At 61.8% G+C, this 57,671-nt stretch carries 42 protein-coding genes and 1 pseudogene (1 of these 43 running past the window's edge); 29 read left to right on the forward strand and 14 right to left on the reverse strand.

Features of this window, described 5'->3' with window-relative positions:
- Nucleotides 1–110: 110 nt before the first annotated feature.
- The 5 genes from BMY52_RS15760 (at nt 111) to BMY52_RS13405 (ending at nt 6,413) form a co-directional block, all read left to right on the forward strand.
- The gene (locus BMY52_RS15760; protein ID WP_425429243.1) at nt 111–485 is read left to right on the forward strand and encodes a MipA/OmpV family protein; all 375 of its coding nucleotides are present in this window, start codon (nt 111–113) and stop codon (nt 483–485) included.
- Between the two features lie 474 nt (nt 486–959).
- Entirely contained in the window at nt 960–3,383 is a 2,424-nt protein-coding gene (locus tag BMY52_RS13390) for a type I restriction-modification system subunit M (protein WP_090255243.1), read from the forward strand.
- A complete protein-coding gene (locus BMY52_RS13395) occupies nt 3,376–4,665 on the forward strand; it encodes a restriction endonuclease subunit S (RefSeq protein ID WP_090255245.1) in 1,290 nt (429 codons plus the stop codon). Before BMY52_RS13390 ends, BMY52_RS13395 begins: the two co-directional genes overlap by 8 nt.
- A 228-nt stretch (nt 4,666–4,893) precedes the next feature.
- Nucleotides 4,894–5,481 (forward strand): DUF6932 family protein, encoded by a 588-nt coding sequence (locus BMY52_RS13400; protein ID WP_025280493.1) that lies wholly within the window; start codon nt 4,894–4,896, stop codon nt 5,479–5,481.
- Nucleotides 5,478–6,413, forward strand: a complete 936-nt coding sequence (locus tag BMY52_RS13405; RefSeq protein ID WP_090255247.1) for a hypothetical protein — start codon at nt 5,478–5,480, stop codon at nt 6,411–6,413. Before BMY52_RS13400 ends, BMY52_RS13405 begins: the two co-directional genes overlap by 4 nt.
- Before the next feature lie 62 nt (nt 6,414–6,475).
- Here BMY52_RS13405 and BMY52_RS15455 read toward each other — a convergent pair whose 3' ends face one another.
- Complete coding sequence (locus BMY52_RS15455; RefSeq protein ID WP_169738292.1) at nt 6,476–6,640, reverse strand: hypothetical protein; 165 nt, start codon at nt 6,638–6,640, stop codon at nt 6,476–6,478.
- Between the two features lie 89 nt (nt 6,641–6,729).
- Here BMY52_RS15455 and BMY52_RS13410 point away from each other — a divergent pair, with 89 nt between their 5' ends.
- Nucleotides 6,730–10,095: a type I restriction endonuclease subunit R gene (locus BMY52_RS13410; protein WP_090255249.1), complete on the forward strand. Its 3,366-nt coding sequence runs from the start codon at nt 6,730–6,732 to the stop codon at nt 10,093–10,095.
- Nucleotides 10,092–10,796, forward strand: a complete 705-nt coding sequence (locus tag BMY52_RS13415; RefSeq protein ID WP_090255251.1) for a M48 family metallopeptidase — start codon at nt 10,092–10,094, stop codon at nt 10,794–10,796. Before BMY52_RS13410 ends, BMY52_RS13415 begins: the two co-directional genes overlap by 4 nt.
- Nucleotides 10,797–10,846: 50 nt before the next feature.
- On the opposite strand, the gene BMY52_RS13420 is transcribed toward BMY52_RS13415, so the two are convergent.
- Nucleotides 10,847–11,041: a CopG family transcriptional regulator gene (locus BMY52_RS13420; protein ID WP_090255316.1), complete on the reverse strand. Its 195-nt coding sequence runs from the start codon at nt 11,039–11,041 to the stop codon at nt 10,847–10,849.
- A 195-nt stretch (nt 11,042–11,236) separates the two neighbouring features.
- Here BMY52_RS13420 and dauA point away from each other — a divergent pair, with 195 nt between their 5' ends.
- From dauA to BMY52_RS13445, 5 genes are all read left to right on the forward strand, one after another.
- A complete protein-coding gene (gene dauA, locus BMY52_RS13425) occupies nt 11,237–13,024 on the forward strand; it encodes a C4-dicarboxylic acid transporter DauA (RefSeq protein WP_090255252.1) in 1,788 nt (595 codons plus the stop codon).
- A gap of 338 nt (nt 13,025–13,362) precedes the next feature.
- Complete coding sequence (locus tag BMY52_RS13430; RefSeq protein WP_090255255.1) at nt 13,363–17,028, forward strand: ATP-binding protein; 3,666 nt, start codon at nt 13,363–13,365, stop codon at nt 17,026–17,028.
- Complete coding sequence (locus BMY52_RS13435; protein WP_090255257.1) at nt 17,025–17,648, forward strand: condensin complex protein MksE; 624 nt, start codon at nt 17,025–17,027, stop codon at nt 17,646–17,648. The genes BMY52_RS13430 and BMY52_RS13435 overlap by 4 nt, the downstream gene beginning before the upstream one ends.
- Complete coding sequence (locus tag BMY52_RS13440; RefSeq protein WP_090255259.1) at nt 17,645–18,895, forward strand: hypothetical protein; 1,251 nt, start codon at nt 17,645–17,647, stop codon at nt 18,893–18,895. Before BMY52_RS13435 ends, BMY52_RS13440 begins: the two co-directional genes overlap by 4 nt.
- A 23-nt stretch (nt 18,896–18,918) precedes the next feature.
- A complete protein-coding gene (locus tag BMY52_RS13445) occupies nt 18,919–19,770 on the forward strand; it encodes a DUF7281 domain-containing protein (protein WP_218140441.1) in 852 nt (283 codons plus the stop codon).
- Here the strand turns inward: BMY52_RS13445 and BMY52_RS13450 are convergent.
- Nucleotides 19,767–20,504 (reverse strand): SDR family oxidoreductase, encoded by a 738-nt coding sequence (locus BMY52_RS13450; protein ID WP_090255263.1) that lies wholly within the window; start codon nt 20,502–20,504, stop codon nt 19,767–19,769. The two genes, BMY52_RS13445 and BMY52_RS13450, sit on opposite strands and share 4 nt — an antisense overlap.
- Before the next feature lie 328 nt (nt 20,505–20,832).
- Here BMY52_RS13450 and BMY52_RS13455 point away from each other — a divergent pair, with 328 nt between their 5' ends.
- The gene (locus BMY52_RS13455; protein WP_218140442.1) at nt 20,833–22,236 is read left to right on the forward strand and encodes a mechanosensitive ion channel family protein; all 1,404 of its coding nucleotides are present in this window, start codon (nt 20,833–20,835) and stop codon (nt 22,234–22,236) included.
- A gap of 17 nt (nt 22,237–22,253) precedes the next feature.
- Here the strand turns inward: BMY52_RS13455 and BMY52_RS15890 are convergent, their stop codons facing one another.
- The 3 genes and pseudogenes from BMY52_RS15890 to BMY52_RS13465 all read right to left on the reverse strand — a co-directional run bounded on the left by BMY52_RS15890 (nt 22,254) and on the right by BMY52_RS13465 (nt 26,018).
- Complete coding sequence (locus tag BMY52_RS15890; protein WP_342707712.1) at nt 22,254–22,889, reverse strand: EAL domain-containing protein; 636 nt, start codon at nt 22,887–22,889, stop codon at nt 22,254–22,256.
- 24 nt (nt 22,890–22,913) lie between these two features.
- Nucleotides 22,914–23,381: pseudogene (locus BMY52_RS15895) on the reverse strand (diguanylate cyclase domain-containing protein); the annotation flags it as partial.
- A 36-nt stretch (nt 23,382–23,417) separates the two neighbouring features.
- On the reverse strand, nt 23,418–26,018 hold the full coding sequence (locus tag BMY52_RS13465) for a sensor domain-containing protein (RefSeq protein WP_177169975.1): 2,601 nt from the start codon (nt 26,016–26,018) through the stop codon (nt 23,418–23,420).
- A 164-nt stretch (nt 26,019–26,182) separates the two neighbouring features.
- Between BMY52_RS13465 and BMY52_RS13470 the strand changes: the two genes are divergently transcribed.
- The 5 genes from BMY52_RS13470 to BMY52_RS13490 all read left to right on the forward strand — a co-directional run bounded on the left by BMY52_RS13470 (nt 26,183) and on the right by BMY52_RS13490 (nt 29,696).
- Nucleotides 26,183–27,178: an aldo/keto reductase gene (locus tag BMY52_RS13470; RefSeq protein WP_090255267.1), complete on the forward strand. Its 996-nt coding sequence runs from the start codon at nt 26,183–26,185 to the stop codon at nt 27,176–27,178.
- A 100-nt stretch (nt 27,179–27,278) separates the two neighbouring features.
- On the forward strand, nt 27,279–28,022 hold the full coding sequence (locus BMY52_RS13475) for a tellurite resistance TerB family protein (RefSeq protein ID WP_090255269.1): 744 nt from the start codon (nt 27,279–27,281) through the stop codon (nt 28,020–28,022).
- Nucleotides 28,023–28,048: 26 nt separating this feature from the next.
- Nucleotides 28,049–28,462, forward strand: a complete 414-nt coding sequence (locus BMY52_RS13480; RefSeq protein ID WP_090255271.1) for a DUF1523 family protein — start codon at nt 28,049–28,051, stop codon at nt 28,460–28,462.
- 14 nt (nt 28,463–28,476) lie between these two features.
- A complete protein-coding gene (locus tag BMY52_RS13485) occupies nt 28,477–29,091 on the forward strand; it encodes a BMC domain-containing protein (RefSeq protein ID WP_090255273.1) in 615 nt (204 codons plus the stop codon).
- 35 nt (nt 29,092–29,126) lie between these two features.
- Entirely contained in the window at nt 29,127–29,696 is a 570-nt protein-coding gene (locus BMY52_RS13490; RefSeq protein ID WP_090255275.1) for an NUDIX hydrolase, read from the forward strand.
- A gap of 5 nt (nt 29,697–29,701) precedes the next feature.
- On the opposite strand, the gene BMY52_RS13495 is transcribed toward BMY52_RS13490, so the two are convergent.
- The 4 genes from BMY52_RS13495 to BMY52_RS13505 all read right to left on the reverse strand — a co-directional run bounded on the left by BMY52_RS13495 (nt 29,702) and on the right by BMY52_RS13505 (nt 35,870).
- On the reverse strand, nt 29,702–30,301 hold the full coding sequence (locus tag BMY52_RS13495; protein ID WP_090255277.1) for a DUF2939 domain-containing protein: 600 nt from the start codon (nt 30,299–30,301) through the stop codon (nt 29,702–29,704).
- A gap of 59 nt (nt 30,302–30,360) precedes the next feature.
- Nucleotides 30,361–30,924: a nucleoside deaminase gene (locus BMY52_RS13500; RefSeq protein WP_090255279.1), complete on the reverse strand. Its 564-nt coding sequence runs from the start codon at nt 30,922–30,924 to the stop codon at nt 30,361–30,363.
- A 107-nt stretch (nt 30,925–31,031) separates the two neighbouring features.
- The gene (locus BMY52_RS15230; protein ID WP_143050490.1) at nt 31,032–31,982 is read right to left on the reverse strand and encodes a hypothetical protein; all 951 of its coding nucleotides are present in this window, start codon (nt 31,980–31,982) and stop codon (nt 31,032–31,034) included.
- Nucleotides 31,983–32,027: 45 nt separating this feature from the next.
- Nucleotides 32,028–35,870 (reverse strand): PAAR-like domain-containing protein, encoded by a 3,843-nt coding sequence (locus BMY52_RS13505; protein WP_218140443.1) that lies wholly within the window; start codon nt 35,868–35,870, stop codon nt 32,028–32,030.
- Between the two features lie 184 nt (nt 35,871–36,054).
- Here BMY52_RS13505 and BMY52_RS13510 point away from each other — a divergent pair, with 184 nt between their 5' ends.
- The 11 genes from BMY52_RS13510 to BMY52_RS13560 all read left to right on the forward strand — a co-directional run bounded on the left by BMY52_RS13510 (nt 36,055) and on the right by BMY52_RS13560 (nt 49,146).
- Complete coding sequence (locus BMY52_RS13510) at nt 36,055–36,516, forward strand: RT0821/Lpp0805 family surface protein (RefSeq protein WP_090255281.1); 462 nt, start codon at nt 36,055–36,057, stop codon at nt 36,514–36,516.
- A gap of 53 nt (nt 36,517–36,569) precedes the next feature.
- Nucleotides 36,570–36,992, forward strand: a complete 423-nt coding sequence (locus tag BMY52_RS13515) for a DUF1841 family protein (RefSeq protein ID WP_090255283.1) — start codon at nt 36,570–36,572, stop codon at nt 36,990–36,992.
- Nucleotides 36,993–37,480: 488 nt separating this feature from the next.
- Complete coding sequence (locus BMY52_RS13520) at nt 37,481–38,374, forward strand: RnfABCDGE type electron transport complex subunit B (RefSeq protein ID WP_143050491.1); 894 nt, start codon at nt 37,481–37,483, stop codon at nt 38,372–38,374.
- A gap of 123 nt (nt 38,375–38,497) precedes the next feature.
- Complete coding sequence (locus tag BMY52_RS13525) at nt 38,498–43,510, forward strand: 2-oxoacid:acceptor oxidoreductase family protein (protein ID WP_177169976.1); 5,013 nt, start codon at nt 38,498–38,500, stop codon at nt 43,508–43,510.
- A 2-nt stretch (nt 43,511–43,512) separates the two neighbouring features.
- A complete protein-coding gene (rsxC, locus tag BMY52_RS13530) occupies nt 43,513–44,859 on the forward strand; it encodes an electron transport complex subunit RsxC (protein ID WP_090255285.1) in 1,347 nt (448 codons plus the stop codon).
- Nucleotides 44,856–45,875 carry an RnfABCDGE type electron transport complex subunit D gene (locus BMY52_RS13535; protein WP_090255287.1) on the forward strand — a complete coding sequence of 340 codons (1,020 nt, stop codon included), beginning with the start codon at nt 44,856–44,858 and terminating at the stop codon, nt 45,873–45,875. Before rsxC ends, BMY52_RS13535 begins: the two co-directional genes overlap by 4 nt.
- Entirely contained in the window at nt 45,872–46,561 is a 690-nt protein-coding gene (locus BMY52_RS13540) for an RnfABCDGE type electron transport complex subunit G (protein ID WP_090255289.1), read from the forward strand. The genes BMY52_RS13535 and BMY52_RS13540 overlap by 4 nt, the downstream gene beginning before the upstream one ends.
- A gap of 9 nt (nt 46,562–46,570) precedes the next feature.
- Nucleotides 46,571–47,236, forward strand: coding sequence for an electron transport complex subunit RsxE (gene rsxE / locus BMY52_RS13545; RefSeq protein ID WP_090255291.1), 666 nt, complete (start codon nt 46,571–46,573; stop codon nt 47,234–47,236).
- Nucleotides 47,226–47,807, forward strand: coding sequence for an electron transport complex protein RnfA (locus BMY52_RS13550; protein ID WP_090255292.1), 582 nt, complete (start codon nt 47,226–47,228; stop codon nt 47,805–47,807). The genes rsxE and BMY52_RS13550 overlap by 11 nt, the downstream gene beginning before the upstream one ends.
- 327 nt (nt 47,808–48,134) lie before the next feature.
- Nucleotides 48,135–48,323: a hypothetical protein gene (locus tag BMY52_RS13555; RefSeq protein ID WP_090255294.1), complete on the forward strand. Its 189-nt coding sequence runs from the start codon at nt 48,135–48,137 to the stop codon at nt 48,321–48,323.
- A 109-nt stretch (nt 48,324–48,432) separates the two neighbouring features.
- On the forward strand, nt 48,433–49,146 hold the full coding sequence (locus BMY52_RS13560) for a glutamine amidotransferase (protein ID WP_090255296.1): 714 nt from the start codon (nt 48,433–48,435) through the stop codon (nt 49,144–49,146).
- Nucleotides 49,147–49,196: 50 nt separating this feature from the next.
- Here BMY52_RS13560 and hrpA read toward each other — a convergent pair whose 3' ends face one another.
- The 4 genes from hrpA to BMY52_RS13580 all read right to left on the reverse strand — a co-directional run.
- Complete coding sequence (gene hrpA / locus BMY52_RS13565; protein ID WP_090255298.1) at nt 49,197–53,075, reverse strand: ATP-dependent RNA helicase HrpA; 3,879 nt, start codon at nt 53,073–53,075, stop codon at nt 49,197–49,199.
- A 73-nt stretch (nt 53,076–53,148) separates the two neighbouring features.
- Nucleotides 53,149–53,724: an SPOR domain-containing protein gene (locus BMY52_RS13570; protein WP_090255300.1), complete on the reverse strand. Its 576-nt coding sequence runs from the start codon at nt 53,722–53,724 to the stop codon at nt 53,149–53,151.
- Complete coding sequence (gene argS / locus BMY52_RS13575; protein WP_090255303.1) at nt 53,724–55,484, reverse strand: arginine--tRNA ligase; 1,761 nt, start codon at nt 55,482–55,484, stop codon at nt 53,724–53,726. Before argS ends, BMY52_RS13570 begins: the two co-directional genes overlap by 1 nt.
- Before the next feature lie 467 nt (nt 55,485–55,951).
- Nucleotides 55,952–57,671: the 3' portion of a primosomal protein N' gene (locus tag BMY52_RS13580; protein ID WP_090255305.1), read on the reverse strand. 491 nt of this gene lie beyond the right edge of the window; only the last 1,720 of its 2,211 coding nucleotides appear in the window; its start codon lies beyond the right edge, outside the window; its stop codon occupies nt 55,952–55,954.

Genomic DNA, 57,671 nt, shown 5'->3' on the forward strand with positions numbered 1-57,671 from the left:
CCCGATGAAGCAGGAACCCACCGAAGCGACTCAAATCGCATCAGCGAATTGAGCGCCGTAGGAATCTCCGGCCTTCAGGCCGGAGAGGATGTCAAGATTGGCGTTATTGGCTGGTTGGCCGGGTTGTCACCGGAGAGAACGGGAACCTTGGTCTCTTTGGCGTAGGCCGCCGCTTTGGCGATAAATGGGACGGCTCCGGTTCTGAAATTAATCTCGTTGCGGTGTTTCACGATAGCGAATTTGCCAATAAAGATTTCGGTATCACCGCACAGCAATCGGCTGCGTCTGGCTTGAATGAAACTAGAATGAGCAGTGGATTTCGCTCACTTGGTATCAATTACAATTATCGCCATATTCTTAACAGAAATTGGCAGGTTTTCGGCGAGGCGCTCTATGAGCATTATAGTAGCGATGTTCGAGCTAGCCCAATTGCTCGCAGCAACTATGAAGCCGAAGTCGGCGTCGGGTTCATTTACGTATTCTAGATTGATTCACCTGGTATGGCTGTCTCGCTCCTCACCCAGCCAGCGCTCGATGCGCAAAGCCATCTTTGGTGAAATACCCGCGTGACCGTGAAGCACACGGGACAGTTTGGCAGCATGCCGCTCTGGATACCGTCCTTGGACCTATGGTGATCCGAACTACTACTCGCGTGCTGGCTTTTCACCCATCACCGAGGCGTTGGCTCCGGCGCCCTTCAAATTGAAGCAACCCGAAGGCTGGCTGGGACAACCCCTGGCGGGTGGGAAGATGATGCCTCTCAAGGAGGCATCGCACTGTATCCCGGCGCTCAATGATCCTGTCTTCTGGTAGGCGGGCATGGCCCTTGATCACCCAATCGGGTTTTCTGAAAAACCTTCATCGTGCGTGGCCTTCTATTACCAACTTTGATGCGATAGGCTGGCCGGTCGCCACGACCGCCCAGTGCGGTCAGCTCATCGTAAACGGAACCGCAGCACATGATCCTCACCCTCAACCAGCTTGAGCGGCACCTGTTCAAGGCCGCCGACATCCTGCGTGGGCGCATGGACGCCTCCGAGTTCAAGGAGTACATCTTTGGCATGCTCTTCCTGAAGCGCTGCTCGGATGTCTTCGAGCAGCGCCGGGAGGAGGTGCGTGACCAGCTCAGGCAGGCGGGAGCAGGCGAGGCCGATATCCTTCAGCAGATGGAGGCCCCCGACTGGTACCGGGCCACCTTCTATGTGCCGCTCCAGTCCCGCTGGTCGCACTTGCTGAACGAGGCCCACCAGGGTGTGGGCAGCGCGCTCAACAAGGCGCTGGCCGGCCTGGAGGAGCACAACCCCAGCCTGGCCGGGGTGCTGGAGCACATCGACTTCACCCGCAAGGTGGGCTCCACCACCCTGCCGGACAAGAAGCTCCGGGACCTGATCGTTCACTTCAGCGAATACCGCCTGCGCAACGAGGACTTCGAGTTCCCCGACCTGCTCGGCGCCGCCTACGAGTATCTGATCCGCGACTTCGCCGATTCCGCCGGCAAGAAGGGCGGCGAGTTCTACACCCCGCGCCCGGTGGTCCGCATGATGGTGCGGCTGATGAACCCCCAGGAGGGGCACAGCGTGTACGACCCCTGCATGGGGTCCGGGGGTATGCTGATCCTCGCCAAGGAATATCTGGAAGAGCAGGGCGGCAATCCGCGCCTTCTCAACCTGTTCGGCCAAGAGGCCTCCGGCTCGGTCTGGGCCATCGCCAAGATGAACATGCTGCTGCACGGCGTGAATAGCGCCGACCTGCGCAACGACGACACCCTCACCGACCCACAGCATGTGGAGGGCGGCGAACTCAAGCGTTTCGACCGCATCCTCACCAATCCGCCGTTCTCCATCGGCTACACCCCCAGCCCGCACTTCCCCGAGCGCTTCCACTACGGCAGCGTGCCGGAGGGGGCCAAGAAGGCCGACCTGATGTTCCTGCAGCACATGGTGGCCTGCCTCAAGTCCGATGGCCGCCTGGCCACCGTCATGCCCCACGGCGTGCTGTTCCGGGGTGGTGACGAGAAGCGCATCCGCGCCGGTCTGCTGGAGGATGATCTGGTGGAGGCGGTGATCGGCCTGGCACCCAATCTCTTTTACGGCACCGGCATCCCCGCCAGCATCCTGGTGCTGCGGGCCAAGGGGGCCAAGCCCGACGAACGCCAGGGCCGGGTGCTGTTCATCAACGCCGACCGGGAATTCTTTGAAGGCCGCGCCCAGAACCATCTGCTGCCGGAGCATATCGAGAAGATCGCCAGCACCTATGACGCCTTCGAGGATGTGCCCGGCTTCGCCCGGGTGGTGCTGGTTTCGGAGTTGCGGGACAACGACTACAACCTCAACATCCGCCGCTACGCCGACAACACCCCGCCGCCGGAGCCGCAGGATGTCCGCGCCCACCTGAAGGGTGGCGTACCGGTGGCCGAGATCGACGCCAAGCGCCCGCTGTTTGATGCCCAGGGCCTCGACCCCCTGGGGCTATTCACGCCCAGGGTAGATGACCCTGACTACGTGGATTTTACCGGGCATCTGACCGAGAAACGCGACCTCAAACCCGCCGTCGAGGCGGATGCCGGTCTCATCGCCAAGGAGGCCCGGGTGATGGCCGCCTTCGAGCGCTGGTGGACCGAGCACGGTGGCAGCATCACCGGCCTGTCCGGCAATGGGGGCCGCCTCACCCAACTGCGCGACGAACTGCTGGGCAGCTTCTCGGCGGCCCTGGAACCCACTGCCATGCTGGACCGTTTCGCAGTACGAGGCATCATTGCCGGCTTCTGGTTCGACAACAAGAACGAGTTCCGCACCCTGCAGGCCCGCGGCTGCCTGGGCGTGGTGGACGCCTGGCGCACCGCCATCGTGAGCCTTTTGGAAGACGAGCAGAGCAAGGCCAATCCCCTCGACCACCGTCTGGTCCACTTTCTGATGGAGGACTATGTGGCGGAACTGGAAGAGCTGGCCACCCGCAAGGCGGAACTGGAAGCCCTCATCAAGGCCGCCAAGGCCAAGCCCGACGGTGATGACGGCGACGAGACGGAATCCGAAAGCAGTGAGGACGACGATGCCCCGACGCCGGAGCAGATCAAGACCTGGAAGAGCGAGCGCACCCAGGTCAGGAAGCAGCACAAGGCCAAGGTCGCCAGCTTCGAGGCACACCTGAACGCCGCCGTGGACGCCCTGGACGAGCCGGCCGCCGCCGAACTGGTGGGCACCATCCTGCACAACGACCTCAAGGGCATCCTGGAGCGCTACATCCGCCAGCAGCGCCAGCAGGTGATCGCGGCGTTCGAGACCTGGTGGGACAAGTATCGGGTGACGCTGGGGGAGATTGAGGCCGAGCGGGATGCGGCTGCGAGGGCGTTGCGGGGGTATTTGGAGGGGTTGGGGTATGTGTGAGTGGAAATCAATCCAACTTGGCGATCACGCCGAGATCCTTTCTGGCTTCCCTTTCCCATCGGAGGGTTTTTCGCAGGAAGAAGGGGTGCCCCTAATCAGAATCAGGGATCTCCTTGCCGGTGAGGTGGAAACCTATTTTATCGGACCTTATCCCGATGAGTTTGTCATCGATGATGGTGACACCCTTATAGGGATGGATGGCGATTTCAATATCGTTCGCTGGGCTAAAGGGAAAGCACTCCTTAACCAGCGGGTATGTAAAGTTTTTGCCTCGACCATCGAACTAGATGATGGATACCTGTTCTGGCTCCTCGCAACCGAGCTTCAGAACATTCACCAGAAAACTCCCCAAACGACTGTCAGGCACTTGTCAGTTAGGGACCTGACCCAGCTTCGCCTTGAAGCCCCCCCGGTTAATGAGCAACGTCTCATCGCCCGTATCCTCGACACCCTCGACACCCAAATCCAGAAAACCGAGGCGCTGATTGCCAAGCTGGAGAAGGTCAAGGAGGGCCTGCTCCACGACCTTTTGACTCGCGGCATCGACGAGAACGGCCAGCTCCGCCCCAGCCCCGAGCAGGCGCCGGAGCTTTACAAGGATTCGCCGCTGGGGTTGATTCCGAGGGAGTGGAAAGTTGATTCGCTTAAAAGCAAAAGTGAAAGTGGCACTCCTTATCTTCGAACTGGCCCATTTGGCTCCTCGCTAAAAGGGGAGCACTGGAAAAAGCAAGGCCACCCCGTCATAACGATAGGTTCCTTGGGTAAGGGCCAATTCATAAAAGAAGAGCTTTTATATGTTGACAGTCGAGACGCTCAACGACTTATCGATTTCCAGTTGAGCCATGGCGATATCGTTTTTTCCCGCGTTGCTGATGTTGGGCGATCAGTAGTTGTTACAGAGAACGAAGACGGATGGATAATGTCATCCAATCTAATGAGAATATGTCTTGATAAAGAGGCTGCCAAGCCTGAATTTTTGCAAGCTCAGCTAGGCTCATTCTTCATAAAAAATCAAATCATAAGAAAAGTTAACTCCGGTGGGCGTGACGTGGCTAATAGCGAGATAATTTCTCAGCTACTTTTTTTCTGGCCTTCACAAGAAGAGCAAATAAGAATTTGCAACCGAGTAAATGCCTTATCTGATGTGTTGGACACAAGAGCTCAGGAGCTCAGAGCACTTCTGCAGATTAAGGCTGGCCTCATGAACGACCTCCTCACCGGCCGCGTCCGCGTCATCTCGCTGCTCGACCAGGCCCAAGCCCAGGCCACCACCCCGGCATAGACCGGGGCTTCCATAACATCAGGATTACATCATTCAGGGAACCCTCCATGACCACCTTCGACAGCACCAAGCGTTCTCTCCCGGAACTGCTCAAGGACATCACCACCGGCAAGATCCAGCTCCCCGATTTCCAGCGCGGTTGATCGTCAACCCCCGCATGACACTTGGCCGACGAGGGGGGTATCATGAACGGACAGATCCAAACCACAGAGACAGGGAAGGCAATTCATGAACGTATCGATCCCCGACTGGACGGCGGAAGGGGTTTTGCCGCCGGTGGATGCTGGCGATCCGACTTCCTTGAATCGCTCACCTTATCATGTGTCGCTGCTCGATCTCGTGGAGCATTTCGGTACATCAAAAGAGCGTATCAGGATACTGGACGGCTTCCTTCGCTACCGGAGTGGCCTGCATGAGGCAGGATTGATACAAGGGTTCCAGTGGCTGGATGGGAGCTATATGGAGCACGTCGAAGCGATAGAAAAACGATCGCCGAATGATATCGATGTGGTCAGTTTCATTGAGTTCCCGTCAGGGATGAGCGAGATGGAAATCAAGACCCATTATTCCGATATCATAGGGCTCACCAGAAACAGCAGGACGTTGATCAAAAGACAATTGATGGTAGACGCCTTCATGGTTCCGCTCAATAGGGCGTCCAGCGTTGATTTGGTGGCATTGAGCACCTACTGGTACGGCGTCTGGTCTCATCGAAGAGACAGAGCATGGAAGGGATTCATTCAGGTGTCTCTGATGCCGGATCATGCAGCAAGGGCGCGTCTTGACTCCCTTATGGGTCAGGAGGAAAACGTATGAATCAGCAGGAGTATATTGACCTTCAAGCCGAGTGCAATACGCTCAGGGGTATGTTGGCTGGAATCCCTGAAGACCGGGTACTTTCCAGAGCCAGCCTGGAGCTTCGGCTTGAAGAACTCGAAGAAAGATTAGCGGACTCTTCTGCTCTGGAACAAGAGCCCGTTAAGGCAGTGCTGACATTCAGCGGCCGTCCGGTGTCGGGTTCTAAGGGGGTTCTGGCTGCCTTCGCTGCCAAGGCACTGTCTGCTTTTTCGGAAGCCATCACCGCTGTCGGCGCCTCCCATCACGCCATATTGGCACCGACAGGACCTGTGCCTAATCGCGATCAGTATCAGATGATGATCACCGGTACTGCTCGCGGCTCATTCGGCTTTCAGCTTCAGGAATCGTCGGCACAACTGGAGTTTTATCAGGACAGCACTGTAGCCAAGGCACTGGAAGCAACCCGCAGCTTGCTTGATGGAAGTATTGGCGTTGATGATGAGCAACTCGCTGAAGCAGCCGCTGATATGGATCAGCGTGCCCTGGACAAGATCCGAGGCTTTGTCAGCATCCTGAATGACCATGATGCCACCTGCTCCTTGATGCATGCAGACAAGTCATTTAGTTTCAGGAACTCGGGGCAAGTCCGGCGCAGCCTGGAGCGACTGAGCCAGGAGTATCTTTCCGAAAACGAACAGGCTCTTTTGATCAGATTCGGTGGTGCTTTGCCTCATAAGGGAAGTTGCGAATTTCAGATCGAAGACAGCAAGGAGTGGCTGACGGCAAAGATTGGCCCAGGTGTTGAAAACCCGGACGCCATCAACGACCACCGTAATGAAATGGTCGAGGCAAAGATGCTGATCACCCAGGCCGGACGGGGCAGGCCCCGCTACAAGCTTCTGGAGCTACCTCGTTGGGCAACGGGTGATCCGAAGGTGGCTGAACCGTAAGGCAGGTTCATCACACTTTGGAGCTACGGCTTAGCACTTCTGCAAGCCGATGGTGGAGCGGGTCAGGCAAGCGGTAGGGACTTGAATCGGGACTTGCCGGAGCGCAGCCTGGTTTCGATGCTGCGGCTGGCCTCGCCGGTCTCCACGGCGGTGGAGGAGGCAACGCTCTTCAGGAGGGCGTCACGGCTCACAATGCGGCGCTTCTTGGGGGAGCGGGATGTGATCATGTCAGTCTCTCCTGGCTGGTATGCTCATTTTACGCGCATACCGCGCCCCCTGCATCAAAAACCCTACAGCAGCACGGAGCAGCCACGGCATGGCAGGTCCCGAATATACGGATGTCGAAAAGCCCTTCATCGACCAGCTGGTGGGGCAGGGCTGGGCGTTTCTGGCCGGCTCGGTGGACGATCCCGCCGTGACCCACCGGGACAGCTTCGCCCAGGTGGTGATGGAGCCGCTGCTACGGGAGCAGTTGCGCGCCATCAACCTGCGCGACGGCAAGCCCTGGCTCGATGAGGTGCGATTGGATCAGGCCGTGGCGGCCATCACCCGGCTCCCCGCCAGCAAGGTGCTGGAGGCCAATCAGCAGGCTACCGACCTGCTGCTCAATGGTCTGTCGGTGGAGGGCCTTGAAGGGTGGGACGGAGGCCGTGGCCAGACGCTGCGATACATCGACTGGGAGGAACCTGCCAACAACGTCTTCACCGTGGTCAACCAGTTCAAGGTGAAGTGCCCGCCCGGCCACGATGGCGCCAAGGGCCACGTGATCCCCGATCTGGTGCTGTTCGTCAACGGCATCCCGCTGGTGGTGGTGGAGTGCAAGAGTCGCAGCGCCCCGGAGGGCATGAGCCAGGCAGTGGATCAGTTGCGCCGCTACCATGATCAGCGCTGGCTGGACGGCGAGGTGGGCGAGCACGAGGGGGCACCGGCCCTGTTCGCCACCACCCAGTGCCTGGTGGCCAGCAACTTCGACGACGCCCGGGTGGGCACCGTCGGCGCCCGCTTTGCCCACTACCTGAGCTGGAAGACGGTGGCCCCCCGGCGCGAAGCCCACGTGGCCCTGGACCTGGGCGTGGCGGATCTTTCCGCCCAGCAACGCCTGATCGCCGGGATGCTGACCCGGGCCAACCTGCTGGACATCGTGCGCCATTACACCCTGTTCATGAACCTGGGCGGCCAGACCATCAAGCTGGTCTGCCGCTATCAGCAGTTCCGCGGCGTGACCCGGGCCGTGGAGCGGCTGAAACAGGGCAAGACCCGCCGAGAGGATGGCGAAGCGGATCGCCGTGGTGGCATCGTCTGGCATACCCAGGGCAGCGGCAAGAGCCTGTCCATGGTGTTTCTGGTCCGCAAGCTGCGTACCGACCCCGCCCTGCGACGCTTCAAGGTGGTGGTGATCACCGATCGCAAGGATTTGCAGACCCAGCTCTCCAACACCGCCCGACTCACCGGGGAGAGTGTGGAGAAGGCGCGCAACACCGCCGGGCTCAAGAAGTTGCTGGCCCGGGAGGGCCCCGGTCTGGTGTTCGGCACCATTCAGAAATACCGCGACCCGGATGCCGAAGGGGAGGGCGATGCCTATGAGATCCCCGAGGGCCGGGGGCTGCACTGGGCGCACCGGGATGTGGCTGAACCACTCCCGGTGAGCGGCAGCCGCACCCCGAAGAAACCCACCCTGAGCGAGCCCTTCGAGGTGCTCAACACCAGCGAGGACATCCTGATCCTGGTGGACGAGGCCCACCGCACCCAGGCCGGCGACCTGCACGCCAACATGATGCGCGCCCTGCCCAACGCGGCCCGCATCGGTTTTACCGGCACGCCCATCATCATGGGCGACAAGAAGCGCACCCACGACATCTTCGGCGAGTACATCGACCGCTACACCATCAAGGAGTCGGAGCAGGACGGCGCCACCGTGCCCATCCTCTATGAGGGGCGCACCGCCAAGGGGGCGATCAAGGACGGTGCCAGCCTGGATGGCCTGTTCGAGGACCTGTTCCGCAATCATAGCCCGGACGAGCTGGAGGCCATCAAGAAGAAGTACGCCACCAAAGGACAGATCTTTGAGGCGCCGCAACTGATCCAGGAAAAGGCCCAGGACATCCTGCGCCACTACGTGACCCATATCTTGCCCAACGGCTACAAGGCCCAGCTGGTGGCTTATAGCCGCCGCGCGGCATTGCGCTACGTTGAGGTCCTGGAGGCAGCCCGCGCCGAGCTGCTGGAAGAGTCGCTGGCCCTCTCCCCCGAGGACAAGGCGCTGGATGATACCCAGCTGCTCACGCGGCCCCTGCGGGTGAAGGCGGCGATCCAGGCCTGGCGCTATCGTCAGGTGCTGCGCCAACTGGCGTTCGCCGTGGTGTTCAGCAGCGGCAACAACGATGATCCCACCTGGGCAAAGTGGAGCGACCGCGCCGCCGTCGACAGCCATATAGAGCGCTTCAAGAAGCCCCTGCCGCCGCTGGACGGCACGCCGCCCACCGATGCCTCCAAGCACGATCCGCTGGCCTTCCTGATCGTCAAGAGCATGCTGCTGACAGGCTTTGATGCCCCCATCGAGGGCGTGATGTACCTGGACCGGTCCCTGCGGGAGGCGGAGTTGCTGCAGGCCATTGCCCGGGTCAACCGCACCGGTCACGGCAAGACCCACGGCATCGTGGTGGACTATTTCGGCGTGGCCAACCACCTCAAGGAGGCCCTGGCCGCCTACAGCGAGGAGGATATCGAGGGCGCCCTGCAAAGCCTCAAGGACGAGATCCCCCTGCTGCGCGACCGCCATCTGCGGGTCATCGACGTGCTGCGCGGGCAGGGGGTGGATGACCTGGACGACACCGAGGAAGCCGTGCAGGCGCTGGCCGATGAGCGGGTGCGAGCCGAGTTCATGGTCAAGCTCAAGGCGTTCAATCGCGGCCTGGACGACGTGCTGCCGCGCCCCGAAGGGCTGGAGTTCGTCAACGACGCCAAGCGGCTCGCCTATATCCACGCCCTGGCCCGCAACCGTTACAAGGACACCCCGGAACTGGGTCAGGACATCGGCAACAAGGTGCGCAAGCTGATCGACGATTATGTGATCTCCCTGGGCATCGACCCACGCATCCCGCCGGTACAACTCACCGATGCCGAGTTCGATGCGCACCTGGGCCGCCAGGTGGGGGATCGCGCCAAGGCCTCGGAGATGGAGCATGCGGTTCGCTCTCATGTACGCAAGCACTTGGACGAGGATCCGGTGAAGTATGGCCGTCTCAGCGAGCGCCTGGAGGAGCTGCTTCAGCAACTGGATGGCCAGTGGGCCGAACAGGTGGAGGCCCTGGAGGGCCTGATCCATCAACTCCGTGACGGGGTCGCCATCGACGGTGAGGCGATCCCGGACATGCCCGCCCATGCCGAGCCCTTCTGGCGGGAACTGGTGGCCAGCAGTGGCCAGACTCTGGAGCAGATGGACGAGGCCCAGGCCCGCAAGCTGTGGGAGACCACCGAGGAACTGGTGGAACTGATCCAGGAGGAGATCGCCATCCCCGACTTCTGGAAACCCTCCCATATCCCGGACCAGGAAGCCCTGCGCCAGGAGGTATTCACCACGCTGATGATCAAGTGCGTTGTCCCATTCGACCGCGGCAGAGAGGTGACACAGCGGCTCCTGGACCTGGCCCGCAGCAATCACGACAAGCTGGTGAACGCATGACCCAGCTGGCCGTGGATGATCTCACCTTCGAGGTGCGCGAAAGCGCGCGCCGCAAGACGTTGGAGATCACTGTGGACCGGGACGGCGAGCTGATCATTGCCGCGCCCAGCGGGACCGATGAGCAGCACCTGCGCGACTTTGTGATGGAAAAGCGGCTGTGGATCTACCGCAAGCTGGCGGAAAAGGCCGAAAGCCGCCGCGAGTTGCCGCAAAAGCAGTACGTCAACGGCGAGGGATTCCTCTACCTGGGCCGCAGCTACCGACTCAAGCGCATACCCGATGATGCCCAGGACATCCCGCTCAAACTCGTGGCAGGGCGCTTCCAGCTCCGCGAGGACGCCCTACCCGAAGCCCGGGAACACTTCATCCACTGGTACGGTGCCCGCGCCACGGACTGGCTGACCGCCAGGGTGAAGGCGCAGGCCCGGCGCATGGGGGTGGAACCGGCGGGCGTGAAGGTCCAGGACCTGGGCTATCGCTGGGGCTCCTGCGGCAAGGGGAACCGGGTCTACTTCCACTGGAAGACCATCCTGCTGCCCCGCCCCATCGCCGATTATGTGGTGGTGCATGAGCTGGTTCACCTGCACGAGCCCCATCACACCCCTGCGTTCTGGCGTCGCCTGGAGCGGGCCATGCCGGACTATGAGCAGCGCAAGGACTGGCTGGCGCGGCATGGGATCGAGGTGGAGGGGGTTTCCTGAAGAACTACTATTCTCACAAACCGCTGAGGCTGTTGCCCTCCGCGAAGGCACTAATCAGGATGAACTGCTGTTGTTTTTTTGACTAGCTCAGTTTCATATTCAACTCCATGTTGCTTTAGATAATTACGTATCAACTGACGCACCACTTGAGAAGGAGTCAAATCCTGTGAAGCACATAAGTGCTCAAGGGCCTTCTTCTTGTTTGGGGCTATGAGCAGAGTGAGACGGGCAGTTTTGTTTTCCATTAGATTTTTCCACGACATTAACATTAAATACCTAGTTCACTTCACTTATCATGGCAATGCTTGAACGCCGATCTGGTCATGCAATACCTTGACATGCCATTGCCCCGTATTTTCACTTTATGTTAATGTAATCAATATTTTTTCCATATAAAATGATGAGCCAAGGATAGGCTCATCTTAGCGGGAGATCATCGCATGTCGCGCCGAAGACGTTCAGTCGAACTGCCCAGCATATCCACGGGCCTGCGCGCCGCCTGGCATGATGGTTATGGACTCGCGGATCTGCGTAAGGATGTGATGGCCGGCCTCACTATAGGCACCGTGGCCGTGCCACTGTCCATGGCATTGGCGATTGCCACGGGCGTCCCGCCTCAGCACGGCCTCTACACGGCTATTGTGGCCGGCGCCATCATCGCCCTAACCGGCGGTTCCCGTTTCAATGTGTCCGGCCCGACGGCCGCCTTTGTGGTCATCCTTTTCCCCATCGTTCAACAGTACGGCCTGGGGGGGTTGCTCATCGCCTCCATGATGGCGGGCATGATCCTGGTGACGTTAGGGGTCACCCGCATGGGCCGACTTATCCAGTTTGTCCCCTACCCGGTTGTACTGGGGTTTACGGCGGGTATCGCGGTCGTGATCGCGGTCTTGCAGATTCCTGATTTTTTCGGACTGGAAACAGGCTCGCTGACTGAACACTTCGTTGAAAATGTTTGGGTCATCGTGACTTCATTCCCCACCTTGCAGCCGCTAGAGTTAGGCGTGGGTGTATTTACCCTGCTCGTCATGCTCGTCTGGCCACGTTTTCATCTACCCATTCCGGCGCCCCTTGTCGGTTTGGTGGTGGGCGCCATCGCGGCGTATTTCGTCAATCAATGGCTGAGTGGCCAGGAAAGCAGTGCTGCCGTTGAGACGATTGCATCGCGCTTCACTTGGGAGGCCAACGGGGAAACAGGCATTGGCATACCCCCCATCCCACCCACTTTCATGGCCCCTTGGCTATTGCCCGGACCAGATGGTGAGCCGCTGCAGCTGAGCTTTGACCTGATACGAGCACTCCTCGGTCCGGCTTTTGCCATTGCCATACTGGGTGCCATTGAGTCGCTGTTATGCGCGGTCGTGGCCGATGGCTTGACCAAGACGAAACATGATCCCAATGCTGAGTTGATAGGTCAGGGGTTGGGGAATATGGCTGCGCCACTATTTGGTGGAATTACAGCAACGGCCGCGATTGCCCGGACGGCCACCAATATCCGCAGTGGCGCCCGGTCCCCGATCGCCGCAGTGATCCACGCATTGGTGGTCCTGCTTGCCGTCATCGCGCTGGCCGGGTTGCTCGGCATGGTACCCATGGCGGCACTGGCGGCCCTTCTCTTCATCATTGCATGGAATATGAGTGAGGCAAGACATGTCCTGCACACACTCCGTTCAGCGCCGCCAGGCGATGTAGCCATCCTCGTTACATGCTTCGGCCTCACTGTCATTTTTGACATGGTATTGGCTGTGGCAGTAGGCATTGGGTTGGCTGCCGCATTGTTCATCAGGCGAATGGCTTCACTGACTCAAACTGATCATGTGGAGACCAAAAACCATCCCACAATCGGAGGGCTCCCTGCTGAAGTGGCAGTATATGACGTCAACGGGCCATTATTTTTCGGGGCTGCGGAAAAGGCATTGAGTTCGCTGCATCTGGCAGATCCCAAAGTGAAGACCATCATTGTTGATATGCACGATGTACCGAGCATGGACGGCACGGCCATTGTTGCGGTCCAGTCACTGATTGCAGAAATGACGCGTCAGGGGGTTGGGCTGATCCTTGTTGGCTTGCAGCCAAGGATAATAACCAAGTTGCGTCGCGCAGGTGTACGCAAGGTGGCGGGATCTCTCACGCACTGCCGAAATTTAACGCAAGCGGGGATGGTGGCTCTGCGTTGGCATAAAGAACTGAGTGATCAAAAATCCGGTGTGGGTGCTGAAGATCACTAACGAGTTTTGGTTCCACATGTCACGGGAAACTCGTCCGCCTGGGAGTGGTACTCCATTCGCGATGAGCGGAGAGTTCCCAGTTGGAAGGGAAGCGCTCGGTGGTGATGGGGCGGTCGTCGGTGTGTCCCTCCACGGCAATCCGTTCCACCTCAGAGCTCAACAACGGGACGAGTGTCTCCAGCAGTCGCCCCCCTCTGGCAAGAGTTCGGCGCGGCCGCTGGAAAAGAGGATCCCCTCGTTCAGCCGCAATTCCACCTACCCGGATGTCTCGGGGCCACATCGTGTCCGGGTCTCTGGCAAGATAGGCACCTTCAACGTCTAGGGATCCGGAACGCGGTATGGCGCACCTGTTACGCATCGTGATGATTCACGGCCATCTTGAGGGGGTGGTCGAGCTGGATGTGGACGGCCACACCAACATCTGTGGCACCAACGCCTCGGGCAAGACCACCCTGCAGCGTCTGGTGCCGGTGTTCTACGGTGAGTTGCCCAACAAGGTGGTGCCCAGAACGCGGCAGAAGTTCGATTCCTTCTACTTGCCGCACCGTAACAGCTATCTGGTCTACGAATACCGTCGTGAAGCGGGCGACGTCTGTCAGGCGATACTCACCCGCAAGAGCGACGGCGGCGTGGAATATCGCTTCGTCAGTGGGCCCTATCGCCCCGAGGACTACCTGGTCACGAGCGAGGGTGGTGTGACCGCACTGGACTATGCCCAGTGGGCCAACGGCCTGCGCCGCCAGGGTGTCGAGGTGTCGCAGAAACTCGCTGCCAGTTCCGAATATCGCGCGGTGATTCAGAACGATTTCACCCAGCAATACGGCAACAGTCGCGAGGCACTGCGCCTACGCCAGATGGCGGCTCGCTTCAGCCTGGTGCGTGCGGGGCAGCGCATCCGTCACATGGAAAAACTGGTCTCGGCGGTGCATGCCAAGGAGGGCAAGATGGACACCCTCAAGACCATGCTGGCGGCCATCTTCGAGGAGGATGGCGTCGAGTTGCCGGTGACCCGCATCCGCAACACCAAGGCCCGGGAGTGGATCGCCCGCATGCGTCAGTCCATGCGTCTGGCCCCTCTGCAACGCACCTTGGGAGAACTGCAGCGGCTCGATCGTGAGGTCGCGGATCTGGAGGTGTCGCTGTGTCAGCTTCGGCCCCAGCTCAAGGCCGACCTCCACCGTGCCGAGCGCGCCGGCGCTGACCTTGAGGGCCGGCTCAATGCGCTGCGACGTGACTTCCAGGAGCGCGATCAGGCCCATGAAGAAGCCCGTGGCGCCCTCAACGACCGCATCAGCGAGCTGGACAGCGAACTGGATCAGACGCGACGCGTGCTCGACGACCTGCAGCGTCAGTTCGAGGCCTTCAAGGAGGCCGACATGCCCGGGCTTGAGCGCGACCTTGAGGCACTGCCCCATTGGCGCGAGGAGTGGCAGCAACTGCGTGATCACCTGGAACTGATGCAGCAGGCGGCGCAGGAGAGCAGGGTACGCCTGAATGCCCGGCTGGTGGAGCTTGGCGACCTGCTCGAACGCCGCGGCGATGAGACCCAGGCGCGCATCGATGCCCTCGACAAGGAGAAGGAAGCCTGCCGAGCGGCCCGGAGTGAAAAGGAACAGCGCCTAGAGACCGACTATCAGGACCGCCGAAAGGCACTGGATGATGGTTACCGCAGCCGCCTGGATGAGGGCGCCACCCGGCTTGCCGAACTCAAGGCCCAGCTGGCCCATGACAGCCAGACAACCGAGGAGGCCCACGAGGCCCAGCAGGTCCAGGCCCGGGTCGACCAGGCTCAGAGCGAACAAAGTGCGGCCGCCGCCGCAGTGGAGGCGGTACGCGGCGAACTCGAGGCGCGCAAGCGTGAACGCGATCCTGCCGAGCAGGATCTGGAGCTTGCCCGTCAGCAGTGCTCCCGGGCCGAACTGCGCCTTGATGGGTTGCTGATCCAGCGGGATCCTGCCCAGGGCAGCCTGCGCCATTTTCTGCGCCACCACCGCCCGGGTTGGGAGCAGAGTCTCGGCAAGGTGATCGCCCCGGAACTGCTTGAGCGCCGCGACCTGGCCCCGCAGTTCAACGACGCTGCCAGCGATGATCTTTATGGGCTGGTGGTGGATCTCGCTGCCATCGCCCTGCCGGATCATGCCTGGGATGAGACCACCTTGCTGGCCGAGATCGAGACTGCCCAGCAGGCACTGAACCAGGCGGGAAAGGCCAAAGAGGCGGCCGAGAAGGCGCTCAAGGCCCATAACGATAAGGTGCAGGAGGCCTCTGCACGCCTCGATCGTGCCCGCACCGCACACCGCCACGCCGCTGAAGAGGTGGACTATGCCCTGCAGGCGCGCAGCCAGTGCCAACAGCGCCACGATGCGGCCCGTCAGGCACGTCGGGCTGCCTGCCGCGAGGCCCTCGAAGAACAGGAGACTCTGCAGCAGGCACTGAATGAGGAGCGGGAGCAGTCACTGCAGGCGCTGGCCGAAACCCACCATGCTCAGAGCCGGGCGCTCAACGACGAATTCCAGGGGCTTCTCGCCGGTTTTGATGAGCAAATCGCCCAGCATCGGTGCCAGTTGGCCGAATTCAAGAAAGAAAACCGCCGTCAGCGCGAGGAGCTCGAGGCCGCCTTCGAGCGTGAATTGGCCGAGCAGGGCGTGGACACCGCCAGCCTCAACGAGACCCGCTCACGCTCTAAAGCACTAGAGCAACGTATTCGTCAGACCGAGGGCCGTCGTGAGGAACTCGAAGCCTACACGCGCTTCATGCGGGTGGACTGGGGCGAGCGCAAGCCGCACCTGATAGCCCGGCAGACCGAGCTTGGTCGCGAGCACCAGAGCGCCATCCGCGAGCGGGAGCAGCTCAAGCAGCAGTTCGAGACGGCTCGGAAAGAACATCGGGCAGCGATCGCTGATCTCGAGAAACGTCGCGCTGCTGAACAGCAGCTGGTCGACACCCTCGCACCGCTGCTCACCCGGCTCGATGCGCTGCACCTGGACTACGCGCCGGCATCCCAGGGCGAGGTTCCAGGGGATGTCTCAGAGCGCATCGAGCGCGTCCGTCAGGGGCTGGCGGATCACGTTCGCACCCAGGACGAACTGCGTCAGGGCTGTCAGAACATGGAGTCCGACCTCATCAAGGGCGCCAGTGCGGATTTTCATGAGACCCTGGATGCGGAGCGCGCCCGGCTTGAAGACACCAGCCCCCGGCGCATGCTCGGCGTACTGGCGGGCATGCTCCAGTTGCTGGAGGGCCGACAGGAGCAACTCCAGCAGGAAGGACGCAACATGGGGGACGACCTGGACAAATTCTTCACCGTGTTCCGCGACCTCAACCGACGCATCAACGCCCAGAGCCGACGCCTCTCCGACGAGGTGGCCGATGACCTCAAGCTGGAGGGCATCGGCCGCGCCGAGGTGAAGATCCAGTCCACCATCGATGAGCTGGGTTTCTGGGAGCCGCTCAAGCGCTTCACCCAGCACTACCGGGAGTGGCGTGACTCCGGCCAGCCGCTGCCGGGCGACGATTATCTGGATGCCCTGGCCGACGTGGTGGAGTTGTTGCGTAGCGATCAGCAGTACAGCTTCGAGAGTCTGTTGCGCCTGGAGCTCCACCTGAACGAGGGGGGCACGGACCTGGTGATCAAGAGCGACCGCCAGTTGCTGGAGTCCTCCAGTCACGGCATGGCCTACCTGATCCTCTGCAAGTTCCTGCTGGCCTTCACCCGGTTGCTGCGCGGCGAAGCCCAAGTGACCATTCACTGGCCCATCGACGAGATCGGTACCCTGGCTTATCCCAACGTGGAGAAGATCTTCAACGCTTGCGACAACAACCGCATCCATATTGTCGGCGCCTTCCCCAACCCGGAGTCGGACGTGCTGCTGCTGTTCCACAACCGCTACCTGATTGACCGCGATGCGTCGGACTCCGGCAAACGCCGGCTCAAGCGCATCGAACCGCGCCTGAGCCGCCTGGCTCAGCGCCTTCAGGCCCGCGCCGAGGAGGTGGCGCCATGATCGAACAGGGTCCCTTGCTGGAGCGCCTGCTGGCCGGCGATTTCATCTGCGCGGTGAGTGACGAGGCCGCCTTTCGTCATCTTCAGGATGAGTCGATCCGCGAACAGATCGACGCCTACCTGCGTCCGCTCAATCGTCGCCTGGCCACCAACACCGACGGCACGGTTTACTTCCTCGCCTGGCTGCGGCTCGATGAGGCCGCCCGGGAGCAGCTTTCGCGCCAGCTGGGCGACACCGTGGGGAGCCTGATGCCGATGCTGGAGTGGTTGCAGTGGGTACAGGAGGCATTGGGCCGTGATGGCCTGGCGGGCCCCGGTGACGTGCTCAAGCCCGCCGACTTCAGCTCCCGTTGCGAGGACCACCAGGGCTTGCGTGAGCGCCTGGAGCGGCTGGCCTCCGACCCCTTCTTCGGCTCCCAGAGTGACCAGCTGGACGCCCAGCTCAAGCAGGTCTTCAAGCGCCTCAAGGAACACGGTTACCTGCAGCAGCCCCATGCCGATCGCCAGTACTACGTGGTGACCGGCAAGATCGACTACCTGATCGACCTGGTCCGATTCATCCGCGATGAGGAGAATCTGCCCATCGAAGATCAGGCGCCCACTCAACAGAGCCTGCTATGAGCGGCAGCGATCCCCATGCCCTGGAGAGCCGGCTGATCAGCACCGGTGTCGAGCGCCTGGCGCTGCTGGGCAAGCATGCCGAGACGCTGATGGCCGGCTACGCCTGCGATGAGGTGCCGCTGGAAGGGTTGAGCACCACCGCGCTGAATCGACTGTTGGCGGCGCGCATCCTGTGGCGGCCCGACGAACACAGTGGCGTCAAGCTGGCCCCCAAAGTGCGTGAGCTGATCGCCGAGATGCTGGCCGACGAGACCCGTCGCCACGTCAATGCCGACGTGGCCGAGACGCTCGAGCTGGTGCGCACGCTGGTGCAGAGCTATCGGGAGGCCCGCGACGCTGGCGAGTACTGGCGTCAGGAACAGCAGCTTCTGCGCCTGCGCCAGGAGGTGGACGACCTGAACGGCCGCTTTGCCGACGCCATCGACAGCCTGTGGCGGCGGCTCAACAGCGACTTTGGTTTCGTCAGTCGCCTGGGCGACAAGATCCGCGAGAACGAGCGCGCCCAGAAACAGATCGTGCGCCTGCTGGACGGCCTGGAACTGATCAAATTCGACGAACTGATCGAATTGGTGGGCAGCGATGGCGCCCTGCGCAAGCTACTGGTCAGCGGTCTGCAGCAGCAACTCACCCACCACTACACCAGCCTGCGGGAGGTGCAGCGGCGGCTGATCGAGCTGATGGCGCGCTTCCGTCAACAGCAGGCGCGCAGCCGCCTGGTGGCCGGCATGGTCGGGTTTTTGCGTGAGCACCCGAACTTCGTGCCCGGCAACTACGCCCTGCGCAGCCAGGTGCCGGAACTGATCAATCGGGCAGCGCCCATCATGCCCGCGGGTGCCGTGGCCCTGGACCACGATGCTGATGCCCGTCTGGTCGCTGAGCTGATTCACCACCTGCCTCGGCCCGCATCACGCCCGGAGCCGGTCACTGCCGCCGGCGCCGCCGAACTGCCCGAGGACACCCGGGTGACCGCACGCCAGCAGGCCCTCAGGGAGGATGTGGAGGGGTTCTACCTGGCGGTGGTGGATCATGACGGTGAGGCGCTGAGCGCGCTGGCGTATCTGCAGGAAAGTGATCTGGAGTGGGACCCGGAGATCTGGCTTTTCCAGGTGATCGCCGATTATCAGGGTCTGCCTGGCAGTGAACAGCGTGCCTTCCGGTTGCGTCAGGTGGAAACCCAGGCCAGCCCCTTCAACCATCTGTATCTGATCCACGATGTGCAACTGCAATTGGCACTGCTGCCGGCATGAGCCTGTCACCGGTTGCTTACAGGGTGCTCCGTGAAGTGCGCAAGAAGCTGCGCCATGAGCCCTGCGTGGACAAATCCCGCCGTGGCAAGGTCATGGCGGAGATCGAGGCCTGGTGCCATGAGCACGATGTGGTGCTGGGCATGCGGTGTTCCAACCGAACCTTGCGCTTCGACCGCGAACTGCTGGCGCAGATCAACGAAGCCCTGGTGGCCTCGGGGCTACCGAGCATTGAGGCGAACCTCAGCGGCCTGACGACTGCCGAGCAGGCCCGCCACGGCAACCGTGAGGAGAAGGGTGTACGCGAAAGTCCGCGGGACCATCGCGTGCTGGTCAGCCTGCCCGCCGCCACCCCGCTGCCGGGTATCGCCCCGGCACCCCGGGACGTCCATGATCTTGACTGGCGCCATATCGACCTCTCCGCCTTCGATGTCCTCGTGCAGGTGGAGAACCTGGACAGCTTCTACGACCTGGCCCCCGACCTTCCCGCGTTGGCGCGCTGGTCCCGTCCACTGCCGCTCTATCGTGGCGACAGTCATTATGGTGGTGGCTTTGCCAGGTTGGGCCAGGCCTGGGCCAGCACGGGCAGGCCGCATGTTTACTTCGGCGATTTTGATGTGGCTGGCCTTCACAACGCCCTGAGCAGCGGCGCCACCGATCTGCTGCTGCCCCCCATCGCCTGGTTGGCCGAGCATGCCACAGTCGAGCACCTGCCGGCAGAGCAGCAGCCCTACCAGCCCACCCTGCGTGACCACGCGGCTCGCCTGCCCTCGGGGCACCCTCTTGCTGGCTATCTGGCCATCCTGCTTCAGCAGCAGCGCGGCCTGCGCCAACAATGGTTCGGTGCCCGCCTGGCGGCTGTTGCGGTGTTTGCCTAGAGCGGCTGCCTGGTCGGGCGGATGATGATCTCGTTCACGTCGACATCCGCTGGTTGCTCGATGGCGTAGATGATCGCCCGGGCGATGGCATCGGCATCGATGGCCATCTCGTAGAGCTCATTCACGCCCTTGGCGGTGTCGGGGTCGCTGATGGTGGACGTCAGTTCGGTGGCCACGGCTCCGGGCGAGATGTTGGTGGAGCGGATCTCCTCGCCGCCTTCCTGGCGAATCCCTTCGGACAGTGCCTTGACGGCATACTTGGTGGCACAGTAGACCGCCGCCGAGGGGAAGACCACATGACCGGCCACGGAGGATAGATTGATGATGTGGCCCGAATGCTGCTCGCGCATGGTTGGCAGCACCGCGGCGATGCCGTAGAGCACGCCCTTGATGTTGACGTCGACCATCTGCTCCCATTCGTCGACCTTGAGTTGATCGAGCGGGGACAGCGGCATCAGGCCGGCATTGTTGATCAGTACGTCGATGCGGCCATAGGTCTCCTTGGCCGCGGCGGCCAGCGCCTCAACCTGATCGCGGTCGGTCACGTCGGTGACGCGGTAGATGGCCTCGCCGCCCTGTTCGACGATGGCATCCACCAGTGATTTGAGGCGATCCTCACGGCGGGCACCGAGGACGAGTTTTGCCCCGCCCTTGGCCAGGCGATGGGCGGCGGCTTCGCCGAGGCCACTGCTGGCACCGGTAATGATGACGACCTTGCCATTGATCTCTGACATGGGTGCTACTCCTCTGGATCGGGAAAAATCCCTGCAAGCGCATCACGTGGAGCGTGATCGCGGCAGGAAAATCGATTTTACGTTAACAACCCCTCATGCTGCTTGGGGGCGGGTCGAGCCACATCTGTGCCTGAGTCGGTAGCGTGCCATACTTCTGGTTGATGACTTGGCGTATCTTTGAGTGCTGGCATTCGGCTTCACAGGGAGGGATATCGGCGTGGTCTGTTTCTTGCCGGGCGAGTTACTGTACGGGCAGAGCCGAAATGGAGGAACTCCTCGATGTGACGGGCCGTTGTGGGTTCGAACCGGGGGTGTTTCCTGGTCTCGGGTGGCCAGACTCATTTGCGCCACGCTGCTGTGCTGCGCCGTCTTCACATTCGACTCAGCGGCTGCCCAGCCGTCCGGTAGCGAGGATCGGTCGGTCCGATCCACTCTCTCCGATGGTACACCCGAGCCCCCGGGTAGAGTCGAGGTCCAGCCCATTGCCAGGGATGACCAGATCCGGCAACGGATCACGGATATCCTTGGTGCGACAGGCTGGTTCAGCGGGCCCGAAGTGAGTGTCCGGGAAGGAATCGTGTTCCTGGAAGGAACGACGGAAAATGACGAGGCCAGGCAGTGGGCCGGAGAGTTGGCGAAGAATACACAAGGTGTCGTGGCCGTTGTCAATGAAATCGAGGTGGCTCCCAGCACGGTTTGGGATTTCAATCCAGCCTTTCGGGTATTGAGTGATCTAGCACGCGGTCTCGTTCGATCGCTGCCGCTGATCGTGGTGGCGGTGAGCGTCATTGTGGTTTCTTGGATCCTCGCCAGGTTAACGGTGTTCATCCTGCGTCGCCGACTTCGAGCGCGTCCCCTCAGCCAGCTCTTGCGCGAAGTATTGGCTCGGGCAGGTGGCATACTGGTCATGCTTGCCGGCTTGTACCTTGTGCTGCGGATCGCCGGACTTACACAACTGGCGCTGACAGTGGTGGGTGGCACAGGCCTGATCGGGCTGGTGGTGGGCATCGCATTTCGTGACATTACCGAGAATTTTCTTGCCAGTCTCTTTCTGAGCCTGCAGCAGCCGTTTCGTGAGGGCGATCTGGTCGAAGTGGCCAGTGTCACGGGTTACGTCCAGCGACTGACTTCCCGCACCACTATTCTGATGACACTCGACGGCAATCAAGTGCAAGTCCCCAACTCAACCGTTTTCAAGAGCACACTCCGTAACTTCACAAGCAATCCTGATCGCCGTGATGATTTCATCGTGGGGATCGGCTACAAGAATTCCATCCCGTTTGCTCAGGAAGTCGCCTTGAAGGTGCTCGCTGAACATCCGGCCGTCTTGAATGAGCCCGAACCCATGGTGCTGGTGGAAGATCTTGGATCGGCCACGGTCAACCTGCGTGTGTATTTCTGGCTCGATGGTGGTCGCCACAGCTGGGTGAAAGTGAAATCGTCCGTCATTCGACTCGTCAAACGGGCCTTTCAGGATGCAGGCATCTCACTGGCGGACACGGCTAACGAAGTCATCTTCCCTCACAGCATGCCTGTACCTGTACGCACGATAGAGGGTGAACAGGCTGCGGACCCCGTCGACTCCACTCTGACGAGGCCGTCTGCCGAACCCAAGACCGTCGCAACCAAGGCAGAAGCAGGCCTGCAAAGTGAAGCCAGGGAGATCCAGAAACAGGCGCGCCGGTCCTGGACCCCCGGGGAGAATCTCTTGACGCCCCCCGATACCAAGTGAAGGCGCGAGCCAATCGATCAAGACACCGTCTCCCCATCATCTTCATCTTCTCCGCTACTGTAGGTCTCAGTCTGAAACCAGACGCTCGCCGGACCTCCCGGGCACCAGGAAGCGGGTCTTGAAGAGTTCCGCCGGCAGCGCCTCGCTGACGAGGTAGCCCTGCAACTCGTCGCAACCCAGCAGGCGCAGCAGGCGCGACTGCTCCTCCGTCTCCACGCCCTCCGCCACCGCATTGTGAGGCTCTCGGTGATCTCAAGCTCGAGGCCTGCCGCGGCGCGCGCATCGACGGCGAGTGCCTGCTCCAGCTCAGCGATGAAGCCGACGCTGCGTAGCTGCAGTGCCGATACGTTGACCGCAACACGCACCGCAGGCAGCCCTTTCTCCAGCCAGCTCAGGTAGTCTGCGATCGCCTTGCGCAGCGCCCAGCGGCCCACCTCGTAGATCAGCCCCGTTTCCTCCAGCACCGGGATGAACTGACTTGGCGGCACCTGCCCGGTGCGCGGATCGTTCCAGCGGATCAGCGCCTCGGCGCTGACGAGCTTGCCGCTGGCAAAGCTCACCTTGGGCTGGTAGTGCAGCACGAACTCCTCCCGGTCGATCGCCTGGCGTAGCTGGTTTTCCAGGATCAATTTGCCGGCCATGGCCTTGGTCATCTTGTGCGAATAGAAGAGGTAGCGGTCGCCGCCCGCCTTGGCATTCTTCAGCGCCGCCTCGGCGTTCAGGAACAGGGCGTCGGCCTCCTTGCCGTCCTGGGGAAACAGCGCCACGCCAGTTCTCGCGGCCACGCGATAGGTGTCGTCCTTCAGGTTGAACGATCGATCCTGAAAAACCGCCATCAACTTCTCCAGCACCCGCGCCACGTCCACTTCGCTGCGGACTTTGGGAAGCACCATCGCGAACTGGTCTGCACCAATCCGTGAGAGCAGGCTGGCATCTCCGATGCCGTGGGTGAGCCACTGGGCCACGTGTCGCAGTAAGGCGTCCCCCGCCGGGCGGCCGAGGCTGTCATTGAAATATTTGAACCGCTCCAGGTCCACCAGAAAGAGGGCGAGAGAATGCCCAGCGGCTGCGGCGGTCTTCATGTACTGCGATACGCGCTCGATGAAAAGGTTGCGGTTCGCGAGCCCGGTGAGTTCATCGTAGTAAGCGAGGTAGGCGAGCCGGGGGGCACGTGAGCACGGTCAGGTGTTGCCTGTGTCCGGGGTCTTGGCGTTCACCAGTAATTGCTCCACCGCCTCGGCTGGTACCGGGCGGCTGAACAGGTAGCCCTGTCCCTGCAGGCAGCCATGATCCAGCAGGAAATCCCGTTGCACGGTGTTTTCAATGCCCTCGGCAATGACCTTCATGCCGAGCGTCTCGCCCAGCCCAATAATGGCCCGGATGATGGCGGCATCCTCGGGGTGGTTTGCGGGGTCAACCTTCATGTCGGAAACGAAGGATTGATCGATCTTGATGGCATGTACTGGCAGGCGCTTGAGATAATTGAGCGAGGAATAGGCGGTACCAAAGTCATCGATGGAGACGCGCACCCCATGGCCATTGAGGTCGGTCAGGATGCGGATGGTCTGCTCAACGGAACTCATGGCTGCACTCTCGGTGATCTCGATCTCCAGGTCACAGGCGTCCAGACCCGTGTTGTTCAGCGCGGCTAGAATGCGTTCGATGATATCGGGCTGCTGGAACTCGCGAGCCGACAGGTTGACCGCCACGGGCACCGTGGGAATGCCCCGGGCCTTCCAGGCGCGAATCTGTTCGCAGGCTTGCCGCAGGATCCGAGGCCCCAGGGCGAGGATGAATCCGGTCTCTTCCGCCAAGGGGATGAAACGCCCCGGTGAGATCATGCCCCATTGAGGGTGACGCCAGCGCACCAGGGCTTCCAGGCTGAGCACGCACCCACTGACCAGATCCACTCGGGGCTGGTAAACAAGATGGAATTCATTTCGTTCCAGCGCCTGGCGCATGGCCTGGTCCAGTTCCATGCGTTCCTGAAGTGCCGCGTCCATTTCCGAGGTGTAAAAATGATAACAACGTCGACCCTCGGCCTTGGCGCGATACATGGCTGCATCGGCATGACGTATCAGCTCCTCGGGGCGATCACTGTCGCCAGGGTAGACGGCGATGCCCATGCTCACGGTTACGAACACCTGGTGGGAGTGCAGTGACACGGGGCGACTCAGCTCCGCCTGAAGCTTTTCGATCACCGGGATCACTCCCTGCACATGCTTGAGCTTGGATAGCAGCAAGATGAACTCATCCCCGCCGAAACGGGCCACCGTGTCTCCCTCGCGCAGCAGGGCGCGCAGGCGTTGAGCGATCTGTGTCAGCAATTGGTCGCCCTGGGCATGACCCAGGGAGTCGTTGACCACCTTGAAATCATCCAGGTCGATGAAGACCACAGCCAGGGCATGCTGGTCCCGCCGGGCCTGGGCGATTGCCTGACCGATCCGATCCAGCATCACGCTGCGATTGGGCAAGCCGGTCAGTGGGTCGTGAAAGGCGAGGTATTCCAGGCGCTCGGTCAGGGCGCGCTTATCGGAGATATCCTCCGCCAGCTTGATGTAGTGCGTCACCTTGCCCTGAGCGTCCCGGATGGGTGAGATCCTCGCCTGCTCCCAGTAGGGCTCACCCGAGCGCGTGCGATTGTTGAACTCGCCCTCCCAGGTTTCGCCGCTGCGGATGCTTTTCCATAGTGGGTGATATTTTTTGATGTTGTTGTCGCTGTAGCGCAGTATTCCCGGACGCCGCCCCAGGACCTCCTCACGTGAAAAACCGCTGATGTCACAGAACCGCTGGTTCACGTACTCAATCACGCCATCAGTGTTGGTGATCATCACCACTGCGGGGCTTTGCTCCACCGCATAGGCCAGTCGCTCGCTGTGTTCCTGGGCGAGTTTGCGCTCGGTGATGTCCAGGCTGGAACCCAGGATCTTGCTCAAGCGTCCATCCACGCCATAAACGGGGGAGGCTTGATAGAGGATCCACCGCCATTCGCCAGCCTGATGGCGCATGCGCACCTCGATACGAAATCGCCCCGTTGGCTGACGCGTGTACTGCTCAAAGAGACGAATATCCTCTTCCTGTTCGTCCGGATGAATCAACGATCGCCAAACCTCCAGATCATTGGGCAGTTCGTGATCCTGGTAGCCGAGTTGTGCCTTGAGTTCCCGTGAGAGCATCACGGTTCCGTCGGGTTTCCACTCGAACAAGCCCACGTTGCCACCCTGTACCGCCTCCCATAGCCATTCCTGATCCCGGAGTCGTGCCGTCATGTCCATGTCCATGCAGTAAAGGCGTGAGCCATCCTTGGCATGGGGCACCAGCACATGGCAGGAGAGCACTCTCACGGGGTGTCCCTCCCGATGGCGCAGGACCAGCATCTCCGAGGGGGGCAGATTGACGCCTTCACGCACCTGTCGCATGCGCTGGGCAAAGATATCTAGATCCTCCGGCGGAATGATGAGGTCTGCCAGGTTGGCGCCCAGGGCCTCATGGGCAGAATAGCCATACAGATGCTCGCTGGCGGGATTCCAGTAAACCACCGTTCCATCCAGCCGGTAACCCTGAATGGAGATGTCCGGCACGGTATCCAGGAGCTGGGTCAGGCTTGCCTCATTGTCCCGCAGGGCTTCCTCGGCCTCACGGTTTGTGAGGTCTGGAGGGGCGGCGCGGCAGTCATCCGGTGTTCGGGGGGCATCTCCAGATCGCGTGACGCGAAGGCGCAACCATGCGAGGGTATCCCGCAGAATGGCCTGAGTTCGCTCGCGTAAGCGCTTGCTGTCCACGCTGGTTGTCCGGTTGAAGCTGATCCGCAAGGGTAACGCGAGCCGGGCAGCAGTCACAGTCCTTCGGTCTTCGTCATTGGCCTTCACTCTTGACGGGGCCCCGTGCAATCACGCGCAATGGAGTGCAACACCAGTCAACGACCTTAATGGCAACAGGAGGCAGCATGGAAACCACCACGCTCGCGAACATCCCTTTCGAGGCCTCACGTATTGCTCTGGGCACCTGGGCGATCGGCGGCTGGATGTGGGGTGGCACCGATGACGAAACCTCCATCGGTACCATTCATGCCGCCCTGGATCAGGGTATCAACCTCATCGATACGGCGCCCGTTTACGGTTTTGGCAAGTCCGAGGAACTGGTGGGCGAGGCCATCCGCCGCCGCGGTGGTCGCGACCGCATCCTCATTGCCACCAAGGTGGGCCTGGAGTGGACCGCAGAGGAGGCCGTCTTCCGTAACGCGGGCGCCGAGCGCATCCGCGCGGAGGTGGAGGACTCCCTTCGCCGGCTACAGACGGATTACATCGACCTCTATCAGGTCCACTGGCCCGACCCGACGATTCCTGTTGAGGAGACGGCCGAGGCCATGGCCCGGCTGTTGCAGGAGGGCAAGATACGCGCCGTGGGCGTGAGCAACTTCAGCCCCGCACAGATGGATGCCTTTCGCCAGGTCGGCCCGCTGCATACCTGCCAGCCGCCCTATAACCTCTTCGAGCGGGGTATCGAGGCGGATGTGTTGCCCTACTGCCGCGATAATGGTATCGGCGTCCTTGCCTACGGTGCGCTCTGCCGTGGCCTGCTCAGCGGTCGTATGGGACCTGATACCACCTTTGAAGGCGACGACCTGCGTCAGTCCGACCCCAAGTTCCAGGCGCCGCGCTTTGCCCAGTACCTGTCCGCGGTCCAGGCCCTGCAGGGGTTCGCCCGGGATCGCTTCGGCAGCGATGTTCTGCATCTGGCCGTGCGCTGGTTGCTGGATCAAGGCGCGGATATTGCCCTCTGGGGCGCCCGCCGCCCCGACCAGGTGGCCTCTGTCCACCGTGTGACCGATTTGAAACTGACTCCGGAAGATCGTGAAGAGATCGACCGCATCCTCGGCACCCACGTCACCGATCCGGTGGGCCCTGAGTTCATGGCACCCCCCGCGCGTTCAGGTCATTAACGATCGGTCGCGGGAGCAACCCGCGCCGTGCGGGCCAGAGGAAACCCCGTGCCTGGGATGGGGTCTACACGCTTACGGTCTACCCGATGAGGAGAAGGCGATGAATGCCAGCAAAATATTGAACCAGCTGCTGCAGCAGGCTGGTGGTCAATCAATGGGCTCTCAACGGGGCGGTGGAGGGGCAGACATCAACGGGTTGCTGGGAGGGTTTTCCCGTCAGTTGGGTGGCGGCGGGGGTACTGGGTCCGCCCAGCAGGGGGGCGGTTTGGGCCTGGATATGAAGAGCCTGCTGGGCGGCGGTGCCCTGGGATTGCTGGTGGGTTCCAAACGTGGTCGCAAGCTGGGTGGGAAGGCACTGAAATACGGCGCACTTGTTGGCGTTGGGGCGCTGGCCTTGAAGGCCTGGCAGAACGCACAAGGGGCTAACAACGCCGCGCCGGCGGACGGCCAGCCGATGGAGCGCCTGGCTGATCAGCCTCGTGAGCGTCGAAGTCTTGAACTCCTGCAGGCCATGATCATGGCGGCCCGTGCCGATGGTCACATTGATGATCAGGAGCGCGCACTGATCACTGAACAGATCGATGCGCTGGGGGCAGATCAGGAATTGCATGCCTGGACTGAGCGTCAGCTTCGTGAGCCACTGGATGCCCAGGCCCTGGCGGCCCAGGTGGATTCACCTCAGGCAGCGCGCGAGGTGTATCTGGTCAGCGTCGCGGTGGTGAATGAGCAAAACCCCATGGAGCGCGCCTGGCTCGATCAACTGGCCCGGGCGCTTGCATTGCCCAAAGAGGTTGTGGATGAGTTGGAACGTCTTGGTCGTGATGAAGCGACAGGAGTACCATAGCGGCGTTTAATCGTTTCGAGCCAGCCATGAAGAAAAAAATTCTCGTTGTCCTGATCATTGTTGTGATTGCTGTTGTGTCTTTCACCTGGTTTCGGTGGGGGCCGAACTCGTGGGAGGTGCAGATTACCGGCACTACTGGCGATGGAAGGGACATCCAGTATCGTATTGAGTCGGTCTATGCTGGCACCTCCAAGACACTGATCTTCCGCAATGAGGATGCTGGATTCCTTCCGCCGTATTTCAAATTCGACTCGGCGGACCTGCAGTCTGTTGCACGTCGGGTGAAGGAGCAGTGCCCGGAAGTCCCCGTGGTGGTCAACGGTTACGGCTGGCGTATTTCGTTTATGAGCATGTTCCCCAATGCCACCTCCATTGAGGCGCCGGATCGTTGTCTACAGGCAGTATCGCGCTCCCCGGATTCGGAACCTGATAACCCATAGGCTGGATGCACCGCATGATCAAGCTTCGAACCTACGTCTTCATGGACTCGCTCCAGCCGCAGTTGGCCGAATACATGGCCACCGTCTCCCAGGGGTTTTTGCCGGTGCCTGGGGATGCCTGCCTGTGGATCGAGGTATCGCCGGGGATGGCCGTACATCGGCTCACCGATATGGCATTGAAGGCGACGCGGGTGCGACTGGCCCAGCAGGTGGTGGAGCGGGCCTATGGCTCCATGGTGATCCATCAGCGAGATCAGAGCGACGTGCGCGAGGCCGGACGCATGCTGCTCTCCCGATTGGGGGCTCGCCAGGAGGATCGAGAGACCTGTCGGGTGGCTTGGCAGGAGGTGATTCGCGGGATCACGCCGGACCATAGCGTGCTCATCAACCGCCAGAATCGTCGTGGCTCCATGATCTTGCCGGGGCAAAGCATGTTCATCCTGGAGACCGAGCCGGCGGGTTACGTGGTGTATGCCGCCAACCAGGCGGAGAAGGCTGCCAGCATTCAGCTGATCGATGTGCGGGCGGTGGGTGCCTTCGGTCGGCTCACGTTTTCGGGCAGCGAGGCGGATGTGGACGAGGCCGCGCAGGCGGCCCTGGCGGCCATCGAAAGCCCCGCCGGGATCTGAACCGAACGACTCCAACTGAACAAGGGAGCCTGGCCATGCATCGTCGGGAACTGCTGGGGCTTCTGTCCCGCCATCAAACGCGCTTCATCGAAGAGTCGGCTCATCTGGATCGCGCTCGGGCCTTTGTTGACGCCCATGAGGATTGTTTCCACTGCGACCTCTGGCCGGGGCATGTCACCGGCTCGGCCTGGGTGGTCAGCTCCGACCGACACCAGGTTTTGTTGATGCATCATCGCAAGCACGACCAGTGGTTCCAGCCCGGGGGGCATGCTGATGGCGATGCCGACATCCTGAGGGTGGCCCTTCGCGAAACTGCCGAGGAGACCGGCGTGGAGCCGAGCCATATTCGCCTGGTGAGTGAGGCAATCTTCGATCTCGACATCCATGTGATCCCGGCCAGTCCCCGCGGCCCGCGGCATGAACATTTCGACGTGCGTTTTCTGGTGGAGATGGATGATGACATGCCCATCCCCGGCAATGATGAGTCTCACCAGGTTATCTGGGTGCCATTGATGCATGTTTCCCGCTACAACAACAATCGATCCACCTATCGCATGGTGGAAAAGACACGCCGCCTGCGCAGCGTGCTCGAGGCCTGCGCCTGAGCCGGCTAAAACGGTAGGCGCAGGGCTGCGAGACGCCACCAGAAAAGATTGTCACGGTACAGCACCATGTCCACGGTTTCGCCATCTTCCTCGGCAATACTGATCACAAAGCGGTCGAATGCCTCGTAGCCCATGGAGATCTGCACATCGTCCCGCGGCTCAAGTTCCATACCCTTCGTGCCGTCTGCCACGGGCATGTAGCCGCGCAGGATGGCGCCCACTGCCGCGGGGGAGACCACAGCATCCACCAACGGCCTGAGCAGGGCGTCTGCCACGGCCAGGCCCATGGCAGCGAAGGGGCTGTCGCGCATGGCCTGGTTGAGTTCACCGGACAATGAGTCGCGGAGGGCCTCGTGCACATCCTCACGTACCGCTGGGAAATCCACATAGCGGGACAGGCGATCGGTGTCTCGGGCTTCGGCCGCTTCCCGCATCTGATCCACGGCGTGATAAGGAGAGTAGAACACGCCGATGACCATGGCCAGCAGGCCCAGGACGGTCAGGGGTTTGATGAGCATCTTCATGGCGGTGAGGGTCCGAGAGGTTGCAGCGGTGATACTGGGCGCCCGGATTGCCGCGGGCAGGAGCGTGACGCTCAGTCTCATTCAAAGGGCGGTATTCTCCGGATCGAGACGAGAGTGTCAAAGCCTGTTTGAGCCAGTGCTCAATAGATGGCGCCGCCGGATTCCACGTAGGCCTGCAGGATCTGGGTGGCCTCGGGCCGTAATACATCCCGTTGCACCTGGATGCCGCGCTGGGTGAGTGTTTCGGTCCAGTGGTCGGGTTTGGCCCCTTCGTCAAAGCCGATCTCGCGCACATCCTCATCCCGGGCGCCGCAGATCACCCGGGAGACCCCGGACCAGGGGATGGCCCCCAGGCACATGGCGCAGGGCTCGGCGGAGGTGACCAGGGTGTGATGCAGTCGGCCGCCATCACTTAGATCGTGGTTGCCGAGGCGTTTTTGTGCCAGGGCCATGGCCACCATCTCTGCATGCAGGATGGAGCAATGGGCGCTGGTCACGAGGTTCAGGCCCGGCGCCACCAAGTGCCCCTCGGCATCGAACACTGCGGCGCCGAAAGGCCCGCCGCTGCCTTGAGTGACGTTCTCTCTGGCCAGCGAGATCACGAAGCGCATCTGATCCTCCTCGTGATGCAGCGGCATCCAGTCTCCGCTCAGCTTCTCCAGCAGCCACTCGGGCAACCGTATCTTCAGCTCTGGCATGTCCATGATGATCTCAAGACCCGTGTCAGTGCATCTGGGTGGACATGATGCCGCATTCACGCTTTGGGGAACACTGGCCAGTTGGGTTGTGTGTCAATTGCTCGCACATGGTTTCATGTGCCCGGTCTTTCCGTGCCCTGATTTTTCGGAATGCGACGCGGCTTGATCAGGTTGTCCCACCAGGGCCGAAGCACCTTGACCCCAGGGCCGGTCCTTTCCCAACGCCCATTGGGATGACGAATCCAGTTGGGTTGGTTGGGAAGTTTTTCTAGGTCGAGGCGGTACCAGAACCAGCCGAGATGCCGTCGCATCGCGTCACGGTCCCCGTCATATTCCTCGTTGCAAATCGCCTGTTCTGTTTGCTGGATCTCTCGGAGAATGCCTTTGTCAGGTGGCTGGGTCATAAAAGCTACAATGTAGCGGTAGATGGCTTCCGCTTCTGCGGAGTTGTAATGTCTTACATGGAGTCCTTGTAGAAATATTAAGCGGCCAATTCCATACGGTCCTGGAACCTCGCCCTTTTTTCCATCTAGCGGCGGTGGTACAAGTGTGATATTGGTGTTTGAGTAGGTGTTTAGCCTGGTTAAGTAATTTTCATCAAAAATAAAGAAGGAAGTGTCTTTCCATCTTATGGAGTCGTGTCTGGAGGTGAATTTTTTCGGGATGTACGTCAATTGGTTAGATCGGCCAAAAACTATGAAGCGGTTTGCGGGAATTCTTAGAGATATCCACGATAATGCTACCCCAAGAGGCAAGATTCCCAGTGAGGCTGCGGCTATGCTTAACTTTTGATCAATGATCGAAGTAAGTGTTACTGAGATGGCGGTTATGACGATTCCCACTCCAATAGTGAAAAAAGTGATGGTTCCTGTGAAGTGTCCATAGATCAAAAGGTCTCCTTCTTCCCAGCTTGGGCTAGGCCAATGGGTGGCTATGTCATTGTCTTGGGTTTTGATATTACTGGAGAGAATGGCCTCGTCATGTTCGCTTGAGAATCCTACATTATTTCTATTGTTGGCTAGTTCTAGCCATGGTGATGAGCCTTTAGCTCTGATAATTGCCATTATTTATGCTCCCGGTTGGTGTGCTGGGTGCGATTATTGATAGTGTTATTTTGTTTGGGGTGCAGATATTTTAGGCATGCCTAGGCGTCTTAGCCTATTTGCCTCGTGTGTTGACATTGTGCTGGATTCTGTGTCATTGCCGGGCCATTTCAGTGTTCGAGTGATTTGTAGTTCTTCGTTTGCTGGGGTGGTGTTTATTTTAAACGTGAAGCTGGCGCCATAAATTAGGTTATATGTTTCTGTTTCTATGTGTGCGCGGAGTTCTTGTAGGTGACCCTGAGTGAATTTTTCTTGAATTAGCATATCTGCGATTGGGTGTATTAATTTTGGTTCATTAAGTTCAATCTTTCCTTCTAATGTTGAATAGGTTGGGGCAATTAGTCCTGGCTCAATCATGATTTCAATTATTGCTGTAGTTTTCGAATTATGTGCTGTCTTTTTTTGTGTTGTGATATTCCACTGGGGTCTTTCGTGAAAGGGGATGTCTACTCGATATATTGTTACACAAATCTTGGGTTCAGAGATGGTGCGTAGAATCTTAGTAGCATCTTCGCGTGCGCGCGCCTGAGTGGTTGTGGGAGATGGTTCTTGGCTGTGCTTGATGCCGAAAATGCTTTGTTTAATTTGTTTTTCTAGTTTGGTTGTTTTTGAGTTTGAGGTGAGTGCTATGCCCGCAGTGCTTAATATTAGGCTGCCAAGTAGAATTGCTTTAGGGGTAACGAAACTAATTAATCCGAGCAGTCCGCCTGCTAGGATTAACGTACCCCCGCTCGCTCTTTGGTAGTTGTTGTTAGTTATGCCTGAATAGATGTAGGCTGCTCCAAGATAAATATCAGCGCTCAAGGCAATGTGTGTTGTGGCTTTGGCAAGAAACTGTAATAGGTGCCTTTGGGGGCTATGGATATGAGAGGTGGCTAATTCTCCGGCAGGTTTTGCATGGCCGAAGTGGTTGAAGCGGTTGTGAGCGTAGATTAGGTTTACACTTGTTACGTTACTAAATGATCTATGAGCTGAAGTGATGGAGGGTTTGTGCTGTACCCAATGCTGGAATTCATTTAAGAAAAAAGCCACTAAGTTTGCGCTTGCAGAAATTACTGAGGCAGCTTTTTCATTCTTAAATGCTTCTTCTGTTTTCTGCAATGCTAGCAGCAGGTTGATGGTCATTATAGTGCCTAATGTTGCACCTAGAGCAGTTTTGTAGGTGAGGTCATTCCGGATTGTTTGGCTTAATTCCCCTAGAGTCTTTGTGCTCTTTGGCATTAGCGCGGGCACCATGCTTCGCTCAGTTTTTTGGCTGGCTGTAAGCTTGGAAGGATAAAATTTATAAGGATCGTGTCGTTGGGTTGATCGGGCGAAACTGATGTATGCGGAGAGGGTGGAGTGATTGACTTGGAGTTCGATGTCTGCAATACGCTTTGTTAGCTCCGCGATCTTTAGTAGGGTCGCCGAGTTGAAATGAGTTTTACCGGTCATGGCCGCCTCCGCCAAAGCATCAATCAACCGATTCAGGGCATCCGGTGCAAAGGTTGCCAACTGCAATCGATCGATCTCCAGCAAGGGCTTCATTCGGGGTTCGGTGGTTTCCAGCCATTGGTTGCCGGTGGACCAGTCGATGAGGGATTGGCGGGTTTCGGGGTCTTCCTGGCCCAGGACGGGGAGGGTGTTGGCCTGGGGGTCGAGAAAACATCTCAGATAGGGCAGGGATGTGTCGCTGTCCAGATCACGGATGCAGTGGATCCATTGCAGGAGTCCGAAGGCACGGTCGTGTGTGCAGGGGCTCCTGGTGTAGTCCTCAAGGGCTTTGGCGTAATGGGGTGACTGGAGTAAGGACAGCAGATCCTCATTCAAGGCCTGGAAGCGCCGGGCGGCATCCTTTGCCCGTTGATCCCAGGCATGGAGGGTGCGATTCATGCGGGGTACGTCCACCTGACGCTGCAGATCGGGCTGAACCTGAATGAGGCGCTGGATCAGGGTGCCCAGGGCGCGTTCGCCGTCAATGGCGGATTGTTCCGCCTCGGCCAGATCCTCCAGGCAGGCATCCATGGACTGGCGTAGATCCCGGGCTTGTTGAAGTGGATCCGGCAGCAGGGCGGTGATCAGGCCGTTGACCTCCCGTAGTGCCACGGCCTCGCTCGACTCAGGCTGGAAAGCCAAAAGGGGGCGGGGGCTGCCCCCGGGCTGACCGCCGCGACCGAGCCGGCCCCTGCGTACCGCTTCGCGTCCGAGGTTCAGCGCAAGGCATCGTGGGTGTGACGCGGCGTTGGTCGTCGCCTGGTGTGTTGCCTCGGCCTCGCTGGAGGGGGCGATTGTCCTGGGATCATCCGGCGCCAGCCCTCCAAAGGATTCGATGCGGGCCCAGTTCCATTGCGGCTCACTCAGTGCCAGTTGGTAATCGAACACCTGTCCATCCATGCGATGCGGGAACAGTAAGCGGGCGCCCACAGGGCATTGCGCCGGGCGCTCATCCTTTCCCTGCCAGACTTCAAGATTCACCTCCAGCCAGGTTCCCTCCGGGCCGGCTTCCAGTTCGCGCCACAAATGCCCATTACGAAAGATATACACTCGGCAACCCGGTCGGATGGCGCCATGCTCGATACCCTGGATATCCAGGGGCCGGTGCAAGGCGACGGCCACCAGTTGATGTACATGACGCCCTGACTCCAGGGTGGGGTCCTTGTCTGGATCCCATTTTTGAACCGTGATGTCCTGGGCCAGAGGCACGCGGTACACACCATGATGCAAATCATGCAGTGGCAGCACGAGGTCCACTGCCTGTCCGGGCAAGCCGGTGAACAGCAGGGTGTGAGCATTGCGGTGATTGTCCACGGGGTGCGGATAGGCGCTGACCGGCTGATCCAGGTCGCCCCGGGGCAGGGCAGTCACCTCCAGCCCGCGCCCAAGGGCTCGGTCCAGGTCCACATCAAGCCGCAGTGCGTGGGTTTGTTCCAGGAGGGGCGGGTCGTCGAAGAAGGCCGGACCCAGCTCGGGTGCTTGTTGGCAGCCGGGCTGCATGAGGGGGGCAGGTGGGGTGTTGCGGCAGTTGGATACCATGGGGTCAAACTGCCGCACGGCTGGCAGGCCTTCGAAGAACACGTTACTGGAGCCGCCCACGAACTCTGCATAACCGCGCCGGGTGCGAGAGCGTACACCGCCACAGTTGCCCGCCTCGTCGCCCCGGCTGCGGGCGAATCGAGACTGGCGATGACAGACCGGGTGGCCATTGACGAACACACTGCCGGCGGTGCCTGTGGCGTCCCGGCTGTTGGCCACGTTGGTGTACGGGATCGGCTTGCAACTCTTGCCGATCCGGGTCAGGCACACATCAATGCTGGTGAGCAGGCCTTGGGAGCCAGCGTGCACCGCGCTGCGACCGTTGATGGCAATATTGCCGCCTGCAGCGGCCATTTCCCGGGTGGGTTTGTCTTCCTGAGTGGCCAGTGGCTGGCGATGGACGGAACCGGCCTCCATGCCCAGATGGCGCTCGATGGCCTGGGCTACCGCCTCCCGTTCGCCTGAATTCAGGGCGTTGACCCTGCGCTCTGCCTCCAGGCCGGTGTCTGGGCAGTGTGCTGGGCGGTCAGGTTGGGAGGAGGGTAGTTGCCAGTCCGGGTCGATGTGCCGGTACAGGCTGGCGATGCTGTGGTGACGTATCTGGGCCTGCCCCAGCCAGTCCCTCAAGGCACGGCGACCGTGTTCCAGTGAAGGGAAGACCGGCACACCATGGGCGACGCCAATGGCTTCGTGCGCCAGGGCCACCGTGCCCAAGCCCAGCAGACCCGGGTTGTGCGTTCGCCAGGAGACACTGCCGCCTCGAAGGATGGTGACTGTGTCGGAGTCGTCAAAGAAGTGTACTTCCGTGTTGGAGGCGCCGCTGGCTGAGCGATACATGACATGGCTTCCCTGCGCATGGACATATTCAAGATCATCGCCCGGCCCCTCCCGGAGTTCAAGTCCGAAGGCTGGAACCACCTCACAAAAGGGCTATCCAATCCATACAGATGTATGTCGCTTTTGTTAGGCTGTCGGCCGGTCGGGCCTTGACGGCCCTTTCTGCCCCCAAGGAGTGTTCGTGATGTCTTCCCTCAGACGCCTTGTCACCGCAATCTTTGCCGCTGTATTTGTCGGTCTGGTCGGCTGTGCCACGGGGCCCACTCAGGAACAGACCGGTGCCGTGGTGGGCGGGGCCCTGGGCGGCGTATTGGGCAGTCAGATCGGCGGCGGCACCGGGCGTACGGCGGCCATCATTGCAGGGACGCTGGCCGGGGCGGCGATCGGTGGTTCCATCGGTCGTACCATGGATGAGGTGGATCGGGCACGGTTGTCCAGCACCCTGGAGCGTCAGCCGGATCATCGCACCACCGCCTGGCAGAACCCCAACACCGGCCACACCTACCGGGCCACCCCCACGGATACCTACCGATCCGGTGGGCGCGATTGCCGTGAATATACGGTCATAGGCCATATCGACGGCTCCCAGGAGCGCATCACCGGTACGGCCTGTCGGGATGCCCAGGGTCGCTGGATCAATCAGTAACACTTCAACGCTGCCCACCCGTCGGCACAGCGCTTTTGCACCGAGGTTCCTGCATGTTCGCCAACCAGAATCGCGATCAGTTGCGCGCCATGTATTGTCAGGCCTGGCGCAAGTACCAGGCCGGTGAGGCGCTGGAGCCACTGGAGCGTCAGATCGCCGAACTGGTCGGTGAGCACCCCGAGTACCACGCGCAGATCCAGGATCCCGAAGTTGCCAGGGCCGCCGAGTTCACCGTGGAGCAAGGTGTCACCAATCCGTTTCTGCACATGGGCATGCACCTGGCCCTCCGGGATCAGGTGGGTATGGACCGGCCGGCGGGTATTGCCAAGGCCTATCAGGGCCTGGTGCGCCGTCTCGGCGCCCATGAGGCCGAGCACGCCATGATGGAATGCCTGGGTACGGCCCTATGGGAAGCTCAGCGTTTTGGGCGCCCGCCCGACGAGTCGGCCTACCTGGAGTGCGTGCGCAAGCTGTAATCTTCGGTTTTTCCCCCGAGGAACAGGTGCCCCCCCTCCTGCTTTGAAGTCCCTCTATGGGAGCGGCCCTCGGCCGCGAATATCCTTCCGAAAAGAACGCAGAACTGTCCGGACCTTGGGGTGCCCGGGTTCCTGTCAACGGGCTTCAGCCGCAGGAAGCGGCTGCAGAGCCTACAGGGATGTATTCACGGCGTCCCCCCGCCGGAGAGTCTGCCCCGAGACCTAACTCAGGCACCTCTGTCGGCTTCGCCATTCGCGGCCGAGGGCCGCTCCCACGGGCCGTGCCTGATCCGAAGGCGAAGTTTCCCGTCTCAGACCCGCGACGGTTCCCCGCTCCGTTGCGAACCCGCAAAAATGTCACCAGATCCCGGCCCTTAAATGCCTTTCGTCCTGTAATTGCTTGACCCCACGGTTTGTGCAGGGTAATTTTTGTCATCAATTGTTCACTGCACAAAAAGTGAGTGATCTCTTCGGGTACCGGATCGATCGTGACTTCCTCAACCTTACAAATCGCGCTGGCCAGTGGTTTCATGGCGTTACTGGGTGTGTTGCTGGCCGGCATTCTGGCCTTCGCCAACCGCCGCTTGTACGTCTTCGAAGACCCGCGCATCGATGAAATTGAAGACATGCTGCCGCGGGCCAACTGCGGTGCATGTGGCGAGGCCGGTTGCCGTCCGTTTGCCGAGGCGCTCGTGGAGCGCCGCATCGATCCTGCTCGGTGTACCGCGAACGCCGCTGAAATGAACCAGAAAATTGCCGATTTCCTGGGTGTTGAAATGGGCGACCAGGAACGCAGCGTGGCCCGCCTGGCCTGCGCTGGCGGTTCCCATGTGGCCGCCACCCGGGCTCGCTACCAGGGCCTCAAATCCTGCCGCGCTGCCGCATTGGTGGCTGGCGGCGGCAAGGGCTGCACCTGGGGCTGCCTGGGGTTGGGCGACTGCGAGGCCGTGTGCGACTTTGGTGCCATTCACCTCGACCGGCATGGCCTGCCCGTGGTGGATGTCGACAAATGCACCGGTTGCGGTGATTGCATCGAGATCTGCCCCAAGGGTCTGTTCAGCCTGCAACCCGAAAGTCATCGCCTGTGGGTCAACTGCCTGAACAAGGATCCCCAGGATGAGGCCATGGCCCATTGTCAGGTGGTCTGTACCGCCTGCGGTCGCTGCGCCATCGACGCCCCCGAGGGGCTGATTCGCATGGAGCAGAATCTGGCCGTGATCGACTACACCAAAAACGCCCTGGCCTCTCCCGTGGCCATTCAGCGCTGCCCCACCGGGGCCATCGTCTGGCTGGAAGGGGCAGAGCCCCGCAAAGGCTCAGGTGCCCGCAAGGTTACCCGCAAGGAGCCCCTGCCCCGCATGGAGCCCCTGCCCCGCGTATAAGGCGGCGCAGATTGGAGCTCCGCCGGTCGATTCGATGCGACCGGCCGCGTGGCATTCCCGCATGGAACGGCGAAGACACCGAATTACAAAACGTAACGGCCCCAGGCCGGCAGGAGAGCGACCATGATCTTCAAGCGTAAGCCATCGCAGGATTTCAAATACAAGGGCATCCGGGCGGCCATGGACGGCAACACGGCGGTCATTCACTGTGAGCGGGAGTCCTCGGACGCTGCGGGTGCCTATCCCATCACCCCTTCCACCCAGATGGGTGAAATGTGGGCGGAAGAGGTCTCCAAGGGCCATGTGAACATCTCTGATCGTTCCCTGGTGTTCATCGAGCCGGAATCCGAGCACGCCGCCGCTGCCGTCACCGCTGGCCTGGCCATGACCGGCATGCGGGCCATCAACTTCTCCTCGGCCCAGGGCGTGGCGTTCATGCACGAGTCCCTGTACGCCGCTGCCGGCAAGCGTCTGCCTTACATCTTGAACATGGGCTGCCGCGCCATCACCAAGGCCGCGTTGAACGTGCATGCTTCCCATGACGACTATCACTGTGTGGACGACACCGGCTTTTTCCAGGTCTTCGCCAAGAGCGCCCAGGAAGCCGCCGACCTGAACGTGATCGCCCACAAGGTGGCGGAGCTCTCGCTGACCCCCGGCATTGTCGGTCAGGACGGCTTCCTCACCACCCATCTGATCGAATCCCTGAAGGTACCTGAGCGGGAGCTGATCGCCGAGTACCTGGGCCGCCCCGACGACATGATCGACTGCCCCACGCCGGCGCAGCGCATGATCTATGGCGAGAAGCGCCGCCGCATCCCGGCCACCTGGGACGTGGACAACCCCATGCTGTCGGGTGCCTCCCAGAATCAGGACGCCTACATGCAGCAGGTGGCTGCTCAGCGCCCGTACTTCTTTGATCATGTGGCGGATCTGACTGATCAGTGCATGGAGGAGTATTACGAGATGACCGGACGCCGCTATGAGCGTGTGTCCGGCTATCGCACCGATGATGCCGACTACCTGATCATGGGGCAGGGCTCCATGGTGGCCACCGCCGAGGCCGTGGCGGATCACCTGCGCAAGACCCGTGGCATCAAGCTGGGCGTGGTCAATCTGACCATGTTCCGCCCCTTCCCGGGCGCGAAACTGGCTGCCCTGCTGAAGGGACGCAAGGGCGTGGCAGTGCTGGAGCGTACCGATCAGCCCCTGGCCGAGGACCTGCCGCTGATGCGCGAGGCGCGCGCGGCCGTGAGCAAGGCCATCGAGAACGGCGTGGCCGGCAAGGCGCTGCCCCATGCTGACTACCCGGCCTTCCGCAATGGTGACATCCCCCGTATGTACTCCGGAGCCTATGGCCTGGGTTCCCGCGATCTGCAGCCCGAGGGGTTGATTGCCGCGGTGGAAAACATGCTGCCAGATGGCGGTCAGCGCACCTTCTTCTACCTGTCGGTGGATTTCATTCGGGACAAGGCCTCCAGTCCCAAGCAGGAACTGCATCAGCAGGCCCTGGAAGAGGCCTATCCCAAGGTGCGTCAGCTGGCCCTACGTGGCTCGGAAAATCCCAGTCTCATGCCCGACGAGGCCATTGCTGTGCGTCTGCACTCCGTGGGCGGTTGGGGGGCCATGACCACAGGCAAGAACCTGGCCATGACCCTGTTCGACCTGCTGGACTTCCACATCAAGGCCAACCCCAAGTACGGTTCCGAGAAGAAGGGTCAGCCCACCACCTATTACCTGGCGGCGGCCCCCGAGCCCATCCGCGTGAGCAGCGAGCTCAAGACCGTGGATGTGGTGCTCTCACCCGATCCGAACGTGTTTGATCACTCCAATCCCTTGGCCGGTCTGAAAAAGGGTGGCGCGTTCATCATCCAGTCCAGCCTCGAGAATCAGGCGGCTGTGTGGCAGAGCTTCCCGCCTGCGGCTCAGCGCTTCATCATCGAGAACCAGATCCGCGTCTTCTACGTGGATGCCTTCAAGATTGCCCGTGATGAGGCCTCCAACGCCGATCTGCAGTTCCGCATGCAGGGCATCGCCTTCCAGGGTGCCTTCTTTGCTGCCTCCCCAGTGATGGAGCGTCGTGGCCTCACTGAAGAGACCTTGTTCAAGGCCATTGAAGAACAGTTGCAGGACAAGTTTGGTGGCAAGGGCGCCCGCGTGGTGGAAGACAACCTGCGCGTGGTGCGTCGCGGCTTTGAAGAGCTCAACGAAGTCACCGACAAGGTGGTCACCCAGGGTGCCATCGCATCCGACCAGATTCGCGTGCCGGACATGCCGGTGATGCTCAAGCGTCTGCCCCAGTCCACGTCGGCCAGCTCTGACATCCATCGTTTCTGGGAGCAGACCGGCAGCTTCTATGTGTCGGGGCAGGGCAACGACAACTTGGCGGATCCCTTCATCGCCCAGTCCATGATCCCGGCCTCCACCGGCATCTACCGGGACATGACCCAGATCCGTTTCGACTACCCGGAATGGAAACCCGAGAAGTGCACCGCCTGCGGCGACTGCTACACCATCTGTCCGGACAGCGCCATCCCGGGCCTGGCCAACACCCTTGGCGAGATCTTTGACACTGCCGTGCGTCGCATCGAGATCGGCGGCAAGCCCACTCGTCACCTGCGTCGTGCCGTGCGTGACCTGGAAAAGCGTCTGCGCCAGGGGTTGGTCGCCTCCGGTGATAGCGCCGATGTGCGTTCCGAACTGGACTTCGCCATCACCCACCTGCTGGCCGAAACCGAGCTGGCCGGTGATGACAAGGTGAAGCTGGAAGAAGAGCTGGGCTGGCTGAAAAACTCTATTGGAGATTTCCAGTTCGCCACCACCCGCCCGTATTTCAGTGCCCAGGAAAAGCGGGCCAAGGGCACCGGCGGTCTGTTCTCCCTGACCATCAACCCCTACACCTGTAAGGGCTGCATGGAGTGCGTGAGCATCTGTGAGGAGGGCGCCCTGGAAGTGGTGCCGCAGACCCCCGAGTCCGTGGATATGCTGCGCCGCAATTGGGATTTCTGGCTGGATCTGCCCACCACCAACAGTCAGTACAACCGCATTGATGATCTGGACGAAGGTATCGGCGCCCTGGAAACCCTGCTCATGGACAAGCGCGCCTACAACTCCGTGAACTGCGGTGATGGCGCCTGCCTGGGTTGCGGCGAGAAGACCACCATCCACCTGTTCAGCTCCACCGTGACGGCGCTGATGCAGCCCCGGGTGAAGGCCCAGGTGAAGAAGGTGGACGGTCTGATCACTCGTCTGGAGCAGCACGTCCGCTTGAAGCTGGCCGAGGGCATGGACCTGTCCGACATCAATGCCGTGAACCAGGTGATCGGTCAGCACACCGACAAGGACCTGACCCTGTCCCGTCTGTCCGACGCCCTGGACCAGGGCCGCGGTACCCATACGGTGGACCCGGAATGGCTGCAGTGGGTCAGTGGCGTGCTGGCACAACTCAAGGATCTGCGCTGGCGCTATGTGGAAGGCCCCACCGGTCGTGGCCGTTGTGATCTGGGCATGATCAACGCCACCGGGTGTACCTCGGTGTGGGGTGGGACCTTCCCATACAGCCCCTATCCGTTCCCCTGGGCCAGTCACCTGTTCCAGGACAGCCCCTCCATGGCCATGGGTATCTTCGAAGGCCACATGGCCAAGATGGCCGAGGGCTTCAAGGCCGTGCGTCAGGCCGAGCTGGAACTGGCCGGCAAGTATGATCCGCTGGAGCACGAGCCCTTCTTCTCCCAGTTCAACTGGGAGCAGTTCAGCGATGAAGAGTTTGCCCTGTGCCCGCCGGTGGTGAGCGTGGGGGGTGACGGCGCCATGTATGACATCGGTTTCCAGAACCTGTCCCGTGCCCTGATGTCCGGCATGCCCATCAAGGTGCTGGTGCTGGACACCCAGGTGTATTCCAACACCGGTGGTCAGGCCTGCACCTCCGGCTTCATCAGCCAGGTGTCCGACATGGCCCCCTATGGCAAGGCCTGGAAGGGCAAGGAGGAGACCCGCAAGGAGATCAGCCTGATCGGCATGGCGCACCGCACCAGCTATGTGATGCAGGGTGCCATCTCCCATGTGACCCACCTGCTGGAGAGCTTCATTGAGGGCCTGAACAGCCGTCGTCCAGCGGTGTTCAACGTGTACGCCGTGTGCCCGCCGGAACATGGTGTGGGTGATGACGTGGCCTTTGCTCAGTCCAAGCTGGCAGTGGAGTCCCGCGCCTATCCGCTGTTCCGTTACAACCCGGATCGCGGCGTGACCTTCCGCGAGTGCTCCGATCTGGAGGGCAACCCGTCGATGGGGAGTGACTGGCCCACCTACACCCTCAAGTATCAGACCGAAGAAGGCCAGGAAGCGAGCATGGAACTGCCCATGACCTTCGCTGACTTTGCACTGACCGAAGGCCGCTTCCGCAAGCACTTCCGCCCGGCGCCCCAGAATACGTGGAACGACGACATGATCGCCTTGCATGAATTCCTGGAGATGTCGGAAGAGGATCGTGAAGGCCGCTTCCCGTTCATCTGGACCGTGGATGGCAAGAACCAGCTGGGCCGCGTGCTGGTGTCCGAGGAACTGGTGCGCTCCGCCGAGGAACGCCGTGACTTCTGGCATCAGCTCAAGGGCCTGCTGGGCATGGATCAGGAAGTGGTGGATGCCGACGCGGTGGCCGCACAGACCCGCACCGATATGGCCCAGCGCCTGAGTGCGGCCCTGCTGTCCCTGGCCAGCGGTGAAGGCAACGGGCAGTTGGCCGCGGCCCTGGAGGGGTCCGCTGCGCCGGCCCCCGCCCAGGCACCGGCTCAGGTGCCTGCGGCAGCTGCTTCGGCTTCCACCCAGGCGGTATCCCAGGGGGTGGCCAACCCGGCCAACGATGGCGGCAATGGCGCCCCGGCCTGGGAATACGAGCCGGTGTGGGTGGAAACCAGTGAGTGCACCGCCTGTGATGAATGCCTGGAGATCGCACCGGGGGTGTTTGCCTACGACGATAACAAACAGGCCGTGGTGGTGGATCCCAAGGGCGGTTCCTATAAGGACATCGTCCGCGCCGCGGAGAAATGTGCCGCCATGGCGGTGCACCCTGGTACCCCGGCCAGCGCCAAGGAACCGGACGCTGAAAAGCTGATGAAGCGCGCCGCGAAGTTCAACTGATCATGGGCGTCATGTCATTCCTGACGGGATTGACCTTCCCCCGGGGGATTCATCCCCCGGAGCTGAAGGAAGACACCCAGCATCAGCCCATCCGGCGTCTGGCGTTTGCCCCTCGCATGGTGGTGCCGCTGCAGCAGCACTTTGGCCAGCCGGCCAAGGCGCTGGTCAGCCGCCACCAGGAGGTGCTGCGCGGTCAGCTGATTGCGGAGGCCGATGGTCATATGTCGGTGCCGTTGCACGCGCCGGTGACCGGCGTGGTGGAGGGGATCGAGCTGATGCCTTCCGCCCGCGGGCCCAAGGGTGAGGCCATCATCATCCGCACCGCCCCGGGCGACAGTCAGGCCGTGCGCTGTGCCAAGCCTCGGAATGATCTGATGCAGGCCTCGCGTCGCGAGATCATCCAGGCCATTCAGGATGCTGGCCTGGTGGGGCAGGGGGGGGCTGCATTCCCCACCCACGTGAAGCTGGCGGTGCCTCAGGGGCATGCGGTGGACACCCTGTTGGTCAATGGCTGCGAATGTGAGCCCTATCTGACCACTGATCACCGCATCATGCTGGAGTACACCGATGACGTGATCACCGGCGTGCGCCTGGCCATGCGGGCGGTGGGAGCCGAGCGAGCCATCATCGGTGTGGAGGACAACAAGCCCGATGCCGTCAAGCGCCTGCGCGAGCGGCTGGGCAAGGACGATGTCATCTCTGTGGGGGTGGTGAAATCCAAGTATCCCCAGGGTTCGGAAAAGATGCTCATCAAGGCCCTGCTGAACCGGGAGGTGCCTTCGGGTGGATTCCCCTATAACGTGGGTACGGTGGTGAACAACGTCGGCACCATGTCGCAGATCGGGCGATTGCTGCCGGCGGGAGAGGGGTTGATCGAACGTGTGATCACCGTGGCGGGGCCGGGTGTGCAGCGCCCGGGCAATTACCTGCTGCCGGTGGGCACGCCCATGCGTTACCTGCTGGAACAGGTGGGTTTCCAGGGGGAAGATGCCAGTCATCTCATTCTGGGCGGCCCCATGATGGGGAACACGGTGTCTTCGCTGGATGTGCCCATCACCAAAAGCGTCTCCGGCATGGTGGTGCTCCCCGAGGCAGATCCGGACTCCGAGGCGGCCCGGGTGCATCCCTGCATCCGTTGCGGTCGCTGTGTGGATGCCTGCCCCGTGGGGCTTAACCCCTCGGATCTCGGACGTCTGGCCGCCAAACGCCAGTATGAAACCATGCAGGAACGTCTTCACCTGAGTGATTGTTTCGAGTGTGGTTCCTGCGCTTACGTGTGCCCGTCCAATATCCCGTTGGTGCAGTACTTCCGCATCGCCAAGTCCCTCAATAGGGAGCGTATTTCGTGACACCGCTGCGTATTGAACTCAAGACCTCGCCGCACCTGAAACAGGCTGGCAGCGTTGAGCAGATCATGCGCAACGTGGTGCTGGCCCTGCTGCCCATCTGCGGGTTCTCGGTGTATCTGTTCGGCATCAGCGCCCTGGCGCTGATGATCACCACCACGGTCACCTGTGTGGCCACCGAGCAGTTGTTCAACAAGCTGTCCGGTCGTCCTGGCACCGTGTCCGATTACAGTGCGGTGATCACCGGTCTGCTGCTGGCCCTGACCTTGCCACCGTCATTTCCCTTGTGGATGGCGGCCTTGTCGGGCTTCATCGGGATTGGCCTGGGCAAGGCCATGTTTGGTGGGCTGGGCTTCAACCTGTTCAACCCGGCGCTGATCGGCCGGGCCTTTGCTCAGGGGGCGTTCCCGGTATCGGTGTCCACCTGGACGGTGCCGTTCCATCCGGATCGGTTCACCGAGTTCCTGCCCTCCACCTTGGCCATGCCGTTCACCACGCCGGCTTCGGTGGATGCCTTTACCACGGCCACGCCACTGGCACAGTGGAAATTTCAGGGCATCCACACGGATAGCTGGGACTTGCTCACGGGTATGGTGTCGGGGTCGGCAGGGGAGACCTCCGCCATCATCATCCTGCTCTGCGGGTTGTATCTCATTGCTCGGCGCATGATGAATTGGCGTATCCCGGCTGCGGTGCTGGGCGGTGCCTTCCTCACGGCGGCGGCGTTTTACGCCATCGATCCGGAGTTTTATCCCACGCCGTGGTTCGTGCTGCTGTCGGGCGGCCTCATGCTCGGGGCCTTCTTCATGGCCAGCGACATGGTGGCCTCGCCGGTCACCCGGTCCGGGATCTGGATCTACGGACTCCTGATCGGTTTTCTGGCCGTCATCATCCGCTTCTTCGGTGGTCTGCCGGAGGGCATCATGTACGCCATCCTGCTGGGGAATGCCGCCTCTCCCCTGATTGAGCGCATCACCCAGCCTCGACCCTACGGAACCCGCAAACGGAGGCAGTCATGAGCAGCTCGGCATCGGTACAGCCACAAAAACCGAAGCCCACCTCCAGCGTCAAGCTCATTACCACTCTGGGCTTGATTGCTCTGTTCTCCGGGCTGTTGGTCGTGAGCGTCTTTGAATTCACTAAACCGTATATTGCCGAGAACCAGCGCATTGCGCTTGAGCGTGCGGTACTCGAGGTGATCCCCGGCGCCGTGGAACGGCGAGATTTCATCCTCACTGACGAAGGTGTCTTCCCCAAGGATCAGGCCCCCGAATCGGGCAGCATCATTCATGCCGGCTTTGATGAGGCAGGCCGGTTTCAGGGCGTAGCCCTGGAGGCCTCCGGGCGCGGCTACGCGGATGTGATTCGGGTGCTTTACGGTTATGACCCGTCTTGCCAGTGCATCGTGGGCATGACCGTGCTCGAGAGCCGCGAAACCCCGGGCCTGGGCGACAAGATTGAAACAGACCCTTTGTTCGTGGCCAACTTCGAGCGCCTGGATGCCCGTCTGGCGGCCGATGGTTCCGGACTGGCCAACCGCATCCGCACAGTGGATCCGGGCGCCGCCGAACAGCCCTGGGAGATCGATGGCATCACCGGCGCGACCATCTCGGCGGAAGCCATCGGCAACATGCTCAACCGCAGCGCCGACTCGGTGTTGCCGGAACTCGCCCCGCACTGGGCGGCGTTCGAACAGAATAACTAGGAAGATCCCATGGCGGCCAAGACCGACAACAACCCCATTACCATGGATACCTTCCTCAGCGGTATCTGGAAGGAGAATCCGGTATTCGTCATGCTCCTGGGCATGTGCCCGGTGCTGGCGGTCACCAACTCCGTGGCCAATGCACTGGCGATGGGCCTGGCGACGACCTTTGTGTTGCTGTGCTCCAATGCCCTGATCTCGCTGCTGCGTCACCACATCCCCAAGGAAGTGCGTATCGCGGCCTACATCGTGATCATTGCCACCTTCGTGACGGTGGTGGATTACCTGATCCATGCCATCAGCCTGGAGGTGTATAACGCCCTGGGTGCCTTCATTCAGCTCATCGTGGTGAATTGCATGATCCTGGGTCGCGCCGAGGCCTTCGCCTCGCGTCATCGGCTCAGCAGTACCCTGATCAACGGGCTGGGCATGGGGGTCGGCTTCACCATTGCCCTGCTGTGTCTGGGCTCGGTGCGCGAACTGCTGGGTGCTGGCACCCTGCTCGGTTTCCCCATCTTCGGCGAGGCCTTCGAGCCCTGGGTGATCATGCTGCTCCCGCCGGGGGGGTTCTTCGTGCTGGGCGCCTGGTTGCTGCTGTTCGCCTGGGTCAAGGAAAGACAGATCAAACGTTCCGCCGCTGCCAGCGTCGGGGAGGCTGCCGTCAATGCACGCTGATTCGCTGGGCTTCATCTTTCTCAATGCGGCCATCATCAATAACTTCGTGCTGGCCCTGTTCCTGGGGATCTGCCCCCTGCTGGGCGTCTCCGGCAAGCTGAACACGGCCTTCTCCATGGGCGTGGCCACGGCCCTGGTGATGTTGATCAGTTCAATCTCCGCGTGGCTGATCAATGAGGTGATCACCCACTTCGATCTGGAGTTCCTGCGCCTGATCGCCTACATTGCGGTGATCGCCTCGGCGGTGCAGTTGGTGGAGATGACCATCAAGAAGTACAGCCCGCCGCTGTACCGGGCCCTGGGCATCTTCCTGCCCCTGATCACCACCAACTGCGCCATTCTCGGGGTGGCACTGTTCCAGACGAATTATGAGTACAGCTTCGTACAGTCGCTGTTCTACAGTCTGGGTGCCGGGGCCGGCTTCATCCTGGCCATCGTGCTGATGGCCGGTCTGCGGGAAAAGCTGGAACTGGCGGATGTCCCCTCCATCGCCCGCGGCGCTGCCATGAGCCTGATGCTGGCGGGGATCCTGTCGCTGGCCTTCATGGGCTTCGCAGGCCTGGGGGGCTGACCCGCCCCTCACCCCAACCCCTCTCCCCAGAGGGGAGAGGGGCTACAAACTCGCTTCCTGGGGGGGGGACTCCCTTCTCCCCTCTGGGGAGAAGGGCCGGGGATGAGGGGTGCCGGCGGGCAGGGTGCCTATTCCGCCCCTCACCCCAACCCCTCTCCCCAGAGGGGAGAGGGGCTACAAACTCGCTTCCTGGGGGGGGGCTCCCTTCTCCCCTCTGGGGAGAAGGGCCGGGGATGAGGGGTGCGGCGGGCAGGGTGTCCAGCTCATCCCACGACTCAATTTTCTCCCCAAAGGATAAAGGGAGGTCGACTTCAGGTGCCAACTCACATGATCCAGTATCTCCTTGCCTTCCTGATCATCTTCACGCTCTTCACGGGCTGGGTGCTGGTGCAGCATGCCGCCCGCCGCTTCGCCCAGCGCCACCCCGAATTCGGCCCCGCCAAGGAAGAAGGCGGCGGTTGCGCCACCGGCTGCGGCGGCTGCGCCTCGGCCCACTCCTGCGGCAAGCGAGACTGACAACAGAAAAGGGGACAGATTTATTTTCTCGGCCCTTCGGGGCGGGAAAATAAATCTGTCCCCTTTTCTGGTAACGTGAACCCAGGTTCACGACGAAAGGATGCCTTGAATGGGAACGCTGCTGATCATCAAGACCGGGACCAAGATCCCATCCCTTCAGGATCACCCGGGGGATTACGAGCACTGGATTGCCCAAGGGATGGGCTGGCCCATGGAGCAGGTGCATGTGGCCAACGTACAGGCCGGGGATCCCTTGCCCGACCCGTCCGGGTTGGCGGCAGCGATCATCACCGGCTCCGGCGCCATGGTGACCGAGCAGACTCCCTGGATGGTCCGCACCGCTCAGTGGCTCACCGTGGGGGTGGATCGGGGGCTACCGATCCTGGGCATCTGTTTCGGACACCAGTTACTGGCCTGGGCCCTGGGTGGGCATGTGGACTACAACCCCCGTGGCATCGAGGTGGGGACCACCACCGTGAACCTGACCGATGCCGCTGCCGAAGATGCCCTGTTCCAGGTGCTGCCAGAGCGGTTCCCGGCCCAGGTGAGTCATAGTCAGTCGGTGCTCACCCTGCCGGCGGGCGCGGCGCGCCTGGCCTGGAGTGACATGGATGAGCATCAGGGATTCCGCTTTGGCCAGCGGGCCTGGGGGTTGCAGTTCCATCCGGAGTTCGATGAACGGATCGTGCCCCATTACGTGGAGTACTACCGTGAACGGCTGACGGAGCAGGGACGGAGTGCGGATGAACTGCTCCCCCAGGTGCAGGCAGCGCCGGAGAGTGTGGGGGTGCTGGGGCAATTTGGGGCGTTGGTGCGGGGGTGAGGGGGCACAAAAAAGGGGTCTGTCCCCTTTTAACATGTCCCCTTTTGGGCTCACGCCCGCCCCAGTGCCTTGCGGTCTTCCTCCAGGCGCTTCACCGATACCTTCTCAACCGTGCGGATCTCCTGGGCGAACAGCGACAGGCGTAGCTCCTCGATGCGCCAGCGATAGCGTTGCAACTCCTGCTCCCTGTCGGGGTGTACGCCGGCCTTGAGGCGGGTCTTGCAATCGTCCCATAAGGGTTCGATGTCCACCCGGGCGCGGCGGTCCTTGTCCGGGGACTGATCCAGGCGCTCCAGGCGACGCTCGATGCCGGCCAGGTACTGAGGATAGCGAGCCAGCCACTCATGTGGTGTGTGCAGCACAAAGTGGGGATAGATCAGGTGATCCAGTTGATCCCGCACGTCGCCTGCCGCCTCGATCCAGGATAGGGGTAGGGCACCCTTCAAGCGTGAGCGGATGCCCTGGTACGCCTCCAGGATCGTGCCCAACTGTTCACACAGTTCGTTGCACTGCCCCACCAGTTCACTGCGCCCGGCCTCCAGGCGTGCTTCAAAGGTCTCGGCGTCACAGGGCCAGGGCTCGGCCATGAACACCCGCTCCACGGCGGCGAAGACCAGGTCATCCTTCAGGACCTCGCAGCGGTCCACCGCGTTGTACTGCAGGCACAGACGCTGGATGTTGGGCAAGTGGCGGTAGAGGTATTTCACCTGGTCCCGCACCCCCAGCATGAACAGCCGACGCAACCCGGCCCGATGCGTGGCCCGGGCCCGCACGGGGCTGTCGATGATCACCCGGGCAACGCTGTCGCCCCGATCCTCCAGGGCGGGGTAGCCCCTCAGTGTGGCCCCGTGCTGCTCGAACTCCACCCATTCCTCCAGGGGCCCGAAGTCCCACTGGGTGATCCCCTCGCGCTCGAAGCCCTCCGGGCGGTGCTCCTCGAAGCTCTCCTGGGCATGGCCGGAGAGTTCGGCCTTGAGGGCCTCCAGGTCGCGCCCGGCGACAAGCTCCTGTCCTTGGGCATCCACCACCCGGTAGCGCAGGATCAGATGGGGTTCGAGCCGCTCCGGATGCCATTCGTCCAGGGGGATGTCGGTGCCGGTGATCTCCCGCAGGGCGCGGCTGATGGCCGGGATCAGTGGCCCCTGAGGTTCGCCCATGCGCCCCAGGGCGGCCTTGGCGAACTCCGGGGCCGGCACGAAATGGCGCCTGAGGGCCTTGGGCAGGCTCTTGATCAGGGCAGTCACCTTCTCCTCCAGCAGGCCGGGGACCAGCCAGTCGCCCACGTCCGGGTCCAGGGCATTGAGGGCGGCCAGCGGCACGGTGAGGGTGACGCCGTCGGCCTCGTGGGCGGGATCGAAGTGATAGCTCAGGGGCAGACGCAGCCCGCCGGTGTGCAGCGAGTCGGGGAATTGTTGCGCATCCAGCCCCGGGGCATCGCGCTGCATCAGGATCTCCCGGTCCAGGTGCAGGATGGCCGGGTCTTCCCGCTCGGCCTGCTTGCGCCAGCGCTCGAAGGAGGCGGCATCGTGCACCCGGTCGGGGATGCGGCTGTCGTAGAAGTCGTACAGCACCTGCTCATCGGCCAGCAGATCCCGGCGCCGGCCTCGGGCCTCCAGGTCCTCGATCTCCCGGATCAGGTCCCGGTTATGGGTCAGGGCATCGGCGCGGCTGCGCAGGCGCCCGGCCACCAAGCCCTCGCGGATGAACACCCGGCGTGCGTCCTCCGGGGCCACGCGCCCATAGTTCACCTTGCGCTTGGGATTGATGATCAGGCCGTGCAGGGTGATGCGGTCGTAGCCGCCGACGGTGCCCCGCCGAGGCTCGAAGTGGGGATCGAAATAGTGATGTTTGAGCAGGTGGCCTGCCACCTGCTCCAGCCATTCCGGGCGGATGGCGGCGCATTCCCGTGCATACACCCGCGTGGTCTCGGCGATCTCCGCCGCCATCACCCAGCCTGGCGAGCCCTTGAACAGGCCCGACCCCGGATGGATGTGGAATCGCCGGTTGCGTGCGCCCAGGTAGTCCCCGCGCTCGGTCTTCACGCCGATCTGATTGACCAGGCCGGTGAGCAGGGCCCGGTGGATGGCGGCGGGATCGGCCGGTTCCTGATTCTCCTTGAGCCCCATCTCCGTCAGGTGCTGGCGTAACTGGCCGTGCAGGTCCTGCCATTCGCGCATGCGGATGAACGAGATGAATTCCTCCCGGCACCAGGCGCGCAGCTTGGACTGGGACAGATGCCTTGACTGCTCCCGCCAGGCCTTCCACAGATTCAGATAGCCCAGGAAATCCGAACCCGGTTCCCGGTGCCGGGCATGGGCCTCGTCGGCTGCCTGGCGTTTCTCAGCGGGGCGTTCCCGCGGATCCTGGATGGCCAGCATGGCGACGATCAGGTTCACCTCTGCCAGGGCTTGTTCACGGGCGCCCGCCAGCAGGATGGCGCCGAGCATGGGGTCCACCGGCAATCGGGCCAGTTGCCGACCCACTTCGGTGATTCGATGAGCGCCATCCACTGCCTGCAGGGTCTCCAGCAATTTGAAGCCATCGCGGATCAGGCGAGTGTCCGGGGGTTCCACGAAGGGGAACTGCTCCGGATCACCCAGGTTGAGATGGGCCATCTGCAGGATGACCGACGCCAGATTGGAGCGCAGGATCTCAGGATCGGTGTATTCCGGCCGCAGCCCGAAGTCCTCTTCGGAATACAGACGTACACAGATGCCCGGTCCGAGCCGGCCGCAGCGCCCCGCCCGCTGGTTGGCCGAGGCCTGGGAGATGGGCTCCAGGGACAATCGCTGCACCCGTGAGCGCCAGGCGTAGCGGGCCACCCGAGCCAGGCCTGAGTCGATCACGTAGCGGATCCCGGGCACGGTCAGCGCGGTCTCGGCCACGTTGGTGGCCAGCACCACGCGGCGGCCAGTATGGGGAGCGAATACCTTGTTCTGCTCTGCCGCCGAGAGCCGGGCGTACAGGGGCAGGATCTCCGTGTGTTTGGGGTGATGCTTGCGCAGGGCCTCGGCGGCCTCGCGGATCTCCCGTTCACCGGGCAGGAATACCAGGATGTCGCCACGCCCCTCCGCAGCCAGTTCATCCACGGCCTGCAGCAGGGCATCGTTCAGATCCCGGTCGGTCTCGGCATCCTCCTCGCCGGTGACCGGGCGATAGCGGGTCTCCACCGGGTAGGTGCGCCCCGGCACCGTATAGATCGGGGCGTCATTGAAATGCCCGGCGATCAGCTCCGGGGCCAGAGTGGCAGAGGTGACAATCACCTTGAGATCGGGCCGACGGGGCAGCAGGCGCTTGAGATAGCCCAGCAGGAAGTCGATGTTGAGGCTGCGTTCGTGGGCCTCATCGATGATCAGCGTGTCGTAGGCGGTCAGGTCCGGGTCCGAGCGCATTTCCGCCAGCAGGATGCCGTCGGTCATGAGCTTGATGTGGCTTTGCGGGCCCACGTGGTCGGAAAAGCGCACCTTGAAGCCCACCGTCTCGCCAACCCGGCCATGCAACTCCTCGGCAATGCGGTTGGCCACGGAGCGGGCAGCAATGCGTCGTGGCTGGGTATGGCCGATCAGGCCATCCACGCCCCGGCCCAGGGACAGACAGATCTTCGGGAGTTGCGTGGTCTTCCCGGAGCCGGTCTCGCCACAGATGACCACCACCTGATGCTTGTCGATGAGCCGAGCGATCTCGTCCCGATGCGCACTGACGGGCAGGTCTTCGGGGAAATCGGGTCTGGGCAGCGTGGCCAGGCGCTGCTCACGGGCCTGGGTGGAGGCCTCCATGCGCTGCTCAAGACGAGCCTGTAGCCGATCAGCCGGCTTGCCAGCGGCCAGGCGGCGACGCAGGCGATCCACATCCTTGGCCAGGGTAGGGCGGTCGGGAGCCAGGCAATGGGGCAGGCGGGATAGCAGGGTGTCGGGGGAGGGGGTGGACATGGCGCCTATTTTGCCTTGGGCCGGCCCTCACCCCAACCCCTCTCCCCGAGGGGGAGAGGGGCCAGGAGGGGCTTCAACCGGATCCGGGCTTTCTCATCATCATCGTCTGGATCTGATTGTCATGCAGACGATCGCGGATGCGATTCAGCTGATCCAGGTCGCTGAACGGGCCCACCTGTACCCGATGCCAGGTATCGTTGTTCACTTCCACCTGCCGAATGCTGGCTTCCACTCCCAGCATGGCCAGGCTGGCACGCATGCGGTCAGCGTCCTGGGAACCCCTGAACGAGCCCGCCTGCAGAATGTACTCGCCGGGCTCCTCTACCCGGGAGGGCGGTGGAGGTTCACCGCCCGGGGCCGACGGCGGATCCACGCGGGGCTCGGGAACCACCACTTCCAGTTCCGGGAGCAGGGTGTAGAACTCGAACCGATGCCGTGATTCCGTTTCCGGCCCCGCCGGTGGGGCCTGTTCCACGCGAGCCTGGGGTGATGGTTCCTGCACTGAGCCTTGAGTTTCCAGGTAGACCAGAAGGGCGGCAAACAGGCCGATGGCCAGGCCGGCCACACCCCAAACCCAACCGGGCAGGGGGGCCGTCTCCTGCGGTGGCGGCTTGCGTCGGCTGGCCTGGCGTCGGGTGTTGCGGGCCATTACATCTCCTCGGGTGCGGAAACGCCCAGCAGCTTGAGGCCATTGGCGAGCACGTGGCGCACGGCCAGGATCAGGTTCAGGCGGGCGTCTCTCAGGTCTGCATCGTCTACCAGGAACTGATGGGCGTTGTAGTAGGTGTGGAAGTCATTGGCCAGATCCCGCAGGTAGTTGGCCACTTGGTGGGGCTCCTCGGCCAGGGCGGCGGATTCCACCAGTTCCGGGTAATGGGCCAGGCTGCCGAGCAGGGCGGCCTCATGGTCTTCCGTGAGGCGCGCCAGATGGGACTGACCGTTGGCCAGGTCGTGGCTCAGCCCCTTGGCCTGCATCTGCCGCAGCACACTGCAGACTCGCGCATGGGCGTACTGGATGTAGTACACCGGGTTGTCTGCCGATTCGGACTTGGCCAGGTCCAGGTCGAAGTCCAGGTGCTGTTCACAGCGGCGCATCACGTAGAAGAAGCGGGCCGCGTCCTTGCCCACTTCGTCGCGCAGTTCGCGCAGGGTGACGAAACTGCCCGAGCGGGTGGACATTTGCACCCGCTCCCCACTGCGATAGAGGATGGCGAACTGCACCAGCAGCACGTCCAGGCGGGCATCGTCCTGGCCCAGGGCCTGAAGGGCAGCCTTCACCCGGGGCACGTAGCCATGATGGTCGGCCCCCCACACGTCGATCACCCGGTCATAACCGCGCTCGAACTTCTCCATGTGATAGGCGATATCCGAGGCAAAATAGGTGGTCTGACCATTGTCGCGCTGCACCACGCGATCCTTCTCGTCGCCGTATTCGGTGGAGCGGAACCATAGGGCACCGTCTTTTTCGTAGACCTGACCATGATTGCGCAAGGTGTCCAGGGCGCGGTTCACGGATCCCTTTTCAGTGAGCGAACGCTCCGAATACCAAGTGTCGTAGTGCACCCCGAACTCTCCCAGATCATCGCGTATGTCATCAAGGATGCTGTTCAGGCCCAATTCGAAGACGTAGCGGTACCGGTTCTCGCCCAGGGCTTCCTGGGCGCGGCGGATGATGGCATCGATGAAGATTTCCTTGTCGCCGCCGTCGGGCTCGTCGGCGGGCAGGCCACTCATCAGCGCCTCGGCGCTGATGGCGTAGTCCTTGCCGTGCTCCTGGAACAGGGTGTCGGCGATGTCGCGCACATAGTCGCCCTTGTAGCCGTTGGCCGGGAAGTGGAAGTCGACTCCACAGCGTTCCAGGTAACGCAGCCACACGCTGGAAGCCAGTATATCCATCTGCCGGCCGGCATCATTGACGTAGTATTCCCGGTGCACGTCAAAGCCAACGGTCTCCAGCAGATCCGCCACAGCGGCCCCGTAGGCGGCTCCGCGGCCATGGCCCACGTGCAGCGGTCCGGTGGGGTTGGCGGAGACGAATTCCACCTGCACGCGCTTGCCTTCCCCGAGATGGCTGCGACCGTAGTCTTCGCCGGATTCCAGCACCTGGGTGATCACCGCCAGCCGTGCGGCCTGGCTGATGAACAGGTTGATGAAGCCTGGCCCGGCAATCTCCACCTTTTCCACCAATGGCGATTCGGGTAGATGATCAATGAGGGTCTGGGCCACATCCCGGGGCCTGGAGCCCATGGGTTTGGCCAGTTGCATGGCCAGGTTGGTGGCAAAGTCACCATGGGCCTTGTCCCGGGTTCGGGTCAGCTGCACCTCCACATGATGCCCTTCATTGAGGGCGCCGCTTTGCTTGAGGGCTTGGAGGGACTGCTCGAGAAGGGCCTGGAGTTGCGGTTTCAAGGTTTTGGGTATCCGAGATTGGGGCGAAGGGCCTGATTTGCTGGCAAGATTTTACCGGGGATGGTGAGGTGGGTGAATACCTTGGGGCAAACCCGGGCGGTATTGCCCGCCGTACGGGTCGTTCGCGAACGACCGTACAGGGTCGGAGATGTAGGAGTTTACCGTGCCTCGCTGGGGTCGTTCGCGAACGACCCGTACGGGTTGGGGGTGTAGGGGTTTGCCGGGCCTTGCTGGGGTCGTTCGCGAACGACCCGTACGGGTTGGGGTGTAGGGGTTTGCCGGGCCTTGCTGGGGGCGTTCTCGAACGACCCGTACGGGTTGGGGTGTAGGGGTTTGCCGGGCCTTGCTGGGGTCGTTCGCGAACGACCCGTACGGGTTGGGGGTGTAGGGGTTTACCGTGCCTTGTAGGGGTCGTTCGCGAACGACCCGGGCAGGGCTTGGCGAAGCCTGAGGGATCGGGGCTCCCGTCACGTGAGATCCGCCGGGTCCACGTCGATGGACCAGCGCACCTGCCGGGCGCCGGGCAACCGGGCCAGCTCCGTCAGCCAGGGCCCCAGGGCGCGCTGCAGGTCCTGGCGTCGGGGCGCATGCAGCAGTAGATGCGCTCGATAACGCCCGGCACGTCGTTCCATGGGGGCGGGCGCCGGGCCCCAGGGATGAATCCCTGGCAGCGACAGCGTCTGCAGATGATCCCGCGCCTGCTCCAGAAAGGCCAGGGGTGTTTGTGCGTCCACGGCCTCGGCCCGCAGCAGGGCCAGGGAGGCATAAGGGGGTAGGGTGGCCTCGCGTCTTTCCGCCAGAGCGGTGCGTGCAAAGGCCCTGTAGCCACCGCCCAGCAGGCTGGACAGCAGCGGGTGATCCGGTTGGTGGGTCTGGATCAGCACCTCGCCGGCCCGCAGGGCCCGCCCCGACCTCCCCGCCACCTGGATGATCGTCTGCGCCAGACGCTCCACCGCCCGAAAATCCACGCTGAACAATCCCTGATCCGCATCCAGGATGGCCGCCAGGGTCACATTGGGGAAATCATGCCCCTTGGCCAGCATCTGCGTGCCCACCAGAATGCGATAACGCCCCTCGCGCACCCCCGCCAGGGCGGATTCCAGCGATCCCTTGCGGCGGGTGCTGTCCCTGTCGATGCGAATGGCCGGATATTGGGGGAAATGCTTGTGCAGGGCCTGTTCGATGCGCTCCGTGCCCTGGCCCCGGGGCGCCAGCGGGCTGCCGCAGGAGGGGCAGCGGGCCGGCAGTCCGGTTTCGTGGCCACAATGGTGACAGCGCAGCAGTCGGGCGCAGGCATGCCAGGTCATGCGGGCGTCACAGCGGTGACAGTCAGCCACCCAGCCGCAATCATGGCAGATCAGGGCTGGGGAAAAGCCGCGCCGGTTGAGGAACAGCAGCACCTGACCATCCGCATCCAGATGGCGTTGCATGGCATCCAGCAGTGCTGTGGACAGCCCCTCGTCCATGAACTGTTGCCGCACGTCCAGCACCTTGAGACGGGGCGCCACCGCCCCACCGGCCCGGGCGGGAAGTTCGATCCTGCGGTACTGACCACGCTCCACGTTGCCCAGGCTCTCCAGCGAAGGGGTGGCCGAGCCCAGCACCACCGGCACGGCTTCCCTGTGCCCGCGCATCACGGCCAGATCCCGAGCGTGATAGCGAAAGCCCTCTTGCTGCTTGAGGGATGCGTCATGTTCCTCGTCCACGATGATCAGTCCCGGGCGGGCCCAGGGTGCGAAGACCGCCGAGCGGGTGCCAATGATCACCCCGGCCTCGCCGGACCGGGCAGAGAGCCAGGCACAGTGACGTTCACCGTCACTGAGGCTGGAATGCAGCACGGCGATGGGGGTGGCCAGGCGTTGGCGAAAGCGTTCCAGCAACTGAGGGGTGAGGGCGATCTCGGGCACCAGGACCAGGCTCTGCAGGCCGCGTTCCAGCACTTGTTCAATGGCGTGCAGATACACCTCGGTCTTGCCGCTGCCGGTCACGCCTTCCAGCAGATGACACGTAAAGCCCCCAAGGCTTTCCGTGATACTCGAGATAGCGGCCTGCTGGGCCGCATTGAGTGCCGGTGCGTCCGGGCGTTCATCCCGGGGCGGTTCCAGACAGGGCCGGTGATGTCGCTCCACCAGTCCCTTGTCGATCAGGGCCCTGAGGGCCGCGCGCGGATCGGTGTCCTGACCTTCG

Source organism: Ectothiorhodospira marina, assembly GCF_900109495.1.
GTDB lineage: Bacteria > Pseudomonadota > Gammaproteobacteria > Ectothiorhodospirales > Ectothiorhodospiraceae > Ectothiorhodospira > Ectothiorhodospira marina.

What these genes read in the sequence shown, in the direction of transcription:
- BMY52_RS13390 (WP_090255243.1), top strand. Translation starts at nt 960, where the DNA reads ATGATCCTCACCCTCAACCAGCTTGAGCGGCACCTGTTCAAGGCCGCC.
- BMY52_RS13395 (WP_090255245.1), top strand. Translation starts at nt 3,376, where the DNA reads ATGTGTGAGTGGAAATCAATCCAACTTGGCGATCACGCCGAGATCCTT.
- BMY52_RS13400 (WP_025280493.1), top strand. Translation starts at nt 4,894, where the DNA reads ATGAACGTATCGATCCCCGACTGGACGGCGGAAGGGGTTTTGCCGCCG.
- BMY52_RS13405 (WP_090255247.1), top strand. Translation starts at nt 5,478, where the DNA reads ATGAATCAGCAGGAGTATATTGACCTTCAAGCCGAGTGCAATACGCTC.
- BMY52_RS15455 (WP_169738292.1), bottom strand. Translation starts at nt 6,640, where the DNA reads ATGATCACATCCCGCTCCCCCAAGAAGCGCCGCATTGTGAGCCGTGAC.
- BMY52_RS13410 (WP_090255249.1), top strand. Translation starts at nt 6,730, where the DNA reads ATGGCAGGTCCCGAATATACGGATGTCGAAAAGCCCTTCATCGACCAG.
- BMY52_RS13415 (WP_090255251.1), top strand. Translation starts at nt 10,092, where the DNA reads ATGACCCAGCTGGCCGTGGATGATCTCACCTTCGAGGTGCGCGAAAGC.
- BMY52_RS13420 (WP_090255316.1), bottom strand. Translation starts at nt 11,041, where the DNA reads ATGGAAAACAAAACTGCCCGTCTCACTCTGCTCATAGCCCCAAACAAG.
- dauA (WP_090255252.1), top strand. Translation starts at nt 11,237, where the DNA reads ATGTCGCGCCGAAGACGTTCAGTCGAACTGCCCAGCATATCCACGGGC.
- BMY52_RS13430 (WP_090255255.1), top strand. Translation starts at nt 13,363, where the DNA reads ATGGCGCACCTGTTACGCATCGTGATGATTCACGGCCATCTTGAGGGG.
- BMY52_RS13435 (WP_090255257.1), top strand. Translation starts at nt 17,025, where the DNA reads ATGATCGAACAGGGTCCCTTGCTGGAGCGCCTGCTGGCCGGCGATTTC.
- BMY52_RS13440 (WP_090255259.1), top strand. Translation starts at nt 17,645, where the DNA reads ATGAGCGGCAGCGATCCCCATGCCCTGGAGAGCCGGCTGATCAGCACC.
- BMY52_RS13450 (WP_090255263.1), bottom strand. Translation starts at nt 20,504, where the DNA reads ATGTCAGAGATCAATGGCAAGGTCGTCATCATTACCGGTGCCAGCAGT.
- BMY52_RS15890 (WP_342707712.1), bottom strand. Translation starts at nt 22,889, where the DNA reads ATGACCAAGGCCATGGCCGGCAAATTGATCCTGGAAAACCAGCTACGC.
- BMY52_RS13470 (WP_090255267.1), top strand. Translation starts at nt 26,183, where the DNA reads ATGGAAACCACCACGCTCGCGAACATCCCTTTCGAGGCCTCACGTATT.
- BMY52_RS13475 (WP_090255269.1), top strand. Translation starts at nt 27,279, where the DNA reads ATGAATGCCAGCAAAATATTGAACCAGCTGCTGCAGCAGGCTGGTGGT.
- BMY52_RS13480 (WP_090255271.1), top strand. Translation starts at nt 28,049, where the DNA reads ATGAAGAAAAAAATTCTCGTTGTCCTGATCATTGTTGTGATTGCTGTT.
- BMY52_RS13485 (WP_090255273.1), top strand. Translation starts at nt 28,477, where the DNA reads ATGATCAAGCTTCGAACCTACGTCTTCATGGACTCGCTCCAGCCGCAG.
- BMY52_RS13490 (WP_090255275.1), top strand. Translation starts at nt 29,127, where the DNA reads ATGCATCGTCGGGAACTGCTGGGGCTTCTGTCCCGCCATCAAACGCGC.
- BMY52_RS13495 (WP_090255277.1), bottom strand. Translation starts at nt 30,301, where the DNA reads ATGAGACTGAGCGTCACGCTCCTGCCCGCGGCAATCCGGGCGCCCAGT.
- BMY52_RS13500 (WP_090255279.1), bottom strand. Translation starts at nt 30,924, where the DNA reads ATGGACATGCCAGAGCTGAAGATACGGTTGCCCGAGTGGCTGCTGGAG.
- BMY52_RS15230 (WP_143050490.1), bottom strand. Translation starts at nt 31,982, where the DNA reads ATGGCAATTATCAGAGCTAAAGGCTCATCACCATGGCTAGAACTAGCC.
- BMY52_RS13505 (WP_218140443.1), bottom strand. Translation starts at nt 35,870, where the DNA reads ATGTATCGCTCAGCCAGCGGCGCCTCCAACACGGAAGTACACTTCTTT.
- BMY52_RS13510 (WP_090255281.1), top strand. Translation starts at nt 36,055, where the DNA reads ATGTCTTCCCTCAGACGCCTTGTCACCGCAATCTTTGCCGCTGTATTT.
- BMY52_RS13515 (WP_090255283.1), top strand. Translation starts at nt 36,570, where the DNA reads ATGTTCGCCAACCAGAATCGCGATCAGTTGCGCGCCATGTATTGTCAG.
- BMY52_RS13525 (WP_177169976.1), top strand. Translation starts at nt 38,498, where the DNA reads ATGATCTTCAAGCGTAAGCCATCGCAGGATTTCAAATACAAGGGCATC.
- rsxC (WP_090255285.1), top strand. Translation starts at nt 43,513, where the DNA reads ATGGGCGTCATGTCATTCCTGACGGGATTGACCTTCCCCCGGGGGATT.
- BMY52_RS13540 (WP_090255289.1), top strand. Translation starts at nt 45,872, where the DNA reads ATGAGCAGCTCGGCATCGGTACAGCCACAAAAACCGAAGCCCACCTCC.
- rsxE (WP_090255291.1), top strand. Translation starts at nt 46,571, where the DNA reads ATGGCGGCCAAGACCGACAACAACCCCATTACCATGGATACCTTCCTC.
- BMY52_RS13550 (WP_090255292.1), top strand. Translation starts at nt 47,226, where the DNA reads ATGCACGCTGATTCGCTGGGCTTCATCTTTCTCAATGCGGCCATCATC.
- BMY52_RS13555 (WP_090255294.1), top strand. Translation starts at nt 48,135, where the DNA reads ATGATCCAGTATCTCCTTGCCTTCCTGATCATCTTCACGCTCTTCACG.
- BMY52_RS13560 (WP_090255296.1), top strand. Translation starts at nt 48,433, where the DNA reads ATGGGAACGCTGCTGATCATCAAGACCGGGACCAAGATCCCATCCCTT.
- hrpA (WP_090255298.1), bottom strand. Translation starts at nt 53,075, where the DNA reads ATGTCCACCCCCTCCCCCGACACCCTGCTATCCCGCCTGCCCCATTGC.
- BMY52_RS13570 (WP_090255300.1), bottom strand. Translation starts at nt 53,724, where the DNA reads ATGGCCCGCAACACCCGACGCCAGGCCAGCCGACGCAAGCCGCCACCG.